Below are 56519 nucleotides of genomic sequence, written 5' to 3' on the forward strand. Positions count from 1 at the left end.
CGGCGCGACGGCAGCCGTGGGACGACGACCTCGCGCGCACGGCCCAGCCGGACGCGGACGGCGGCGCGCGCCAGGCGGCGCAACGGCCGCACGATCGTCCGCGCCAGGAACAGCGACAGGAAGATTGATACCAGGGTGACGATCGCCAGCACGACTCCCAGCCGGAAACGTTCCAGCCGCACCGTCTGGGTCACGTCGCGGGCATTGACCGTCGTCATCACGACCTCGCCGTCGCCAAGACCCGCCGCTGCAGTGATGACGGGCGTACGATCCGGCGCACGCCATACTGTTGCCGGCGCGACTTGAGCGGTGCGGGCTGTGCGCACGTCGGGCCATTCGCTGCCGGCCTTGCGCTCGCGATATAGCGGCGCGCGCGGGGCGTTGACCACGGTGTCGATGATCGCATCCAAAAAGCGCGCCGCTTGCAGGCCCCAACCTTCCTTATTCGGGTCGACCAGCACGAAATTGCGCAGGCCCATCGCGCGGGTATCGGCGATCGGCATACCGTCGGCGGCGAACAGCCGGATGCGCGTGTCGGTATCGCGGGCGAGGCGTAGCGCCAGGTCGTTGCGGTGATCGGCTGGCGTCGACACCATCGCCGCCGCGATCAGCCGCACTTCGCGGCTCGCCTGAGCGGTGCGGTTGTCGAGGATCCGCGTCCGATACGAATCGAGGTAGAAGAACCCGCCCGCGAGCAGCGCCAGCGCGAAGATATTGAGCGCGAGAATGCGCGCGGTGAGCGAAATCCGACCCGACCATTTCAGTGTCAGGTCACGGCCTTCACCCTCCGCCTCATTCCTCCGAGAAGCGGTAGCCGGCGCCATAGAGCGTTTCGATCGCATCGAATTCGGCATCGACCTCGCGGAACTTGCGCCGGACGCGCTTGATGTGACTGTCGATCGTGCGGTCGTCGACATAGATGTCGTCCTGATAGGCCGCATCCATCAGCTGATTGCGCGTCTTGACCACGCCCGGCCGCTGCGCAAGCGCCTCGAGGATCAGGAATTCGGTCACGGTCAACGTCACATTGTCGCCAGCCCAGGTCACGCGGTGCCGCGCCGGGTCCATCTGCAGCCGGCCGCGGTCGATCGCGGTTTCGGCCGGCGGCTCGTCGCTGCCGGGACTGGCGTGGCTCAGTTCGGTGCGGCGCAGGATCGCGCGGATGCGGGCGATCAACAGGCGCTGGCTGAACGGCTTGGCGATATAATCGTCCGCGCCCATTGCGAGGCCCAGCGCCTCGTCGAGCTCGTCATCCTTGCTGGTCAGGAAGATGACCGGGATCTGGTTCTTCTCGCGCAGCCGCCGCAACAGCTCCAGCCCGTCCATCCGCGGCATCTTCACGTCGAAGATCGCCAGGTCCGGCGGATTGTCGACCAGCGCCTTCAACGCGGTCTCGCCGTCCGAATAGACCCGCGTCAGAAAACCCTCGGCCTGCAGCGCGATCGACACCGAGGTCAGGATGTTGCGATCGTCATCGACGAGCGCGATGGTGGCCGTCATCGTCCGGGCATATCCGATATCATGGTCCAGCAACGCCTAGGCGAAACCTTTGCGCCGGTAAACCATTGGCCCATTTGACGGGCGCATGGCGCGGCTCTATGCGCCCGTCTTATCGAGGATGCATACGTATGCGGGATCAACCCGCAACGTTCTATATTCGGAGGAAGAATGATCGATCGAGTCCCGACGCAGGGGCTGGACGCGCAGAATATCGCCACTGCCGCCAAGCTTTACTGGAATCTCGAAACGGCTCCGCTCGTCGAGCAGGCCATCGCACGCGGAGAAGGTCATCTCGCCGCAGACGGACCGCTGGTAGTCGCCACCGGTCGCCACACCGGACGCTCGGCGCAGGATAAGTTCATCGTCCGCGATGCCGAAACCGAGTCGACCGTGTGGTGGGGCAAGACCAACAAGGCGATGAGCCCTGACGCGTTCGCCGCGCTCAAGGCGGATTTCCTCGCCGAACTGGCGAACCGGGATACGTTGTTCGTCCAGGATCTGTACGGCGGATCGCAGCCGTCGAACCGCGTCAACGTGCGCGTCATCACGCAATATGCCTGGCACAGTCTGTTCATCCGCACGATGCTGGTCCGTCCGGCGGCGCACGAACTCGCCGGCTTTTCCGCCGATTATACGATCATCGATTTGCCGAGCTTCCGCGCCGATCCCGAGCGCCATGGCTGCCGCACGGAAACGGTGATCGCGGTCAATTTCAGCGAGAAACTGATCCTGATCGGCGGCACCGAATATGCCGGCGAGATGAAGAAGTCGGTGTTCGGGCTGTTGAACTATTTGCTGCCGGTCAAGGGCATCATGCCGATGCATTGTTCGGCCAATATCGGACCGGAAGGCGGCTCGGCGGTGTTTTTCGGCCTGTCGGGCACGGGCAAGACGACCTTGTCCGCGGACGCCAGCCGCACGCTGATCGGCGACGACGAGCATGGCTGGTCGGACGATGCCGTGTTCAATTTCGAAGGCGGTTGCTACGCCAAGATGATACGGCTGTCGGCCGAAGCCGAGCCGGAAATCTACGCCACCACGAAACGCTTCGGCACGGTGCTCGAGAATGTCGTGATGGATCCGGAGACGCGGATCCTCGACCTCGACGACAACAGCCTCGCCGAGAATTCGCGCGGCGCGTACCCGATCGACTTCATCCCCAATGCCTCGGCTGCCAACATGGGGCCGGTGCCGCGCAACATCGTAATGCTGACTGCCGACGCGTTCGGCGTGTTGCCGCCGATCGCCAAGCTCACGCCGGACCAGGCGATGTACCACTTCCTGTCGGGTTACACCGCCAAGGTTGCGGGCACCGAGATCGGCGTGACCGAGCCAGAAGCGACCTTCTCGACCTGTTTCGGCGCGCCGTTCATGCCGCGCCACCCATCGGTCTACGGCAATCTGCTCAAGGAGCGGATCGCCAAGGGGGGCGTCGATTGCTGGCTGGTCAATACGGGCTGGACCGGCGGCAAATACGGCGTCGGCAAGCGCATGCCGATCAAGGCGACGCGCGCATTGCTCAACGCCGCGCTCGATGGCAGCTTGAACGACGCCGAGTTCCGCACCGATCCCAATTTCGGTTTCCAGGTGCCGGTCGCGGTACCGGGAGTCGACAGCGCGATCCTCGATCCGCGCGAGACCTGGGCGAACAAGGCCGAGTACGACGCGACGGCGGCGAAGTTGGTCGATCTGTTCGTCGAGAATTTTGCGCAATTTGCGGATCATGTCGACGAAGGGGTGCGACAATCCGCGCCCCGAACTCCCGCCACCGCAGAATAGGGCTCGGCATTCGGTCGGGCCTCCCCAAAGGAAGCCCGACCAATGACCGACCATGAGATCCGATTCTTTGTCGATGATGCCGCCGTCCGCCATGTGGGGAAGGGCCTGCTCGCGCGCACGCTTCCCAAAGCCGAATGGACGCATGAGGCGCATCTCGCCGCCTGCCTTTGGTTGCTGACCGAGCGGCCCGATATCCTTGTCGAGCGCGACCTGCCCGCGATCATCTCCGACTATAACGAAGCAGTCGGCGGGGTGAATGACGCCATGCAGGGCTATCATCATACAATCACGCTGACATATGTTGCCGCGATACGCGGCTTCCTCGCGGCAATTTGCGACGACCTGCCATTGGCGGAAAAGGTCAATGCGCTCCTCGCTGCACCCGAAGGGCGGCGCGATTGGGCGCTCACACTCTATTCGCGCGACCGCTTGTTCTCGGTGCAGGCCCGGCTCGGCTATCTGCCGCCCGATCTGGCTTCCTGACCAGACCGCAACCGCGTATCTGACGGAGAGCTGGAGTCGTTTCGCCTCCGGTCCCAGTGAAAGGAATTCCCATGTCGTTGCTCGATGGCATTCTCTCGCAAGTCAGCGGAAACGCCGACGTCCAGAACCTCGCCGCCAAGGTCGGGATCACGCCCGAGCAGGCCGAGAGCGCAATCATGGCGCTGGCCAAGTCGCACACCGACCCAGGTGACACAGTTGAGGGCGCGGCGGCATCGACCGGCCTGGGCTCTGACGTGCTGAGCCAGATCGTCGGCCATATCGGCGGCGAAGGCTCGCTCGGTCAGTTCGCGACGCTGATCAACGGCGCGGAGAATTCGGGTATTCTTGGTCAGCTCGGCGGCTTTGCCTCTGGTCTGTTCGGCGGCGGCAACAAGGCCTGATCGTTCGCCCTGAGCTTTTTTTGCTCAGGCGAGCTCGACCGACAAGACGCTCCCGGTGGCGCCCGTGATCCGCACGAGCGCCCCGGCGGGCGCATCGGGTCCCGTTGCGCTCCAGGCGCCATCACCCACTTTGACACGGCCTTCGCCGGCGACGATCGCCTCGCACACCTCGACGGTCTTGCCGATCAGTTTGGCGGTGCGGTCGTTCAATCCGTGCGAAGGGCTGGCCAAGCGGTCGCGATGATACCATCGCCGGCCGATCGCGACGGCCGCCGCGCTGAACGCCGCGAACAACAAGGCCTGTACGATCCAGCCCAGTCCCGGGATCGCCAGCACGACGAACCCTGTCAGCGCCGCGCCGGCGGCGATGAAGATCATGAAGAACCCCGGCGCGATCAGTTCCGCGATCGCCAGCGCCAGTGCGGCGGCGAGCCACAAGGCGCCCAGACTCCACTCCAATCCGAACAGCGTCATGATGATATCCTATCGTGTCCGCGGCACCGAAACATTGCCCGGTGAGCCGCCGTCTCCGCCCAGCGCGTCGCGCGCCAATTCGCCGATGCCGCCCAACGTGCCCATCAATTGCGTCGCTTCGACCGGGAACAGGATCGTCTTGGCATTGGGTGAAGTCGCGAACAGCCCGATCGCCTCGACATATTTCTGCGCGATGAAATAGTTGATCGCTTGGGTGCTGCCACCCTCGATCGCGTCCGACACCATCTTGGTCGCGGTGGCTTCGGCCTGGGCGGAGCGCTCGCGCGCCTCGGCGTCGCGGAACGCGGCTTCCTTGCGGCCCTCGGCCTCCAGGATCTGCGCCTGCTTCTGACCCTCCGCGCGGTTGATCTCGTTCTGCCGCGCTGCTTCGGATTCGAGGATGGTCGCGCGCTTTTCGCGCTCTGCCTTCATCTGGCGAGTCATGGCGTTGACGATGTCGGCGGGCGGGCGGATGTCCTTCAGCTCGACACGGGTAATCTTGACGCCCCAGGCTTCGGTCGCGTGATCAACCACCGACAGTAGGCGGGCGTTGATCTCGTCGCGCTTGGACAGCAATTCGTCGAGGTCCATCGAGCCCATCACGGTGCGCAAATTGGTCGTCGCTAGCTGCATGATCGCGACATAGAGGTCGCTGACTTCATACGCGGCCTTCGCCGCGTCGAGCACCTGGAAGAATACCACCCCGTCGACCGCGACCATGGCATTGTCCTTGGTGATGATCTCCTGGCCCGGAATATCGAGCACCTGCTCCATCATGTTCACGCGGCGGCCAATGCGGTCGAACATCGGCGTGATGAAGGTCAGGCCGGGTTGGGCGACATAGGTGAACTTGCCAAAGCGCTCGACGGTATATTGATAGCCTTGCCGTACGACCTTGATCGCGCTGAGAATGTAAATCAGTACGACGACCGCGACCAGCAATCCGATAATGGCACCCATCAGCGCTCCCCCAAATGCCCCTTCGGCCAACCGCCGAACTCGTTGCGATAGTAGCAGATCGTGGGCGCCAATATAGCGAAATGCGACTAGCTCTCCGCGCCCCTAGCTAATCCGGCGGCCCGCGTTTACATGGACCGCCAACCCTCGATTCGAGAGATTGGCACTCCCCATGAATATCCGCCTCGGCCTGACCTTTGACGACGTATTGCTCGTACCCGGGGAGTCCGACGTGTTGCCGAGCGGTGCGGACACCAGCACCCGCCTGACCCGCGGCATCGCGCTGTCGATCCCGATCCTGTCCTCGGCGATGGATACCGTGACCGAAGCGGACATGGCGATCGTGATGGCGCAATTGGGCGGGATCGGCGTGCTTCACCGCAATTTGTCGGTCGAGGAACAGGTCGCCGCGGTGCGTGCGGTCAAGCGCTTCGAAAGCGGCATGGTGGTCAATCCGATCACCATCGCGCCCAACGCAACGCTGGCCGAGGCGCAGGCGCTGATGTCGCACCACCGCATCAGCGGCATTCCGGTGACCGAAGCCGACGGCAAATTGGTCGGTATCCTGACCAATCGCGACGTGCGCTTCGCAGGCAATCCCAAACAGCCCGTTTCCGAGCTGATGACCAAGGATAATCTGGCGACAGCGTCGATCGGCGTCCGTCACGAAGAGGCTCGGCACCTGCTTCACCAGCGCCGGATCGAAAAGCTGCTGGTAGTCGACGACGATTACAAATGCGTCGGACTGATCACCGTCAAGGATATCGAGAAGGCGGTCACTTATCCCGACGCGACCAAGGATGAAGCCGGCCGGCTGCGCGTCGCCGCCGCGACCACGGTCGGGGACAAGGGGTTCGAGCGCACCGCGGCTTTGGTCGACGCCGAGCTCGATTTGGTGGTGATCGATACCGCCCATGGCCATAACAAGGACGTCGCCCGCGCGGTCGAACGCGTGAAGAAATTGTCGAACTCGGTCCAGGTCATCGCCGGCAATGTCGCGACCGCCGAAGCGACGCGCGCGCTGATCGATGCCGGCGCCGACGGGATCAAGGTCGGCATCGGGCCGGGATCGATCTGCACCACGCGCGTGGTCGCCGGTGTCGGCGTGCCGCAGCTGACCGCGGTGATGGATTGCGCCGAGGAAGCGGCGAAGGCTGGTGTCCCGGTCATCGCCGATGGGGGCATCCGCACCTCGGGCGACATGGCCAAGGCGCTGGCGGCGGGCGCGTCGACCTGCATGATCGGGTCTTTGCTCGCCGGCACCGAAGAAGCGCCGGGCGACACCTTCCTGTACCAGGGCCGCGCCTATAAATCCTATCGCGGCATGGGTTCGGTCGGCGCGATGGGCCGCGGATCGGCGGATCGCTATTTCCAGGGCGATATCAAGGACCAGATGAAGCTGGTGCCCGAAGGCATTGAGGGCCAAGTCGCGTTCAAGGGGCCGGCGCGCGACGTAATCCATCAACTGGTCGGCGGCATCCGCGCGGCGATGGGCTATACGGGGTCGCGCACCATCGCCGATCTGCAGAAGCGCGCGCAGTTCGTTCAGATCACCGGCGCGGGCTTGCAGGAAAGCCATGTCCACGACGTGACGATCACGCGCGAGGCGCCGAATTACCCGACCCGATGACGCCGGGTGCACGCCTGGCGGCGGCGATCGAGTTGCTCGACGCCGTCATCGCCGCCGCGCGCGAAGGCGGCGCGGCCGCGGATACGCTGATCGCCCGTTATTTCGCGACGCGGCGCTATGCCGGATCGAAGGACCGCCGCGCGGTACGCGAGTTGGTCTATGAAGCCATTCGCCGCTTCGGCGAGCCGCCTCCCACGGGACGCGCCGCGATGGTCGCGCTGGCCGAGATCGATCCTGGGGTTGCCGCGCTGTTCGACGGCTCGGCGCATGCCCCGCCGGCGATCGATCCCGACGAACCCCGCGCGGTCGAAGCGCGCGTGCCCGGCTGGCTGGGTCGGCGATTGGTGGAATCTGGGCTGGACCCGGCCGACATCGCCAGCCTGATCGATCGCGCGCCGCTCGATCTGCGCGTCAACCGCTTGCGCGCGACGGCAGGCGAGTTGGCCGGCCAGTTCGCCGAGGCGCGCTTGGTCGACGGCGCGCCCGATGCGTTGCGTCTGCCGACCGGAACCATGGTCGACCAGATGCCGGCGTGGCAGGACGGCCTGATCGAGATCCAGGACGTCGGCAGCCAGATCGTCGCCGCGGCTGCGCGCGTAGAGCCTGGCATGCACGTGATCGACCTGTGCGCAGGCGGAGGCGGCAAGGCACTGACGCTGGCCGCGGCGATGGACAATCATGGGGTGGTGCTCGCGACCGATGTCGATCGCACTCGATTGTCGCGCCTCGCGCCCCGCGCCGAGCGTGCGGGCGCGACGATCATCGAGACGCGGTTGCTCGACGGCGACCGCGAAGCCGCCGCGCTGGAGGACTGGAACGATCGCGCCGATGTCGTGCTGATCGACGCGCCCTGCTCGGGCACCGGCACGTGGCGACGCAACCCGGAAGCGCGCTGGCGCTTGAGCCCGCCGCGCATAGCCCGGCTGGTCGCGACGCAATCGCGGCTGCTCGATCTCGGGGCGACGCTCGTCCGCCCCGGCGGCGCGCTGGTCTATATCGTCTGCTCGCTGCTCGACGCGGAAGGGGCGGGGCAGGTCGATCGCTTCCTTGCGGATCACCCCGGCTGGACCGCCGAAGCACCGATCGCGCAGGGTCGGGCACGCGGCGTCGGCAAGCGGCTGACCCCGGCGCACGACGCGACCGACGGCTTTTTTGTCGCGCGGCTGATCCGGCCATGCTAGCCGGTGGCATTGTGCCCCGTGTGGAGACGATCATGCGTTTTTCGCCCGTAGCGCTCGCAATCGCCTTGGCGGGATTGAGCGTTTCGACATCCTTGCAAGGCCAGCGCGCCGATGCGCAAATCGACCCGCGGTCGATGGCATTGCTGATGCAAGGTCGCGCGGCGGCCGCATCGGGGAACCTCAATGGCGCCACCGACCTGATCGAGACCGCGCTGGCGGTCGACCCGCGCAATCGCGCCGCGTTCCTGGAACTCGCGACGGTCGCGACGCGCCAGGGTCTGCCGGGCAAGGCGATCCGCTTGTACCGCGAGGCGCTGACGATCGAGCCCAATGATGTGACCGCATTGCGTGGTCAGGGCGAGGCGCTCGTCGCCAAGGGTGCGATGGAAGCCGCGCGCGAGAATCTGACGCGGATCAAGACATTGTGCGGGAAGAAGCCGTGCCCGGACGCGACGACATTGGCCTCGGCGATTGCCAAGGGCCCGCCGCCGAGCGTGGAGGTGGCGACCAAGGTGCCGGACAAGCCGGACGCGGAGAAGAAGTAGGGCATCGCTAAAGCCCTCTTCCGCAAGCCGGAGAGGGATTTCGCGTTCAGGAGAGGCGTCGCGCGAGCGCGACGAATTCCGCGACCGATACCGTTTCTGCCCGGCGTGCTGGGTCAATGCCGACCTGTTCGAGCGCCTCCAATGCGCCCGACACGCCCTTCAGGCTCTGCCGCAACATCTTTCGACGCTGGCCGAATGCCGCCGCGGTCAGGCGTTCGAGCTTGACGAACGCGACGCCGTCAGGCTGCTCGCCAGGTACGATATGCACCACCGCCGACATCACCTTGGGTGGCGGCGTGAAGGCCGAGCGATGGACGTTCATCGCTATCCGCGCAGACGACCGCCACTGCGCGAGTACGGCAAGCCGGCCGTAGGCGTCGCTGTCGGTGGCGGCGACGATGCGTTCGGCAACCTCGCGCTGGAACATCAGCGTCAGGCTTTGCCACCATGGCTGCCAATCGGCGGACAGCCAGCGGACGAGCAAGGCGGTGCCGACATTATAGGGCAGGTTGGAAACGATGTGCGGCCGACCCGCGAACAGCGCCGGCGCGTCGACCTCGAGCGCATCGCCCTCGATCACCCTGAGCTTGCCCGGATAAGCGGCTTCGAGTTCGGCCAATGCTGGCAGGCAGCGCCGGTCGCGTTCGATCGCCGTGACGCGGGCTCCGGCGGCGAGCAGTGCGCGGGTCAGGCCGCCGGGACCGGGGCCGACTTCGAGTATTTCGGCATCGGTCAGGTCGCCGGGGATCGCCGCGATCCGCGCGAGCAACTGGCCGTCGAACAGGAAGTTCTGGCCGAGTGCCTTCGATGCCGACAGGCCATGGCGCGCGATGACCTCGCGCAGCGGCGGAAGATCGGAGGTCACGCCGCGACGAGCGCGTCGGCGCGGCGCTGGGCGGCTTCGGCGGCGAGGCGTAGAGCGGCGATCATCGCGCCCGGTTCGGCGCGGTTTTGGCCGGCAATGCCGAATGCCGTGCCGTGATCGGGCGACGCGCGGACGATGGGCAAGCCAAGTGTGATGTTGACGCCTTCGTCGAAATGCAGCGTCTTGAGCGGCACCAGCGCCTGATCGTGATAGCAGCAGATCGCCGCATCATAGGTTGCGCGCGCGCGCGCGTGGAACATCGTATCGGCCGCCATCGGGCCGGTCGCGTCGATTCCCTGCGCCACCAGCGCTTCGACCGCCGGGACGATCAGGTCGATCTCTTCGCGGCCGATCGCGCCTTGTTCGCCGGCATGCGGGTTGAGGCCGGCAAAGGCCAATCTTGGGCTGGCGATGCCGAAGTCGCGCACCAGCGCCCGGGCAGTGACCAGTGCCTTTGCCACGAGCAGCCCGGTGGTGATCAGGCCAGGCACCTCGCTGAGCGGGACATGGGTCGTCACCGGCACCACGCGCAAGGTAGGGCCGGCGAGCATCATCACGGTCGTGCTGGCGGCGACGCCGACACGCTCGGCGACGAATTCGGTCTGGCCGGGATGGGTGAAGCCGATCTGATAGAGTTGTGCCTTCGATACCGGGCCCGTGACCAGCGCACCGGCGGCGCCCGATCGCGTCAGTCCGGTTGCCAGTTCAAGCGAATGCAGCGCACAGCGCGCACCCTCCAGGTCCGGGCGGCCGGGAACGATCTCTCCGCCGTCTTCCACGCTGAGCACGGGCAAAGCGTCGTCGAATGCGGCAAAGGCGCCGCTGGGCGAATCGATATGCGCGACCGGGCCGTCCCAGACGCGGGCGATCGCGCGTACGTCGCCGACCGCGAAAAACGGCAGCAACCGCTCCTCGCGCCGGCGCGCCCAAGCCTTGGCAATGATCTCCGGACCGACCCCGGCCGGGTCGCCCATCGCGACTGCCAGCGGGGGGAGGGAAGTCATCTCAATGCTCAACGGTACTCGACGATGGCATCGCGCCTGAGGTCGCGCAGGATCTTCTGCGCGCGCTTGTTCACGCGTTCTTGCTCCATCTGATATTGCAGATCGGCTGCGTTGGGCAGGTTAGGAGCCTTGGCATCGTCGCGCCCGCACAGCACGAGGACGCTGACGCCTTCGGACGGCGACCCGAACGGTGGCGTCGCCTGACCGATTTGCATGCCCAGGACCATCTGCTGCAAGGCCTGCGGCAAATCGCGCACAGTCAGCGAATCGTTGTCGACGATTTCCGCGCCCATGCCCGCCGCCGCTTGGTTGGCGGCGCCGCAGCCATTGATTGCCTGGGTCGCCTTGGCGAACTCGGCAGCGCGGCCCTGCGCCTGTTCCTGGGTCGTACCAGCCGGGAAGGTGATCTTGATCTGCTTCAGGCTGAGCTTGGCCGCGAGCGGATCGATCCCGAGCACCTGCCGCTTTTCCTGGAGGAACAGGATATCAAAACCGCCCGGAAGCTCGATCGGACCGGCAAGTTGTCCGGGCTGCATCTGCGACGCCGCGGTTGCGATTTCTGCGGGCAGCATCGCCGCCCGAACCCAGCCGAGATCGCCCCCGCTCGGACCCGTCGTGGTTTCGGACTGCGTCTGGGCGAAATATCGGAACGTCTGTTTGCCATCCTTCATCTGCTGCATCATGTTCTGCATGTTGGCGACGACGGCCTGCGGATTGGTCCCCGCGTTCTTGTAGATTTCGTAGAGGTGATATTCCTCCGTACCCTTGTCCTTGGTCATGCGGTCGAGGATCGATTGCACTTCCTCTTCGCTGACGTTCACGCGCGGTTCGACCGTGCGGCGCAGATAGCGCTGCCAGGCGAGCTCGCCTTCGATCTGCTTGCGCACCGAGCGTTCCGACGATCCGATCGAGCGCAGGAAGGCGGCGAACTTCTCCGGCGGCTGGTTGAAATTCTTGGCGACGCGGCCGAGCGCCTGGTCGATCTCCGCCGACGTGACCGTGATGTCGCTCGTCTTGGCTTCCTGGATCTGCAGCACTTCGTCGATCAGGCCGCGCAGCACCATCAGCCGCAGCTGGTCGCGCTCCTGGTCGTTGAGCTGATACTGATTGGCGGCGATGATCAGCGCCATCCGCTGGTCGACATCGGTGCCGGTGATCACCACGCCGTTGACGATGGCGGTCGGCTTGCGGACGTTGGGATCGAGCTTGCCGAAGATCTGGAGGTTCTCCGGAATATCCAGGCCGGTCTGCGGCACACTGCTGTCGGGCACGGTCTGGGCGATCGAGGCACCGCTCGCCGCCATCATCGCGCCGGCACCAAGCGCAAGCGCGATGCGCGCCGAAGTCGAGAAAATTTTCACCTGAAAGAAACCCCATGAACAACCGGGCGCACCCGACAAACCGTTTACGCCTGCCCGATTTCGCATGAACGCATGCTTACGGCGCATAGCCATAACCGGCAATACCCTGGACGGAGCGGATTTTGGTGCAGGGCTAGGAACGAGGAGGGAGCGATGCATTATGCATCGTGACCGACGAGCGACGATGAACAGGTCGCCGTGTCCCCCGGACACGGCTAAAACTGCCGGGGGCAGTTTTACCTGTTCATCATGCGCCAAAATCCGCCCGCCGCTTCGCGGTTGCGCTGGGAGGCGCACCGGCGTCGTCGCTTGCTTGCGCGTAGCTATCAGCTACGCGACTGCGCCGCGCTCCTAGCCAGCACGCCTCCCAGCGCAATCCAGGGCGTTGCCGGTTATGGCTATGCGCCTTATCGACCCAAATTCTTGAATGCCAGCGTCAACAGGAAGCTGTTACCCGCCTTGGCGTCGCCAGTATTTTGATAGTCGCGGCGCCAAGTGAGGCCGAGGCGGAGGCAATCGTCCTCATATTGCACCCCCAGCCGATGACGGATCGGGTCGAAGCCGTCGGCGTTCAGCAGCTGCGGATCCTCGTTCTTGTCGGTCAGGTCGATCGTTGCCGACCCGAAGATCGACCAGAAGCGCGCGAACCCGACCCGTCCGCCGACGCGAAGCTCCTCGCTGTCGCGCAAATCCTCGAGCGTCGGGCTGATGTTGCGATTGAGGCGGAGGTATCCGACCAGCAAATAGGTGCGCTTGTTGCCCACCGTGGCATCTATCTCGTTGCGGCGGATCGCGAAATTGTCCTTGTCCAGCCGGTAGCGGTGGACGATCGAGACGAAGTCGCGAACGCGAACTTCGGTGCGCCCGACGATATCCGACCAGCGATCGGTGAGGCCGGTACCGTCCGGGAAGATGGTCGGCTGGGTCGACAGGCGATAGCTCTGGCCGATCGTCGCGCTGATCGCGATCCCCGGCAGATCGAGCGCATAGTCGACGCCATAAGTGAAGCGCGTCGAATCTTCCCAGCGGTCGTAGCCGGGGAAACGATTGAGCGCGAAGAGATTGGAATCCTCGAGGTCGACCGCGCGGGCATCTTCGTTGGGAACGAGCAGGTTGGCGGTGGGCGGCGAGGCGACGATCTGAAAGCGCGGCGTCACCCGCTGCGTGCCGCCCATGAATTGGCCGATCAGCGGCCATTTCACGTCGAGCGCGAGCGCCGCGATCCCGCGCGTATGGAAACCACTGGCGCCCCGATAGCTGATGACCGAAGTCGCGACGGTATCGCTGGCGTTGTAAGCATCGCCGCGCAGATAGGCGGTCAGCGTCACTTCCTGCCCCCAAGGAGTGATCCGGCGCAAATCCCATTGCGCGCTGACAAAGGCGCGCTGGGTATCCTGACCGGCCGTCCGCGCGATGCTGAGCGTATTGACTTGCAGGTTGATGCGCCCGCCCAGGACGTCGTCGATCCGGCGGCGATAGTCGAATTCCGGCAAGGCAATCGGCTGCAGTCCCTGCCGGTCAGTGATGATATTCTGCCCACTTTGCGTGGTCGAGAGCCGAAGCGTTTGCACCGCCCAACCGTTGATCGCGAAATAGCTGTTGGCGTCGATTCGTTCGACACTGAAGGTCGAGCGCAGCCGGTCGTCGTTGGAAATCTCGTAGCGGCGCAGGAAGGTTCTGTCGGTGGTCAGGCGCAGCGAGCCTGACACCGACCAATGGGGATCGAGCTGGTATCGCGCAACGCCGTCCAGATATCCGCGGAAAGCGGTTTCGGTCGTTATCGGGGCCGACGACGTCGCGAGCAGATCGCTCTGCGGCGACACCGTGGCGTAACCGGTAACCTTGAACGCGCCCTTGGTCGACAATTGCTCATATTCGGCCTGGATCATCGGCGCGACGCTGGTGAACAGGCGCGGTGTGATGGTCAGGCCCTTATTGTCGGCGAGCCGGAAATAATAAGGAACGCCGACCTCGAACCCGTTGGTGCGGCTATAGCGGATATCCGGGCTGAGAATCCCGCTTTGCGCACCGTTGCCGACTGGCGTCGACAATTTGGGCAGCGGAACGGTGGCGAAGCCGAACAGGTTGAAGCGCGCGCCAGTGAAATAGATGCGCTCGCGATCGGGGCGATAGACGACCTTGACCGCGGTGACCTTCCACGACGGTTCCTTGGGACACCCGCCGGAATCGGTCACCGAACAGGGTGTATAAGCGGCCTGGCGCAAGGTGACGACGCCGCTCTCGCTACGCTCGCCCTTGACCGCGGCCAGCCGCCCGCCCTGTTCGAGCACAACGAGCATATTGTCGACGACGCCGTCCTTGAGCGTATCGGTCAGGTCGATCTTGTCGCCATAGGCGGTGTCGCCCTGGGGATTGGTGACCGCGATGTTGCCGATCGCCGTCACCTTGCCCGTCTTGCGGTTCCAGACCACCTTGTCGGCGCGCAATTTGTCGCCCGTGCGGTACATGCGGACGTCGCCGGTCGCCGTTACGATCTCCGTGTCGGTATCGTATTGTAGCGTGGTGGCCGAGAACTGAACTTGATCGGGATCCGTTGCCGCCGGCGTATCGGGCGCCGGCGGTGGCAACTCGACCGGGCGATCCTGAAGATCCTGCGCGCAAGCCGGTGTGGCGGCCGTAAGCGCGAGAAGAATCGCCGAGCCGGCCAGAAATGCGGAACGCGTGACGATCACCAAACACCCTTTTTCCGGCGACGGTCCCTGACTGCCGGGCCGCCGGTATCGCATCCATGTCGCCGATCCGCAATCGCCGGCGCCCGCCTTTGCAGCCAGCGCAATAGCGGCCTAGAGAGGCGCGTCCAGCACGCATTTCGTGTTTTTGATTGAGGTTATTCCATGAAGATCGAGTTCGCCGCCACGCCGCCTATCGCCGATGCACTGGTTATCCCGGTGCAAAAGAACGGGCTCGACACGGCGATTGGCGGTCGTACTGGTCAGGAAGTGCTTGCCGCGGCGGCGGCAGCAGCGCGTTTCGAAGGCGAAGCGGGCTCGATTGCCGAAGCGTTTGTCGGTGCCAATGGCGCGGTGAACCGCATCCTGTTGCTCGGGGTCGGCGACGGCAACGAGACGGATTGGGAGCGCGCGGGGGGCGCGGTCACCGCGCGATTGCTGACCAATGCGATCAGCGCGGCGATCGATCTCGGCGCGGTCCAGCCGAGCCCGGCAGCGGTCGGACGGTTCGCCGGCGCGCTCGCCCAACGTGCGTGGCGGATCGATACCTATCGCACCAAACTGCCTGAAAAGCAGAAGCCGACCTTCGTCGAGGCTACCATCGTCGGCGCCCCAGACGGCACTGAGGCGGCGTGGCAGCATAACCTTGCCGTCACTGGCGGCCTCGACCTCACGCGCACGCTCGTCGCCGAGCCGCCCAACGTCGTCTATCCGGAAACCTTCGTCGAGCGCGTGCTGGCGAGCGTCGAAGGCCTGGGTCTCGAAGTCACCGTGCTCGGTCCCGACGAGATGGCCAAGCTCGGCATGGGCGCGTTGCTCGGCGTAGCGCAAGGCTCGGCGAGGGAAGGGCGCCTGCTGGCGCTCAAATGGAGCGGCAAGGGCGCGGGCGATCCCGATCTCGCCTTGGTCGGCAAGGGTGTGACCTTCGATACCGGCGGCATTTCGCTGAAGCCCGGCCCCGGCATGGAAGACATGAAGTGGGACATGGGCGGCGCCGGCGCGGTGGTCGGCGCGATGAAGGCGCTGGCCTCGCGAAAGGCCAAGGCGAACGTCATCGGGGTATGCGGCCTGGTCGAGAATATGCCCGACGGTAACGCGATCCGGCCCGGCGACATCCTGACCTCGATGTCCGGACAGACGATCGAGGTGCTCAATACCGACGCCGAAGGGCGCCTGGTGCTGTGCGATTGCGTCACCTGGGTGCAGCGCACGCATCATCCCAAGGCGATCGTCGATCTCGCCACCCTGACCGGGGCGATGATCATCAGCCTTGGCAACGAACATGGCGGCGTCTTCGCCAATGACGACACGCTCGCCGACCAATTGCTTGCCGCCGGCCGCGCCTCGGGCGACCTGTTGTGGCGCTTCCCGATGAGCGACGCGTACAACAAGCTGATCGACTCGCCAATCGCCGACATGAAGAATGTCGGTCCGCGCGGCGCCGGATCGATCACCGCCGCGCAATTCATCGGACGCTTCGTCGAGACTGGCGTCAAATGGGCGCATCTCGACATTGCCGGCATGGTCTGGGCCGACAAAGCGGGCAACACCTATGACAAGGGCGCGACCGGCTACGGCGTGCGCCTGCTCGACCGCTTCGTCGCCGACAATTACGAGAGCTGAACGCCGGTCCGACATGCAAGTCGATTTCTATCACCTCACCGTCACCCCGCTCGACCGCGCCTTGCCCAGCATCGCCCAGCGCGTGGTGGCGGGTGGGGGGCGGTTACTGGTGGTCAGCGACGACGCGGCCCAGCGCACCGCGATCGACCGCCTGCTCTGGACGTTCGCCGCCGACAGCTTCCTGCCGCACGGCCAGGCCGGCAGCGAGGACGACGCAGCCCAGCCGGTGCTGATCGGCGAGGCGCCCGTTCCCGCCAACGCCGCACGCAACATCGCGCTGATCGACGGGCGGTGGCGCGACGAAGCGCTCGATTTCGACCGGGCGTTCCACTTCTTCGACGGCGAACGCATCGTCGAGGCACGCGAGGCGTGGAAATCGCTCGCGACGCGCGACGGCGTAGAGCGCAATTACTGGAAGCAGGACGATAACGGGCGCTGGTCGAAAGCGGCCTGAGCTCGATCCCCATCCGAACGGGCGGGTTGCATCCCCGGCGCTCCCCGCCTAGGGAGCCGCCAGTTTTCCACAGCCCCAAAATAGAGGAGCGAGCGACCGCCATGGCCGCCAACCGCACGTTTTCGATCATCAAGCCCGATGCCACCCGCCGCAACATCACCGGTGCGGTCACCAAGATGCTGGAGGAAGCGGGTCTCCGCGTCGTCGCGTCGAAGCGCATCCATATGAGCCGCGAGCAGGCCGAAGGCTTCTATGCCGTCCACAAGGAGCGCCCGTTCTTCGGCGACCTGGTCGATTTCATGATCTCCGGACCGGTGGTGGTACAGGTGCTGGAAGGCGAGAACGCCGTGCAGCGTAACCGCGACATCATGGGCGCGACCAATCCCGAGAACGCAGCGCCGGGTACGATCCGCAAGGAACTGGCCGAATCGATCGAGGCGAATACCGTCCATGGATCGGATTCGGACGAGAATGCGGCGATCGAGATCGCGTTCTTCTTCACTCCCGACGAACTTGTCGGCTGATACCGGCGTCAATGGCATTGTCGGCGGGCGCCGACTGGCGATTGAAGCGAGCGACCGCGGCGGATGCCGCGGCGCTGTCGCTCGTCGCCTCGGCCTGCTTTCTCGAAACGTTTGCCGGGCTCCTCGAGGGGCCCGACATCGTCGCGCATTGCGCGAAGGCCAATCATCAGGACGCGTTTCGCGATTGGGCCGAGGCGAGCGAAACTCGCGTCGTCGTCGCTGAGATTGCGAATGGCGCGGCGCCAATCGGCTATTCGGTACTGACCACGCCTAATATGCCTGCGGTCGAAACCCGCCCGGCGGACATCGAGCTCCGTCGCATTTATACGCTGTCACGTGTCCACGGCACCGGCTTGGGATCCGCGCTGATGGCACAGGCGCTGCTCGACGCGCGGGCAATGGGCCGCGAGCGCATGCTGCTCGGGGTCTATGCCGGCAACGAGCGGGCGCGGGCCTTCTACGAGAAGCAGGGGTTCGCAAAGGTTGGCGAACGGCAGTATCAGGTCGGCGCTACGTTGTGCGATGACGTGATCTACGCGCTGCAGCTATGATTGGGTAACGTCGGACCGGGTGGCGGCAATCGTCACTTGGCCGGCTTTTCCCTCGCCCATAGCGCATCGAGCCGCGCCGGACTCCCGCCGCGCTCGGCTAGGCTGGCGCCTTCGAGCTCGAGCTTGCGGCCGCCGAGCAGGCGCCCGGCGGTCTTCCAGCGAACTTGATAGATCGCCCGGTCGCTCTTCTTCGTGTCCCCGTCCCACCAGGTTGCGGTGATCAACACGGGCAGGCGGCCCTGGCGATCATCCGCGCCTTTGTCGGTGACCTTGAGCAAGGCGCGTTCGAACCAACTCGCGTCGATCTGCGGGCTGGACAATCCGGTCTGCGCGTCGACTCCCAATGCCGGCGGAAAAGCGACATCGATCTCTTGGATACGGTGATCGGGATCGTTGAGCGTCAGCACCGTGTTGCCGTCGCGGGACGCTGTGAAGGCGACGAGCGATTTCTCGTTGCTCTCGGTCGCGCGTTCGGCCTGATCGGCCTTGCGGTCGGACCAGCTCATCCACAACCCGCCAGCGGAGACCAGCAAGGCGGCGATGCCGACCCATTCCGCCAGCGAAATCCAGCGTCGCCGGATCGCTGCCTTTTCGGCGCGTTCAGCGGGAGTCTCGACGGCAGGCGCGGGTGGGGGAGCAGAGTCGTTCATCGTCCACCGGCCTCCAGCAACCGGCGCGGAGCAACCATTTCCCAGCTCATCGCGATCCTGTCCTCAACGCGTTGCCAATCGGTCGTATCGCCGTTCAATTCCATTCCGACCCAGCCTGACGGACCGAGATAGGGTGGTATGTGATAAAAATTGGGGTCCATCTCGACGAGCATCGCCTGTTCCTCGCGCCCGCTGGTCTTGACCAGGACAGCGGTGTGCCCGTCGCCGTGATGGTTGTGCCAGAAATAGGCGTAGACCTTGCCCTTCTCGATAAAAAAGGCCGGCGATCCGTGCGACAGCTTCTCGGCTGCTTCTGGGAAAGTCATGCAGATCTCGCGGATCCGCTTCAGGTCGGTGTCGGGATCGGGACTCATCGCGCCGCGAAATCTGCCAGAACCTGCGGGTAAAGGCGATGCTCTTCCGCCAGGACTCGCGCTGCCAGCGTGTCGGAATCGTCATCGGCCAGGATCGGCACCCGCGCCTGGCCGAGCACCTCACCCGCATCGAGTTCCTCGGTCACGATATGCACCGAGCATCCCGCTTCTTCGTCGCCCGCCGCGATCGCACGCGCATGGGTGTCGAGACCCTTGTACTTGGGCAGCAGCGACGGATGGATGTTGATGATGCGCCCACGCCATTCGGCGACGAACTCGTCCGACAGCAGCCGCATATACCCGGCGAGCGCGACGATCTCGGCGCCGGCTTCACGGAGGGCCGCGGAAATCGCCGCTTCATAGGCAAGCTTGCCGATCCCCTTGGGCGACAGCGCGAAGGTAGGGATACCGTGCTCGCGCGCCCAGATCAGGCCCGGCGCCTCGGGCTTGTCCGACGCGACCACCACGACTTCGTAGGCGTCGGTCGCATGCCCGACGATTGCCTGCATGTTCGACCCGCGACCCGAGATGAGGATGCCGATTTTTTTCATGACGCGTTCCCCTTCCGTTTACGGGAGGAGCTAGGGGAGGGGAGGTTCGGTTGAGCAGGCATTTGAGAGGTTTCCAACAGGCCGTCCCCCAACCCCTCCCGCAAGCGGGAGGGGGGAAACGGCGCCTCACGCATTGTGCGTCGCCGTCCAGTTATCGCGCGCGCTCCAGGTGCCGGCCGAACCCTCCACGGTGCAACCGCGCGGCCCGGCCTCGATCGCGCCGATCGTCAGCACTGTTTCACCGGCAGCCGTTAGTGCGGCCGTCACCGCTTCGACGTCGTTCGCGGCAACCACGACCGCCATCCCGACTCCGCAATTGAAGGTGCGCGCCATTTCCTCGGGTTCGATCGCGCCCTGCGCCTGCAGGAACGCCATCAGCCGCGGCTGCTCCCAGCCATCGGCATTAATCCGGGCATGCGCGCCATCAGGCAGCACGCGCGGGATATTCTCGAGCAGGCCACCACCGGTGATATGCGCCAATCCCTTGATCCGGCCTTCCGCAATGAGCGGTAACAGGCTCTTCACGTATATGCGCGTCGGGGCCATCAGCGCATCGATCAACAACGTGTCGGCGTCGAACAGGGCAGGGCGGTCGAGCTTCCAGCCGCGGTCGGCGGCTAATCGCCTGACCAGCGAATAACCGTTGGAATGTACGCCTGACGACGCGAGCCCGAGAGACACATCTCCGGCCGCTATGTCCTTGCCGGTCAGCACGTGGTCGCGCTCGACCGCGCCGACGCAGAAGCCGGCGAGGTCGTAATCGCCATCTGCATACATGCCCGGCATTTCGGCAGTCTCGCCGCCGATGAGCGCGCAGCCGGCGATACGGCAGCCCTCGGCAATGCCTGCGACCACGCGCTCGGCAACCGCGTTGTCGAGCTTTCCGGTTGCGTAATAATCGAGGAAGAACAAAGGCTCGGCACCCTGCACGATCAAATCGTTGGCACACATTGCGACCAGATCGATGCCGACGCCGTCATGGCGCCCGCTGTCGATCGCGAGTTTCAGCTTGGTGCCGACCCCGTCATTGGCCGCCACCAGTAGCGGATCCTTGAACCCGGCGGCCCTAAGGTCGAAGAACCCGCCGAATCCCCCGAGATCGGCGTCGGCGCCGGGTCGGCGCGTTGCCTTGGCCAGCGGTCCGATCGCGCGAACCAGCGCGTTGCCGGCGGCGATCGAGACGCCGGCATCGGCGTAAGTGTAGGGGCTGTTTTGGCGCTGATCTTCGCTCATGTGATGCCGCGTAGCGACAACACGCTTGGATTTCCACGTCTGCTTCGCCAAAAGGGCGCCGACATGCGCCGCAGCCGTTTCTTCCACGCCTCCGCCCTCGCCGCGGCCCTTGCTCTTGCCGGGGCCGCCGGGATGGTCGCCGCACAGGACGACGGCGGCGACAAGATCGACATGAATCAGCCGATCGACGCGTCGGGCAGCTATCAGGTCGATAATGTCGACGTCGACGTCAACGGGCCAGACGCCGAGTCCGCGCGGATCGCCGGCTGGAGACTTGCCCAGCGCAAAGCCTATCAAATGCTGTCGCAGAAATACGGTGGCGGCGGTGGTGTGCCCGCCGACAGCGTGCTCGATTCGATGGTGACGGGCATCGTCATCCAGAACGAGCAGATCGGTCCCAATCGCTATATCGCCAAGCTGGGCGTGTTGTTCAGCCGCGCGCGGCTAGGCGGATTGATGGGCGCGGTTGGTGACATTTCGCGGTCCGCCCCGATGTTGTTGATCCCGATCCAATGGTCGGGTGGTAGCGCGGTCGCGTTCGAGCAGAAGACTGCCTGGGCGGACGCCTGGCAACGATTCCGGGCCGGAGACAGCTCGGTCGATTATGTTCGCCCGACTGGCGTCGGCGCCGATTCGCTGTTGGTTAACGAGGGCCAGGCGAGCCGGCGCGATCGCGGCTGGTGGCGCAGCGTGCTCGACCAATATGCCGCCGCCGACGTCCTGGTACCCTCGGTCACGCTCTATCGCCAATGGCCGGGCGGGCCCGTCGTCGGCGTGTTCGAGGCGCGCCACGGCCCCGACAACGACCTGCTGGCGCGATTCGCGTTGCGCGTCGACAGCGAAGCCGGCGTACCCGCACTGCTCGACGCCGGCGTGAACCGGATCGACACGATCTATCAGGACGGATTGCGCAACGGCGCGCTTGGGGTCGACCCCAGCCTGGCCTATATTCCGCCGCCCCAGGCGACGCCGACGGCAACTCCGACGCCGACCGATACGCCGACGGGCGAGGCGACGACCGCCGACGCGACGGCGCCGATCGCAGGAGGCGCTGCTGTTACCGTGCAGTTTGACACGCCGAGCGCTGCATCAGTCTCTGCGATCGAGGGCGCGGTTCGCGGTGTGCCCGGCGTCAGCGGCGCCAACACCACCAGCATGGCGATCGGCGGAGTGTCGGTGATGCGGCTCAATTATAGCGGCGATCCGGCGGCGCTGGCGACGGCGCTCGAAGCGCGCGGTTTCCAGGTCGGCCGTAGCGGCGCGACGCTCAGGATCCGGCGGCCTTCTCTGCCGCCGCCATCGGTCCCGTCGGAAGACCGACCGACCGGATGAGCCAGCAATTCGGCCTGCCGCTGGCTTGGCCGCCCGGACCGGGCGATGACGAGTTCCTCGTCACTCCGTCCAACGCGCACGCCTTTCACCAGCTCGAACATTGGGGCACGTGGCCGGTGATGACGGCCTTACTGGTCGGTCCGCGCAAATCCGGGCGCAGCCTGCTGGCGCGCGTCTTCGCCAGCCGCAGCGGCGGCAGGATCGTCGATGACGCCGATCTGCGGCCCGAAAAGGAGCTGTTCCACGCCTGGAACGACGCCCAAGCCGCGCGCCGCCCGCAATTATTCGTCGCCAATGCGGCGCCGCCGGCGTGGAAAGTCGGCATCGCCGATCTGCGCTCGCGCCTCGCGGCCAGCCCGATTGCGGAGATTGGCGCCCCCGACGATGCGCTGATGCAGGCGCTGCTCGAACGCCAATTCCTGCGTCGTGGGCTCGATGCGCGGCCCGATCTGATCCAGTGGTTGATCGCGCGGCTCGAACGCAGCTTCATTGCGGTGGAACGTGTCGTCGACGTGCTCGATCAGGAGGTGCTCGAACGCCGCAAACGCTTGTCGATCCCACTGGCAAGGGCCACACTGGCCGAGGCGGGAATCATCGCCCGGTCGTCCGCGGCCGACAACGCCGAACAAGGTGAACAATGACTCGCCCCGCCCATATCGCGCGCCTCGCCAATGACGACGATCCGTTCGAAAGCGGGGAGAGTGGCGAACGCTATTTCAACCGCGAACTGTCGTGGCTCGCATTCAACCGCCGCGTGCTCGAAGAAGCGTGCAATACCGCGCACCCGCTGCTCGAACGCGTGCGCTTCCTGTCGATCTCGGGCTCCAACCTCGACGAATTCTTCATGGTCCGCGTCGCCGGGCTGATGGGGCAGCAAAAGCAGGAGGTCGAGCGCCGCTCGCCCGATGGCCTGACCACGCGCGAGCAACTCGCCGTGATCGTCGCCGGCGCGGATTCGCTGGTCGAGGATCAGCGCAACGTCTGGCGCGACATGCGGCGCGAGCTCGCAGAGGCCGGGATTCACGTGCTCGGCTCGCGCCAGATCGACGAGGCGGTGACGGCGGACGAGGCGGCGTGGCTCGAAAATCATTTTCGCGAGCAGATTTTCCCGATCCTGACGCCACAGGCGCTCGATCCCGCGCATCCGTTTCCGTTCATGCCCAATAAAGGGTTGGCGGTGATCTTCGACCTGACGCGCGCGTCGGACGGCGAGATGATCCGCGAATTGGTCATGCTGCCCGCGGCGATGGCGCGGTTCGTCCGGTTGCCCGGCGAGCCGGCGCGCTATGTCGCGGTCGAATCGCTGGTGAAACGTTTTTCGACGTTGATCTTCCCCGGTTACGCCGTGAACGGCGCTGCCGAATTCCGCGTCCTGCGCGACAGCGATATCGAGATCGAGGAGGAGGCGGAGGACCTGGTCCGCTACTTCGCAAATGCGATCAAGCGGCGGCGGCGCGGCCGGGTGATCCGGCTTGAACTCGAATCGGGCATGCCCGAGGCGTTGGGCGTGGTGCTGCGCGAGGAGCTGGCGGGGAGCGATGCCTTCGTCACCGAAAGCGGCGCGTTCCTGGGCGTCCACGACCTCGAGGCGATCATCGACGAGAACCGGCCAGACTTGAAGTTCGTGCCGTACAGCCCGCGCTTTCCGGAGCGCATCCGCGAATTCGGCGGCGATTGTTTCGCGGCGATCAAGGCCAAGGATATCGTCGTCCACCACCCCTATGAGACGTTCGAGGTGGTGATCGAATTCCTCAAGCAAGCGGCGGCCGATCCCGACGTCGTCGCGATCAAGCAGACGCTCTATCGCGCCGGCAAGCAGTCGGCAGTGATCAACGCACTGATCGCGGCGGCCGAATCGGGGAAATCGGTGACCGCGGTGGTCGAGTTGAAGGCGCGATTCGACGAGGAGCAGAATCTGCTCTGGGCCTCCGCGCTCGAACGCGCCGGCGTCCAGGTCGTCTATGGCTTTTTCGACTGGAAGACTCACGCCAAGGTCTCGATGGTGGTGCGGCGCGAAGGTGGCGAGTACCGCACCTACTGTCATTTCGGGACGGGCAATTATCATCCCGTCACCGCGCGCATTTACACCGATCTCAGCTTCTTCACCGCCGATCGGGAGCTCGGCCGTGACGCCGCGCAAATCTTCAATTACGTCACCGGCTATGTCGAACCGGTGTTGAGCCAGATCGGCATTTCGCCGCGTGACATGCGCACGCGGCTGACCGCGTTGATCGATGGCGAGATCGCCAACGCCAATGAAGGCCGGCCCGGCGCGATCTGGGCCAAGATGAACTCGGTGGTCGATCCTGCGATCATCGAGAAATTATACGAAGCGTCGAATGCCGGCGTCGAGATCGACCTGATCATTCGGGGTATCTGCTGTCTGCGACCCGGTGTGCCGGGCATGTCGGAGAATATCCGGGTCAAGTCGGTGATCGGGCGTTTTCTAGAGCACAGCCGCATCTGGTGCTTCGGCAATGGCAAAGCGCTGCCCAATGACGGCGCCAAGATCTTCATCTCCTCGGCCGACTGGATGCCGCGCAATTTCGACCGTCGGGTCGAATATATGCTGCCGATCCTCAACCCGACCGTGCACGACCAGATTCTCGACCAGGTAATGGTCGCGAACCTGATCGACACCGAACAGAGCTGGGTTCTGCACGCCGACGGCACCTATGACCGAATCGAGCCGGGGCCACGGCCGTTCAACCTCCATCGCTACTTCATGACCAATCCGTCGCTATCGGGCCGCGGCGCCGCACTCGAGGGCGGGGCGGTCCCGAAACTCTCGCTGACGCGGCGGCGTTAGCGACGCGATGGCGACCCTTCTTTTCCGCAAACCCAAGGCCGAGCCGGTTGCGGGGCAGCCCCGCACGGGCATCATCGACATCGGATCGAATTCGATCCGCCTGGTCGTCTATCAAGGGCCGTCACGGCTTCCCGCGCCGTTGTTCAACGAGAAGGTCATGGCAGGGCTGGGGCGGGGGCTCGGTGAAACCGGGCAATTGGCCCCACAGGGGTTGGAACTCGCGATCGAAGCGCTCGAACGCTTTTCTGCGCTGGCCCGTGAGATGGAAGTCGAAAGTCTGAGGACGGTCGCCACGGCCGCCGTACGCGACGCTTCCAATGGACACATCTTGCTCGATGCCGCGGCGCGGATCGGGCTTCCCGTCGAATTGCTGTCGGGCGAACAGGAAGCAACCGCGGCCGGGATGGGCGTGCTGTCCGCCATTCCCGACGCCGATGGGATTGTCGGCGACCTTGGCGGTGGCAGCCTTGAGCTCGTGCGCGTCAAGAAGGGCGAAATTCGCGATCGGGCATCGTTTCCGCTGGGCGTGCTCAGGATCGCCGCGTTGCGGGCCAAGGGCAAGGGCGCGATCGATCGCCGCGTCGCCAAGTTGGTCGATCAGGCCGGGTGGTCGAGCAAGGGCAAAGGCCTGCCGCTCTACCTGGTCGGCGGGTCGTGGCGCAGCCTCGCGCGGCTCGACATGAACCTGCGGCGCTATCCACTGCCCGTCATCCAGCATTATGCCATGTCGCCCGCCACGATCGGCCGGCTGGTGCGCAGCGTCAGCCACAGCGGCAAGGGGACGCTCAAAGCCGTACCGGGAATCTCGTCGCAGCGCGCGCCGATGCTCAACGACGCGGCGGCGTTGCTCGCCGCGCTGCTCCGCCATCTCAAGAGCGATCGCACGATCGTCTCCAGCTTCGGGCTACGCGAAGGATTGCTCTACGAAGCGCTCGATGCCGAAACGCGGCTGCAGGATCCGCTGATCGTCGCTACGCGCGAGGAGGGACGGCGGCTCGGCCGTTTTGCCGAACATGGCGACTTGCTCGATCGCTGGATCTCGCCGTTGTTCCAGGACGCGCCGGCGATGGAGCGGTTACGCCGCGCCGCCTGCCTGCTCGCCGATGTCGGTTGGCACGCCAATCCCGAATTCCGCGCCGAACGCGGCGTCGAGATCGCGCTCCACGGCAATTGGGTCGCGGTCGATGGGCGCGGCCGTGCGCTGATCGCGCAGGCGTTATGGACCTCGCTCGGCGGCGGCGCCGGCACGCCCGAACCGCTCAATGTGCTGGCGCCGATGCAAGACCTCAGACGTGCCGCGCAATGGGGATTGGCGATGCGCCTGGGACAGCGCCTGTCGGGCGGTGTCGCCGGGCCGTTGGAGCGTTCGAAACTGGGCGAGGACGGATCGGCGCTGATCTTGCATCTGGCACCCGACGATATCGCGCTTTACGGCGAGGCCGTGCAGAAGCGCCACGCCGCGCTCGCCGCCATATGCGACCGGACGCCGCTTCTCACGAGTTAGGCCAACGGAGGCGTCAATTCCGCTTTGCCGCCGCGCCACTCCCGCAGCGCGGCCGACCGATCTGCCGCCGCCGCATCCCTCATGCCCAGCGCCTCCTCGGCATCGGCGCGAATGGAGAGCGCGACCGGGTCGTTCGATCGCCGCGCCAGGACGCGCGTCGCCTGCTTGAGCGCCGCGCGTGGCTTGCCCTGCGCGAGCAGCGCTGCCGCGTAGCTGCGGCGCACCGGATACCACCAGGCCGGCGGATCACTCAATGTCCTCATCAATCGCGCTTCGTCGAGCTTGGCGGCGGCGAGATAGGCACGTGCAGCGAGATCGGGCCGTTTATCGATCATCGCCGCGCGTCCATCGAGCACGAGCTGCGCGATCCGCACGAGTTGCCGCGATTGGTTGGCCAGGTCGTCGGGCTTGATCGGCAACGGCGGCAGGCTGATCTTGGCGCGTTCGGTGCGAACGCCCGCAGCATTGCCGAGGCGGGCCTGCGCTTCGCCGCGCGCGTAGAGCCAATATTGCCGGATATAGGCCTGTTTCTCGCCGGGATCGGGCAGTGCCAGCATCCGGGCTGGATCGGCGAAGCGGCCTTCGGCGAAATAAGCGGTGCCGACGCCCATCTGGAGGAACAGATTGTCGGGATCGGGCAGGCTGGCGCTCGCCGCGATCAGCGGGTCGCTGAGCGCCAGTGCCGCTTTGCCGTCGCCCGAGATCAGCGCGCCGCCGACGCCGTACTGCACGTTATGCCCGTGATAGGGCAGCATCCAGACCTGGCCCGGCTTGACCAGGCCCGCGATCCGCGCGTCGCTTTGGCCGAGGTCGACCGCGGCGACATTGGCGTCGGCGGCGTCCTGATAGCGGCCGACCCAATAGAAAGTATGCGACGGCATGTGGATCAAATGGCTCGACGTCGGCGCCAACCTGCCGAGCTTGTCGGCATAAGGTTCGGCGCGCTTGGGGAAGCCGCTCATCTCGGTCGCGTGGATGTAGAAATGGATCGCGGGCGTGTAGTCCGGACTGCGTTTGAGCACGCCCTCGAGCAGAGTCACCGCGCGCGGCAGGTTGGCGGTGCCGCTGGTCAACGCCGTCGGAATCATCCACGCATCGGCGGCGATCGTCGCGATCTCGTCGTCCTGCGGATAGCGTAAAGTGAGCGCATCCATCGCTTTCGCGAAAGCGAGGTCTCCGGCGCCCTTGCCGCCGCCATCCACATAGCGAAGCTTGAGCGCGGCGATCAGATCGCGCTCGCGCTGCGGCGATTGCGGCGTCAGCAGCTTCTCGGCCGTAAGCACCTTGGCGAGCGCCGCTTTCTCTTGCTCGGCGCCGATCGGGAAGTTGATCGTCGGTCCGTCGCTCCACGCCGCGCCCCATTGGCACATCGCGCATTTGGCATCGAGCTTGGCCGCCTCGGCGAAGGCGGCGCTGGCGGCGCCATGGGCAAAGGCATGGGCGAGTTGCATGCCGTTATCGAAGAACGCCTGGGCGCGCGGATTGCCGGTCGTGATCGGGAAACCGCCATTGCCGTAGCCGGGATAGAGTTGCGGTGTCGTACCCACCGGCAGATCGTCTCCACAAATCGATATGCTGGCGAGCAGGTCGGCGGCGCTCGGCCGCATCGTCGCTTCGCCGACGGATGCCGGGATCAGCGCGAGCAGCGGTAAGGCCAGAAGCGAGAGGCGCATCGTCCATTTCCCCAATCGGAACGCCTTCACATCATATCGCTGTTCGCTGCCGCACACCATCGGCTTGAGTAGCGCACGAGGCTCGCCTAAGTCGCGGCCATGACCTCGACCAACGACATCCGCCGCAGCTTTCTCGACTACTTCGCCGCCAACGGCCACACCGCCGTGCAATCGGCGCCGCTAGTGCCGCAGAACGACCCGACGCTGATGTTCGTCAATGCCGGGATGGTGCCGTTCAAGAACGTGTTCACCGGTCTGGAATCGCGGCCTTATTCGACCGCGACGTCGAGCCAGAAATGCGTCCGCGCCGGCGGCAAGCACAACGATCTCGACAATGTCGGCTATACCGCGCGCCACCACACCTTTTTCGAGATGCTCGGCAATTTCTCGTTCGGCGATTATTTCAAGGAACGCGCGATCACGCTCGCCTGGGGGTTGCTGACCAAGGAATGGGGGATCGATCCTAACCGGCTGACCGTCACCGTCTATCATACCGACGACGAAGCGTTCGATCTGTGGAAGAAGATCGCCGGCCTGCCCGAAGAGCGGATCATCCGCATCGCGACCAAGGATAATTTCTGGGCGATGGGCGACAATGGCCCGTGCGGCCCGTGCTCGGAAATCTTCTTCGATCATGGCGACCATATTCCGGGCGGCCCGCCGGGATCTCCTGACGAGGATGGTGACCGTTTCGTCGAGATCTGGAATCTGGTGTTCATGCAGTTCGAGCAGGAAGCCAATGAGATCGTCGGCAACCTGCCCAAGCCGTCGATCGACACCGGCATGGGGCTCGAGCGCGTCGCCGCGGTGCTGCAGGGCGTTCACGACAATTACGACACCGACACATTCAAGGCGCTGATCGCGGCGTCCGAGGCGTTGACCCACACCAAAGCGGTCGGCGAGCAACAGGCGAGCCATCGCGTGATTGCCGACCATCTGCGCTCGTCGGGCTTCCTGGTCGCCGATGGCGTGCTGCCGGCGAACGAAGGCCGCGGCTATGTCCTCCGGCGCATCATGCGCCGCGCGATGCGGCACGCGCATTTGCTAGGCGCCAAGGATCCGTTGATGCACCGGCTGGTGCCGGCGCTGGTTGCCGAAATGGGCGCTGCCTATCCCGAACTGGTGCGCGCGCAGCCACTGATCGAAGCGACGCTGCAGCAGGAAGAGAAGCAATTCCGCCGCACGCTCGACAAGGGGCTCAAGCTGCTCGACGAGGCGACCGCTGGGATGGCGCTGGGCTCGACCTTGGCTGGCGAGACCGCGTTCAAGCTCTACGACACGTTCGGCTTTCCCTATGACCTGACCGAGGATGCGTTGCGTGCTCAGGGCCTGCAGGTCGATCGCGAAGGCTTCGACGCCGCGATGGCCGAGCAGAAGCGTGCCGCGCGCGCCGCCTGGAAGGGATCGGGCGAAAAAGCGTCGGACGAACTCTGGTACGATCTGGTCGAGGAAAAGGGCGGCACCGAATTCATCGGCTACACGGTGGAAGAAGGCGAGGGCGAGGTCGTTGCGCTGATCAAGGACGGCGTGCGGGTCGACAAGGCGGTCGCCGGCGACGATGTCGACATCGTGCTCAACCAGACGCCGTTCTATGCGGAGAGCGGCGGCCAGGTCGGCGACGCCGGGCTCGCGACCAACGACAAAGGGCTGAAGGGCCGCGTGTTCGACACGCAAAAGCATCTCGGCCGGCTCTGGACGCACCGCACCAAGATCGACGCGGGCGAACTCGCGATCGGCGACGCCATTCACCTCGTGGTCGATGGCGAACGCCGCAATGCGATCCGCGCCAATCATTCGGCGACGCATTTGCTCCACGCAGCGTTACGCGAGCGGCTCGGCACACATGTCGCGCAAAAGGGCTCGCTGGTCGCGCCCGAGCGGCTGCGTTTCGACTTCTCGCAGCCGACCGCGATCGATCCGGCCCGGCTGGCCGAGGTCGAGGCCGATGTGAATGCCTATATCCGCCAGAACGACGCCGTCTCGACGCGGCTGATGACTCCCGAGGAAGCCATCGAGGAAGGCGCAATGGCGCTGTTCGGCGAGAAATATGGCGACGAGGTTCGCGTCGTGTCGATGGGCCGCGCGCCCGACGGCAAGTCGATCTACAGCCTCGAACTGTGCGGCGGCACGCATGTCAACGCGACCGGCGACATCGGCCTGTTCAAGCTGGTGAGCGAAGGCGCGGTGGCGTCGGGCGTTCGCCGCGTCGAGGCACTGACCGGTGAAGCCGCGCGCGCCTATCTTGCCAGCCGCGACGAAAAGCTGCGCGAAACCGCCGCCGTGCTCAAAGCGACGCCCGACGAAGTGCCGGCGCGCGTCGCGGCGCTGGTCGAGGATCGCCGCCGGCTCGAGCGCGAACTGGCCGAAGCGAAGAAGGCGCTGGCGCTGGGCGGCGGGGGCGGCGCTGCCCCGGCCGGGCCCGAACAGGTGAACGGCATCAGCTTTGTTGGCCAGGTGGTCGAGGGGTTGGAGGCCAAGGGTCTGCGCGGTGCGGTCGACGAGACCAAGGCGCGGATCGGGTCGGGTGTCGCGGTGCTGGTCGCGGTCAATGACGGCCGCGCCTCGATCGCGGTCGGCGTGACCGACGATCTGATCGGCCGCTTCAATGCCGTCGACCTGCTGCGCAAGGCGGTCGAGGTGCTTGGCGGGCAGGGCGGTGGCGGCCGCCCCGACATGGCGCAAGGCGGTGGTCCTGATGGCAGCAAGGGCGACGAGGCGGTCGCGGCGGTGAAGGCCGCGCTCGCCTGAGCCTGTCCTACGGCATTTCCGCTTTCCTCGCGCGCCGCAGCCGCGGCTCGCGATCGATCCCGGCTTCTTCCTTGATCGACTTGCGCAATTCGTCGCGCTTTTCGTGGATCGAGGCGATCACCGGACCCATCGCCACGCCGAGCTCGACCAGTACCGCTTCGGATAGCTGGAGCGAGCTCTCGAGCGTCTCGGGCACGGCATCGGTGACGCCCGCCCGATAGAGTTCCGCGGCATGCGACGCATCGCGGGCGCGGGCAACGATCGTCAGGCCCGGCACCCAGCCGCGCACGCGCTTCGTCAGGTGCGCCGTTAGCACCGGGTCGTCCATCGTCAGCACCAACGCCTTGGCGCGGCCAAGATTGAGCCGGTCGACCAATTCGCTGCGCGATACGTCGCCGAACAGCACCGAATAGCCGTCGCGGCGCGCCGCGCTGACCGCGTCGATATCGGCCTCGACCGCGATATAGGGCTGATTATGCTCGCGCAGCATGTCGGCGACCATCCGCCCGACGCGCCCGAAGCCGATCACGACCGTTCCTGGGCCCTCTTCGGCAAGCTGGAGGTCGGGGGTCAGCCGTTCGCGTGCCTCCAGCCGGCGAGCGACCAGCCGGCCCATTTCGGCCAGTGCCGGGGTGACCGTCAGGCCGAGCGCGGTGACCGTCTGCCAGAAAGCGGCGTCCTGTTGCGCGATCAACCCGGCGCCCGCGGCCGTCCCGAGGACGATCAGCGTGGTTTCCGACGGGCTCGACATCACCAGGCTGGTTTCCGCAGCGACGCCATTGCGTGCCTTGGACAGCTTGAGGAGGGCGAAGGTGACGATCGACTTGGCCGCGACTACGCCGAGCAACGCCAGCACGAAATCGCCCCAATGATCGATCAACGTGTCGAGGCTGAGGCTCATGCCGACGGTGATCAGGAACACGCCCAGTGCGAGCCCCTTGAACGGCGCGGTGATGACCTCGACCTCGCTGTGATATTCAGTCTCGGCGATCAGCACGCCCGCGAGCAACGCCCCGACGATCGGGGACAGGCCCGCGGCGGTCGTGGCGAGGCTGGCGACGATCACCACCAGCAGGGAAATGGCGAGGAACAGCTCCGGGCTCTTGGTGCGCGCGGCCTGGGCGAACAGCCGCGGCAGGACGAAGCGGCCGACCAGGAAGATCGCCGCGATCGCGACAGCTCCCCAGATGAGGACGCTGACGATATTCCCGCCGCGCCCGCCCATTGCGCCGAGCCCGAAGATGATCGGCACCAGCGCGAGATCCTCGAACAACAGCATCGCGAAGGCGATCCGACCGACCGGGCTCGTCGTTCCGGCGATCGGCAGCACTAACGCAGTCGAGGAGAGCGCCAGCGCCAGGCCGAGACCCAGACCGGCTCCCCAGGGATTTCCGGTGACCAGCAGCGCCACACCGATCACCGCGGCGCAACCCAGCAATTCGGCGGCGCCAATCCCGAACACCGCTCCCCGCATCGACCACAGTCTTTTCAACGACAGTTCGAGGCCGATCGAAAACAGCAACAGAGTGATGCCGAATTCGGCGAACGGCTCGATCGCGTGCGGATCGGAGATGGTGATGTGATAGAGCCAGGGATGCTGCCCGACCAATGCGCCCAGGCCGGCGGGCCCGACCAGCATGCCGACCAGGATGAACCCGATCACCGGACTGACCTTGAACCGCGCGAATGCCGGGATCACGATGCCGGCGGCACCGAGAATCACCAGCGCGTCGCTGAACCCTTTGTTGTCGAGACCAATTGCCATGACGGCATCAAAGCAGGCCGAAGGGAGTTTGTCAGGTCATGACTGAAGCGGATATCTGCATTATCGGCGGCGGGCCGGCCGGCATGGTGGCCGGGTTGCTGTTCGCGCGCGCCGGGCTGAAGACGATCGTGCTGGAGAAGCACAAAGACTTCCTGCGCGATTTCCGGGGCGATACGGTCCATCCATCGACCCTGCGGATCTTCAGTGAACTCGGCCTGCTCGACGAATTGCTCCAGCGCCCGCATCAGAAGATCGAGCGGCTGAGTGCGCGGATTGCCGGTCGCGACATGCAGATCGTCGACCTGTGCCATCTCCATGTCCCGGCACCCTATGTCGCCCTGATGCCGCAATGGGATTTCCTCGATTTCGTCGCCGATGCCGCCCGATGTTACCCGACCTTCGAACTTCTCCAGAGCTGCGAAGGCGCCGGCTTGATCGAGGAAGACGGGCACGTTCGTGGGGTCAGGACAAGCGAAGTCGAGGAAATCCGCGCGCGGTTAACGATCGCCGCGGACGGCCGCGATTCGCGGCACCGCGACGGCTTGCCTATGACCGTGATCGGCGCGCCGATGGACGTCTTCTGGTTCCGCATTCCCAAGGTCGCCAAGCCGGATAACGACACGATGGGCGTGTTCGACACCGGCACCCTGTTCGTCCTGATCGACCGCGGCGATTATTATCAATGCGCCTTTGTCTTTCCCAAAGGGGGCGCCGAGAAGATCAGGGGCGAGGGGCTCGACGCCTTCCGCGCCCGCGTCCGCGCAGTCGGGCCGGAAACCGCGACCGTCGATCAGGGCGTGACGAGCTGGGATGACGTCAAATTGCTCACCGTGACGGTCGACCGTCTGGACAAATGGGATCGCCCGGGCTTGCTCGTGATCGGCGATGCCGCGCACGCAATGTCGCCGATCGGCGGCGTCGGGATCAACCTGGCGGTGCAGGATGCAGTTGCCACGGCGAACATCCTGGCTGCGGCGATGGCGGCAGGCGACGACCCCGACCCGCTGCTGTACAAGGTGTACGACCGTCGCATCCGCGCGGTCAAACTGACCCAGGGAATGCAGCGAATGGTGCAGGACACGATCATCGCACCGCTGCTTGCCAGCACCGAACCGCTTGATAGTCCGCCGCTGGCGGCAACGCTGCTCGATCGTATTCCGCTACTGCGGCGCATTCCCGCGCAGATCATCGGCATGGGCTTCCGGCCCGAACATGTCCGCTCGCCGGAGGCGACGTAGCAGGGGACAACTCGCCCCCGCCTGTCGCCCGCCTCAAAACAGCTGCGACGAATCCAGCGTGTACTGCTCCTTGATCGCATCGGCGGAGCGCTTGCGGCCGCTTTCCGACATCGCGATCAGGCCATGTTTGGTGAGCGGCCCGTTCGGATCCCACATCGACGCATACATATCGAGAAAGGCCTGGAGCTCGGGCTTCGGCTTCAGATGCTTCTTCTTGACGTAGAGGTACAATGTCCGGACGCCGGGATATTTGCCGCTGGCGATGTCGGCATAGTCGGGGGTGACACCGTCGATCGGCACGCCGCGCAACCGGCTCGCATTCTGTTCGAGGTAGGAATAGCCGAACAGGCCTAGGGCGTTCGGATTGCTTTCCAGGCCCTTGACGATGAGGCTGTCGTTCTCGCCTTGCACCACATAGGGGCCGTCGCCGCGGATCTGGCGGCACACGCGATCGAACTCGGCGGGGTCGCCCGAGGTCTGCAACGCCTTGGCGGCCGGCACCGCTTCGAAACAGCCAGGCTGCAGAAGCAGTTCGACGAACGCGTCGCGGGTGCCGCTGGTGGTCGGCGGGCCCAGCACCTGGATCGGGATCGCCGGCAGCTTCGGATCGACGTCCTTCCAGGTCTTGGTGGTGTTCGGCTTGCCCATCGGATTTGCCGCTAGCGCGAGGTAGATTTGCTTGCGGCTCAGTTGGATCTTGGGGCCCTGGTTCGATTCGGCGAGTGCCAAGCCGTCGAGGCCGATCGCGACCTCGATGATGTCGCCCACGCCGTTCTTCTGGCAGCGCTCGAATTCGACGCGCTTCATCCGACGCGAGGCGTCGGCGATATCGAAGGAATCGGGGCCGGCGCTCTCGCAGAAGCGCATGATGCCCGGTTGCGTCCCGGTCGAATCGACGATCGGCGCGCGGCGCCCGCTTTTCGCCTGGACGAAGGCATCAGACACCGCCTTGGTGAATGGATAGACCGTCGAGGACCCCGCCGACCGGATCGGGTCGGACTCGCTGCCACAGGACGCCAGGGCGAGGGCCGGCAAGGCCGCGAGGGTCAGAAAACCAAATCGACCGAGCATCGTCAATCTCCCCCAGCCGGCTAACCGACGCCTGGTAAACGTGGGTTCCGATGTCGCGTCCTGCGCCTCGGGCATGACCAGCGTGTGACATGCCGTGTCGGGCGATTAGGCTGGCTGGGTGGCTCGGGTCGGCAGCAAGGCGACGCCAAAGCAAAAACCGGGCCGCCACCGCTGGCGACCCGGTGTCGTTAAGCTCGTACCGATGCGCGAGCGCGTCCGGCGAACCGCGTTACCTCAGGCCCAGGTTGCCATCCGCGTTTCAAGATTTTCACGGACCGCCTCAAAAAATTGCTCGGTGGTCATCCACGCCTGATCGGGGCCGATCAGCAGCGCCAGATCCTTGGTCATCTTGCCGCTCTCGACGGTTTCGATGCAGACCTTTTCCAGTTCCTCGGCGAAGCGCGTCACGTCGGGCGTCTCGTCGAACTTGCCGCGATATTTGAGGCCACCGGTCCAGGCGAAGATCGACGCGATCGGGTTGGTCGAGGTCGCCTTGCCTTGCTGATGCTGGCGATAGTGGCGCGTGACGGTGCCGTGCGCGGCTTCGGCTTCGACGGTCTTGCCGTCGGGTGAGAGCAGGACCGAAGTCATCAGGCCGAGCGAGCCGAAGCCCTGCGCGACCTGGTCCGACTGGACGTCGCCGTCGTAATTCTTGCAGGCCCAGACGAACTCGCCCGACCATTTGAGCGCGCTCGCGACCATGTCGTCGATCAGGCGATGCTCGTAGGTAATGTTCGCTTCCTTGAACTTGTCGGCGAACTCGGCCTCGAACACTTCCTGGAACAGGTCCTTGAAACGGCCGTCATAGGCCTTGAGGATGGTGTTCTTGGTCGACAGATAGACCGGCCATTTCAGGTTGAGGCCGTAATGCATCGAGGCGCGAGCGAAGTCGCGGATCGAATCGTCGAGATTGTACATGCCCATCGCGACGCCCGACGAGGGGAATTGGAACACTTCCTCCTCGATCTTGTCGCCATTGTCGCCGACCCAGGTCATGGTCAGCTTGCCCGGGCCGGGGACGCGGAAGTCGGTGGCGCGATACTGGTCACCAAAGGCGTGGCGGCCGACCACGATCGGCTTGGTCCAGCCTGGGATCAGGCGCGGGACGTTGGAAATGACGATAGGCTCGCGGAAGACGACGCCGCCCAGGATGTTGCGGATCGTGCCGTTGGGCGACTTCCACATCTTCTTGAGGCTGAATTCCTCGACGCGCTGCTCGTCGGGGGTGATCGTCGCGCACTTCACGCCGACGCCGTATTTCTGGATAGCCTTGGCACTGTCGACGGTGACCTTGTCGTCGGTCGCGTCGCGATGCTCGATGCCGAGATCGTAATAATCGAGGTCGATGTCGAGATATGGCTTGATCAGGCGCTCACGGATCCATTCCCAGATGATCCGTGTCATTTCGTCGCCGTCGATCTCCACGACGGGCGTCTTCACCTTGATCTTCGCCATATCCGCTTTCCTGATGGGGTTTGGTCGCGCCTCTAGGGTGAAGCGGGGAGGGGGGTCAAGCGTCGTGCCTGCGAGGCTAGTCGAGGAGAGCGATCCGTTTCCCGCGCATTGTACCGCACAGGCAACACGGTTAGACGACGCGCATGCCTTCACTCGATCCGCCGGAAATCGGCACGACCACCGTCAAGTGGCGCTTTCCGGCAATGCACCCGGAAGGGCGGCGCTATGTGATCATCGCCGCCGTCGCGACCTTGCTGTCGTTGCTCATCTGGAAAGTCCTGTTCTGGCCGCTCGCGTTCCTGACGCTGGGCGTGGCCGCGTTCTTCCGCGATCCGATCCGGGTCACGCCGCGTGACGACAGCCTAGTGATCGCACCCGCCGACGGGCTGGTGACGATGATCCAGCCAGTGGTGCCGCCCGCCGAGCTCGATATCCTGGGCACGGCGCCGTTGATCCGCGTCTCGATCTTCATGAGCGTGTTCGACGTCCATGTGAACCGCACGCCGATCCAGGGGATCATCCGCCGCGTGGTTTACATCTCCGGCAAGTTCCTCAACGCCGACCTCGACAAGGCGAGCGAAGAGAATGAGCGCCAGCACCTCGTCGTCGAAGGCAAGGACGGGCGGCTGATCGGCTTCACCCAGATCGCCGGACTCGTCGCGCGCCGCATCGTTGCCTTCGTCAAGGAGGGCGACATGGTCGCTCCCGGCCAGCGCATCGGGCTGATCCGTTTCGGTAGCCGGGTCGACGTGTTCCTGCCTGCCGATACTGCCTGCCAGGTTATCCTGGGGCAGCGCACCATCGCGGGTGAGACGATCATCGGCCGGATCGGTGGCGAGATCATGAGCGGCGTCACCCAGTGAGAGAGCCGCGCCCGCGACGGCTGCGACGGCCGGCCACGGGCCTGCCGCTGCGGACGATCACGCCGAACGCACTGACCGCGCTGGCGCTGAGTTCGGGGCTGACCGGCGTGCGTTTCGCGATCGGCGGAGACTGGCAGATGGCAGTGGTGATGATTCTCGCCGCCAGCGTGCTTGACGGCGTCGACGGACAGGTCGCGCGCATGCTGAGGGGCACCAGTCGGTTCGGAGCGGAACTCGATTCGCTCAGCGACGCGATCTCGTTCGGGGTCGCACCGGCGCTGATCCTCTATCTCTGGTCGCTGACCGACGCGCCGCGCTTCGGTTGGATTTGCGCTTTGCTCTTCGCGGTGTTCTGTGCCCTCCGCCTCGCGCGGTTCAACGCACAGATCGACGCCACCGAACAACCGCGCAAGGCAGCGGGCTTCCTGACCGGCATTCCCGCGCCGGCGGCCGCCATCAGCGCGATGCTGCCGCTCTATCTGTGGTTCATTACCGAGGGGAAGGAGCCCTGGCTCCGCTCGCCCTGGCTGGTGGCGCCATGGATGGCATTTATAGCGTTCCTGATGATCTCAAGCATCGCGACCTATGGCTGGTCCTCGCTCAGGCTGCGTCGCAACATCCGCTTTGAGGCTTTGGCGGTGATCGTCGCGATTGGTGCGACATTGGTTTCCGCGCCGTGGCCGACGTTAGCCGGCCTCTGCGTCATCTATCTCGCGCTGATTCCGTTCAGTGCCGCAAGCTACCGCCGAATCAGGCTGCAGCGCGCCAATATGTCGGTTGCGCCGAAACCGACCGCACCGTCACCCTGATCGTCGTCGCGGCATGACGCGGCGGCAGTGGCGGAACGACCGACCCCTGACCCTTGCCGGCAAGCGCGGCCTGGATGCTGGGCAATGCCGGGATGACGGTCGAATAAATCGACGCGCTCGCCGCGACCAGCGCACCGGCGAACATCAGGATAGCAACGAGCGTGAACATTGCGACTTCCCCTTTGGTCGGATCGCGATCCGTGCTGAACCAACCATCGGGCGATTCAGATGTTCCGCGTCCTGTGGATGATCGCTGTATGTTCTGTTGATGTTCCCGCCGTCAAGCGGAAAAGTGGAACATAGCATGAATATCGCGGCAAGCGACCGATGTCAGTCCGACGAGCGGGCGCTTGAGCCACTTGCCTTTCCCGGGACTTTGGACTAGGGGCCGCGCCTCAAACCCGCATGGGAAGCATCATAACCCGGTGCCGGACCTGCCCCTGCCATGATTGGCGCGGGGATTACCAGGATTTCGGTTTCCCGCTTCCCAGAGGAACAACCGGAAGGAGTTATCCCTATGGCGGCACCTGTCGTCACCATGCAGCAATTGCTCGAAACGGGCGCACATTTCGGCCACCAGACTCACCGCTGGAACCCGAAGATGAAGCCGTATCTGTTCGGCGACCGCAACGGCGTCCACATCATCGACCTGTCGCAGACCGTGCCGCTGTTCGCGCGCGCGCTAGAATTCGTCAGCTCGTCGGTCGCCGGTGGCGGCAAGGTCCTGTTCGTCGGCACCAAGCGCCAGGCGCAGGAGCCGATCGCCGACGCCGCGCGTCGCGCCGGCCAGCATTTCGTCAACCATCGCTGGCTGGGCGGCATGCTCACCAACTGGAAGACGATCTCCAACTCGATCAAGCGCCTCAAGAGCCTCGAAGAGCAGCTTTCGGGCGACACGCACGGCCTGACCAAGAAGGAAGTGCTCCAGCTCACCCGCGAGAAGGACAAGCTCGAGCTCTCGCTCGGCGGCATTCGCGACATGGGCGGCGTGCCCGACGTGATGTTCGTGATCGACGCCAACAAGGAAGAGCTGGCGATCAAGGAAGCCAACACGCTGGGTATCCCGGTCGTCGCGATCCTCGATTCGAACGTCTCGCCCGACGGCATCGCGTTCCCGGTTCCGGCCAACGATGACGCCGCCCGCGCGATCCGCCTTTATTGCGAGGCGATCGCCATCGCCGCGACTCGCGGCGGCCAGCAGCGCCAGGCCAATGCCGGTGTCGACCTGGGTGCCCAGGTCGAAGCGCCGGTCGAGGAAGCGCTGACCGTCGAACCGGCCGCAGCCGAACCGGTCGCCGCTGCTCCAGTCGAGGAAGCCCTCAACGCCGAGCCGGTCGTCTCCGACGCGGCGCAGCAGGCCGACATGGCCGCCGAGGGCGAGCGTCAGATCGACGCCTGAGCCGTCGCCTAACCGTCATGCGGGCGGGGTAGGGCGACAACGCCCCGCCTCGCCCGCAACTACATTCTGACTAGAAGGATCGAAGACATGGCCGACATCACGGCAGCAATGGTCAAGGACCTGCGCGAGAAAAGCGGCGCGGGCATGATGGACTGCAAGAAGGCGCTCGGCGAAGCCGGCGGCGACATGGACGCCGCGCTGGACTGGCTGCGCACCAAGGGCCTTGCAGCCGCCGCCAAGAAATCGAGCCGCACCGCGGCCGAGGGCCTGGTCGGTGTCGAGGTTTCGGGCACCAAGGGTGCCGCCGTCGAAGTCAATTCGGAAACCGACTTTGTCGCCAAGAACGATCAGTTCCAGACCTTCGTCCGCGACGTGACCTCGGTCGCGCTCGAGCTGGGCGACGATATCGCGACGATCAAGGCAGCCTCGCTCGGCGGCAAGACCGTCGAGGAAGTGCTGACCAACAATATCGCGACGATCGGCGAGAATCAGACGCTGCGCCGCGCCAGGAAGCTCGAAGTGTCGAAGGGCGCAGTCGTGCCTTACGTTCACAACGCGCAGGCGCCCGGCCTGGGCAAGATCGGCGTGCTCGTCGCGCTCGAGAGCGAGGCTCCGGCCGACAAGCTCGAGGCGCTCGGCAAGCAGCTGGCGATGCACATCGCGGCGGCGTTCCCGCTGGCGCTCAACGAGGAAGACCTCGATCCGGCAGTGATCGAGCGCGAGCGCGCGATCGCTCAGGAAAAGGCGTCGGAGAGTGGTAAGCCGGCCGAGATAGTCGCCAAGATGGTCGACGGCGCGATCGCCAAATACCGCAAGGAGAATGCCCTGGTCAGCCAGCTGTTCGTGATGGACGGCAAGACCAGGATCTCCGACGTGGTCGCCGCGGCCGCCAAGGAGGCCGGTTCGCCGATCGCGCTGACGGACTATGTCCGTTTCCAGCTCGGCGAAGGCATCGAGAAGGAAGAATCGGACTTCGCGGCGGAAGTCGCGGCGGCGTCGGGCGTGCCCCAGCCGGCCTAAGCCGACGTTTCGACGGAAAAGGGGGCTGCGTCGCGAGGCGCGGCCCTTTTTCGTATCCGCTAACCGCTTGGCTTCGGGGCGCAGCGCCCCTAAGGTCCGCGCCACTTCACGACCCGAAGGTATAGATGTCCAGCCCCGCTTATAAACGTATCCTCCTGAAACTCTCGGGCGAGGTCCTGATGGGTGAGGGGGGGCTGGCGATTGATCCCGAGGTGACGGCGCGCGTCGCCGGCGAGATCAAGGACGCCAAGGACGCGGGGCACGAATTGTGCGTCGTGGTCGGCGGCGGCAATATCTTCCGCGGATTGTCGGCGGCAGCGAAGGGCATCGAGCGGGCGACCGCCGACTATATGGGCATGCTGGCGACGGTGATGAACGCGCTCGCGGTGCAGAATGCGCTCGAACAGGTCGGCGTCGATACTCGGGTGCAATCGGCGATCCCGATGCAGTCGGTGTGCGAGCCGTTCATCCGCCGCCGCGCGATGCGTCATCTCGAAAAAGGCCGGGTGGTGATCTTCGCCGCCGGCGTAGGCTCGCCGTTCTTCACGACCGACAGTGGTGCGGCGTTGCGGGCTGCTGAAATGAATTGCGACGCGCTGTTCAAAGGCACGTCGGTCGATGGCGTCTATAATGCCGATCCCAAGAAGGATTCGGCGGCAAAGCGTTATGAAACCGTGAGTTACGACACGGTGCTCGCAGACAATCTCAAGGTCATGGACGCCAGCGCGATCGCCTTGTGCCGCGACAACAATATTCCGATCGTGGTGTTCAACATCCGCGAGCCGGGCAATCTTGCCTCGGTGCTGCGCGGTGAGGGCATCTCGACGGTGGTACAGAAGGAAGGATGATACATGGCCGCCTATGACAAGGCCGATATCGAACGCCGCATGGCGGGCGCGGTCGAAGCACTGAAGCACGATCTTGGCGGTTTGCGCACCGGTCGCGCGTCGACCGCGTTGCTCGATCCGGTGACGGTCGAGGTGTACGGCGCCAATATGCCACTCAATCAGGTCGCGACTGTTTCCGCGCCCGAGCCGCGGATGCTGTCGGTCCAGGTGTGGGACAAATCGAACATCGGTCCGGTCGAGAAGGCGATCCGCTCGGCTGGCCTCGGTCTCAACCCGATCAACGACGGCAATACGCTGCGCCTGCCGATCCCCGATCTGACTGAAGAGCGCCGCAAGGAACTCGCCAAGCTGGCCGGTCAATATGCCGAAAAGGCGCGAATCGCTGCGCGCAACGTCCGTCGCGACGGGATGGATTCGCTCAAGACCGACGAGAAGAAGGGCGTCTATTCGGAAGACGAGCGCAAGCGGCACGAGAACGATGTGCAGAAGGTGACCGACAGCACGATCGCCGACATCGACGCGGTGGCCACGGCCAAGGAAAAGGAAATCCTGAGCCAGTGAAGCCGGTGGCCGCCACCGACATGGCGCCTGCCGCTTCCAACGCGGTATTGCCGCGCCACGTCGCCATCATCATGGATGGCAATGGACGCTGGGCGAAGAAGCGTCACTTGCCGCGTATCGCGGGGCATCGCCAAGGCGTCGAGGCGGTTCGCAAGGTAACCCGCGCCGCTCGCGCGATGGGGATCGAGGCGATGACGCTCTACGCGTTCTCGTCGGAGAACTGGCGGCGTCCCGAGGAGGAAGTCGGCGATCTGATGGGATTGCTGCGGCATTTCATCCGCAGCGACCTCGACGAATTGGTCCGCGAGAATGTGCGGTTGAGGGTAATCGGCGATTATCGCCGTTTTTCCCCGGATCTGGTCGCGATGATCGACGATGCGGCCGGACGGACCGCTGGCAACACCGGTCCCCTGCTGGCGATCGCGCTCAATTACGGATCGCAGGCTGAACTGGCCGGCGTCGCCCAGGAACTGGCGCGCCGTGTCCGCGACGGGGCCATGGCGATCGAGGATATCGATACGCAGGCGATCGAGAGTCTGCTCGACACGCACGATCTGCCACCGCTCGATTTGTTGATCCGCACCTCCGGCGAGCAGCGGCTGTCGAACTTCCTGCTATGGCAGGCGGCCTATGCCGAATTGCTGTTCGTCGACACGCTCTGGCCCGATTTCAATGCCGACACCTTGAGCGAGGCGGTTGCCGCTTTCGGGCAGCGGCAACGTCGTTTCGGAGGCTTGTGAGCGACCGTCCCGCGCACCCCCCGAAGCGCCCTCCCGAATTGCTGATCCGCGCTGCAGTGGGCCTCGGCCTGATGGCGCTGGCGCTCGCAGCGGTGGTGCTCGGCGGATGGATATTCTGGCTGTTGGTGGCGGCGATGGCGATGGTGATGATCGCTGAATGGGCCGAGCTGGTCGACGCCACGGCTCGCGACAAGCGCGGCGCGATGCTGACACTGGTCGTCCCGCTGACCGTGATGTCGCCCGCCGCCTGGGGGCCGGGCTGGTTCGCTTTGGGAATTGTCGGGGCGGCGGCGGTGTTCGTCGCCGCGGTTTTCAAGCCGCGCGCGCTGGGGCTGGGCATGGTCTATGTCGGCGTGCCGGTCCTGGCCTTGCTGGTCATTCGCGAAAACCGCGAGTTCGGGCTGATCTACACGTTGTGGACGCTGGCGTTGGTCTGGATGTGCGACATCGGGGCCTATTTCTCCGGCAAATATATCGGCGGCCCGAAACTCGCGCCGACGATCAGCCCCAACAAGACGTGGGCTGGGCTGATCGGCGGGATCGCACTGGCGACGGCGTTCGGCTGGTTCCTCCATTGGCAATATGGCCTGGCGGTGCGGCTGGCGCTGGCGACTCCGTTTCTGGCGTTTCTCGCTCAAGGCGGCGACCTGTTCGAGAGTTGGCTCAAGCGCCGCGCCGGGAGAAAGGACAGCGGGGCGTTGTTCCCAGGACATGGCGGCGTGCTCGACCGGCTCGACGGGCTGGTACCGGTGGCGCCGGTTGCCGCCTTCCTGGTCGTCATCGTTCCTCTGCTGTACGTGTGGCGCCCATGAAGACCGTCACCATTCTAGGTGCGACCGGATCGGTCGGCACATCCACGCTCGACCTGATCGAGCGGGAGCCGGATCGTTTCAGCGTACGGGCGCTGACCGCCAATTGCGACGTCGAGCGCCTTGCGGCCGCTGCGCGGCGAACGCGCGCCGAATTGGCAGTGGTCGCAGACGAGAGCTGCCTGCCGGCGTTGCGCGAGGCGTTGCGCGGCACCGACACCGATGCCGCTGGCGGCGCGCAAGCCGTGTGCGATGCGGCGCGGTCGGGGGCTGACCTCACCGTCGGGGCGATCGTCGGGTGCGCCGGGCTGCGTCCGGTGATGGCGGCGGTTGAGCGAGGCGGCACCGTGGTGCTCGCCAACAAGGAACCGCTGGTTTCGGCAGGAGAATTGGTGGTCAACGCCGCGCGGCGTTTCGGCGCGACGCTGCTGCCCGCTGATTCCGAGCACAATGCGATCTTTCAATGTTTCGATCCGGCCCAGGTGAAACACGTTCGCCGCATCATCCTGACCGCGAGCGGAGGACCGTTTCGCGACTGGAGCCTGGAACGCATGCGCGACGTCACACCACAGCAGGCGGTGGCGCATCCCAATTGGACGATGGGCGCCAAGATCTCGGTCGATTCGGCGACGATGATGAACAAGGGTCTCGAACTGATCGAGGCGGCGCGGCTGTTCCCGGTCGATCCGGACCGCATCGAAATCATCGTGCATCGCCAGTCGCTGGTCCATTCGCTGGTCGAATATGCCGACGGATCGGTCTTGGCGCAGCTGGGACCGGCCGATATGCGCACGCCGATCGCTTATTGCCTCGCCTGGCCCGAACGGATGGCGACGCCGATGGCGCCGCTCGATCTGGTCGCGGTCGGCAGGCTCGATTTCGAAGCGCCCGACGATCAGCGTTTTCCCGCGCTGGCCCTGGCGCGGCGCGCGTTGACCGCAGGCGGTGCACGCCCGGCGATCCTCAACGCCGCCAATGAGGTGGCAGTGGCGGCTTTTCTGGCCGGGAAAATAGGGTTCCTCGAAATTGCCGCAATCGTCGCCGATACGCTTGACCGCTACGACCCGCCTGCGCCCGAGACACTGGACGACGTACTGGCTATAGACGATGAAGCGCGTACCATCGCGGGCGAGCGTGTAGAGGATTGCGTGACCTGATGCAGAGCCCCGGCCCGTTCTTCTATCTGATCGCCTTCCCGTTGATGCTGGGGCCTTTGGTCTTCATTCACGAGCTTGGCCATTACCTCGCGGCGCGTTGGTGCGGGATCAAGTCAGAGGTGTTCTCGATTGGTTTCGGCAGTGAGGTCTGGGGCCGCACCGACCGGCATGGCACGCGATGGAAGCTGAGCTGGATTCCGCTTGGCGGCTATGTTCGCTTCGCGGGTGATATGAATCCGGCGAGTCAGCCCGACCCGACTTGGCTCGCCTTGCCGGCCGACGAACGTCAGCGAACCTTCCAGGCCAAGCCATTATGGCAGCGGGCAATCGTCGTCCTCGCCGGTCCGGCTGCCAATTTTCTGCTCGCCTTCCTGATCCTGCTCGGATTCACGCTGGCCTACGGCACCGATCGCACGCCGTCGACGGTGGGCGGAATCGAGCCGAAGACCGCGGCTTCGGCGGCGGGTTTGCAGACCGGCGATCGTATCACCGCGATCAGCGGGCGCCCGATGGCGACGTTCGAGGATCTGGTGATGTACGTCCAGCTCCGCGCTGGCGAACGCGCCCATATCGAGTTCGAACGTGGCGGTGTAGCCATGGCGCGCGACGTCGTTATCGGTATCGACCATCGCAAGGACAAGTTCGGCAATCAGGCCGATGTCGGTCTGCTCGGTATTAGGCCGCCCAAACCCGTATTCGAGCGGGTTGGCGTGTTGGAAGCACCGGGTATCGCGTTAGAGCAGGTCAGCGCCATCGTCCGCCAGACGGGTGACGGGCTAGGCCAGCTGATTACCGGACGTCGTCCCATCAAAGACATGTCTGGCGTGGTCGGCATGGCGAAAATCTCGGGAGAGCAGCTGTCGTTGGGCTGGGATTATTTCGTTTGGCTGGTCGCGCTTATCTCCATTAATTTGGGGTTCATCAACCTCTTGCCAGTTCCCATGCTCGACGGAGGGCATTTGCTGTTCTACGCGATCGAGGCTGTGCGGCGGCGTCCGGTGACGCCGGCGATCCAGGAATGGGCTTTTCGCGGCGGGCTGGCGGCGATCCTGTGCTTGTTTCTGGTCGTGACGTTCAACGATCTGGGCAAGGTGGGCTTGTGGCAGCATCTCGCCGGGTTGATCGGCTGAAGCGGTTAGGGCAGGGCGGGCGCGCCCGTAAATCACGCGACGGCAATGTCTCCGGCTGGGGTGGAATGGTGAAAGTTATCAATACGTCGAAGTTCGGAACGCGCGCCGTGACGGTGTTGCTCGCGGGAACGATGCTCTCGGGGGTTCCGGTGGCAGCTGCCGCCCAAACCGCCGCTGCGCCCGCCGCTCCCACACCCGCCGCTGCGGCACCGCAGACTGCGCCTGCCACGCCGCAGACCGCGTCCGCCGCTCCGACCTCGCCGGCGGTGGCGCCGCAGCGCGTCATCCGCTCGCTCCGTGTCGAAGGCTCGCAGCGGATCGAGCCCGAGACGGTCATGTCCTACACCAAACTGCGTGTCGGCCAGGCCTATACCAATGAGACGCTCGATCAGGCGCTGCGTGACTTGCTCGCCAGTGACCTCTTCGCTGACGTATCGATAGCCGGCGTCGAAACCGGCGAGATCGCGATCCGCGTACGCGAGAATCCGATCATCAACCGCGTGATCCTGGAGGGTAACAAGACCCTCAAGTCCGACAAGATCACCAAGGAAATCAAGCTCGCGCCGCGCCAGATCTTCACCCGCACCGCGGTGCGCCAGGACGTCGCGCGGATCGTCGAGCTCTATCGTCGTCAGGGCCGCTTCGCCGCGCGGATCGAGCCCAAGATGGTCAGCCTGGACCAGAACCGCGTCGACGTCGTGTTCGAGATCGACGAAGGACCCAAGAGCAAGGTCCGCGCGATCAACATCATCGGCAACAACGTCTTTTCCGATGGCAAGCTGCGCGAGCAGATGGTCACCAAGCAGGCGCGCCTGACCCGGTTCATGTCGTCCAACACGTCCTACGACCAGGATCGTCTGGCCTATGACCAGCAGAAGCTGCGCCAATTCTATCTGACCCAGGGCTATGCCGATTTCCGCGTGACCTCGGCGGTCGCCGAGCTGACCCCGGACAAGAAGAATTTTATCATCACTTATGTGGTGGAAGAAGGGCCGCGCTATAAGTTCGGGAACGTCACCGTCGATAGCGATATCCGCGATTTCGACAACAACAAGCTGGCGGCGGGCCTCGGGATCAACAAGGGCGATTGGTACAATGCCAAGCGCGTCGAGGATTCGGTCGATCGCCTGAACGAGACCGCCGGCCTGTTCGGCTATGCGTTCACCGACGTGAACCCGGAGTTCAACCGCGACCCCGACAAGCTGACTATGTCGATCAACTTCCACATCGCGGAAGCCAAAAGGTCCTACATCGAAAAGATCGACATCACCGGCAACCGCAACACCCAGGACAAGGTCGTTCGCCGCGAGATCCGCCTGGCGGAAGGCGATGCGTTCAACAGCTTCCAGGTCAAGCGCTCGCAGGATCGCATCAACAGCCTGGGATTCTTCCAGGACAAGTTCGAGATCAAGCAGGAACAGGGCTCCGCGCCCGACCGCGTCGTGCTCAACGCGAATGTCGAGGAAAAGGCGACCGGAGAATTGTCGCTGTCGGCGGGCTATTCGAGCCTCGAACGGTTCATCATCCAGGCCGGCATCACGCAGCGCAATTTCCGCGGCAAGGGCCAGGAGCTGCGCGCCAATGTCGACTATTCGGTTTATTCGAAGTCGGTGTCGCTCGGCTTCACCGAGCCGTATCTTTTCAACAAGAACGTCGCCGTCGGCGTCGACATCTTCCGCCGCGACTATAACTCGTTCAACTATCTCGGCGACCAGCGCCAAACGACTTATTCGCAGGTCTCGACCGGCTTTCAGGTCCGCACCGGCGTGCCGATCACCGAATATTGGTCGCTGTCGGCGCGCTACGGCCTGACCTATGACGAGGTCGGACTCGACAGGGGCACCTATTACACCGACAAGAACTTCGACGGCATCCGCGGGAATAGCAGCAACGATACTTGCGATCCGTTGCAGGCAGGACGCTATTTGTGCGATGCGATCGGCAATCGCCTATCGTCCGTCCTCGGCTATTCCTTGGTATATGACAGCCTCAACAGCCGTCTGAGGCCGACCGCGGGCAAGCGCCTGGTGCTGAGCCAGGATTTCGCCGGGCTGGGCGGCGACGTGCGGTATGTCCGCTCACGCATCGAAGCGTCGAAATACGTAAACCTTGGCCATAACTGGATTTTCTCGATCAGTGGCGAGGCCGGCTACATCGCCAGCCTGGAAAAGAGCCGCGGCGGCGGCATCGACAAGGTTCGCATCACCGATCGGTTCTATCTCGGCGAGCCGCAGATCCGTGGCTTCGACATTCGCGGCGTCGGCCCGCGTGTCCGGCGTACCAATTACATCAACACGACTGACGCGAACGGCGTCGTCACCGCGCAGACGCTCGATCCCGACAAGAAGAATTATATCGACGACGCCTTGGGCGGTCGGGCCTATTATCTCGTGAGGTTCGAGCTTCAGCCTCCGCTTTCGGGCGGCATTCGCGAGCTGGGGCTTCGTCCGTCGATCTTCCTCGACGTGGGTGCCGTTTGGGGCGTCACCAAACCGACTCTGACGACTTTCCCGTCGCACATCGACCCGGTTACCAAGAAGACGATCTACGACCCGATCGTAACGCCGATCAAAGACAGTTCCGGCCGGCAACTTTATTATTATGTTGACCCCACCACCAGTGTGCAAACCCAGACACTCTGCGCGACTGGCATTCCTGACGCGAGCGGCAATTGCGTCGGCAGCGCGGCCAACAATGCGCTGACCAGTTCTACTCCGGCGTTCGATGAGCAGTTCCTCGGCGACACGCCGCGGCCGCGCGTGTCGATCGGCTTCGGGGTCAACTGGAATTCGCCGTTCGGGCCGCTTCGCATCGACATCGCCAAGGCGCTTTTGCATTCCAAGGGCGACGATACCAAACTCATCACATTCAACGTAGGGACTCAATTCTGATGAATAGCATGACCAAATATCTCGGCATCGGCGCGGTCGCGCTGACGACCGGCCTGGCGCTGGCGCCCGCCGCCTCGGCGCAGTCCGTCGCCGTCGCCGACCCGCAGACGGCGATCCTGAAGACGGCCGCGTTCACCACGGCGATCGGCCAGATCAAGACCACCTACAAGACCGGTCTCGATCAGGCGGAGGCGATCCGCAAGGAGCTCGCGCCGCTGGAGCAAGCGTTCGACGCCAACAAGGATGGACAGCTCGACGATTCCGAGCTCGCCAAGCTGCGCGCCTCGCCCAATTTCGCTTCGATCCAGCAGAAGGAGCAGCAGGCATCGACGGCGGAAATGCCGGCCCTGCGTGCTCGCGCTTATGCGATCGAGCAGATCTCGGCCAAGTTCCAGCAGGCCTATGCCACGGTCAAGACCACCAAGCGCGTCAGCCTGGTGATCCGCCCGGAAGCAGCGCTCGACTTCGACGCCAATGCCGACATCACCGACGACATCACCGCCGAGCTCAATAAGCTGGTGACGACCGTCAGCATCACCCCGCCGGCCAATTGGCAGCCGGGTGGCAACCCCGCCGGTGCCCCGGCGGCACCGCGCGGCAATCCGCCGGCGGGCGTTCCCGGTAGCGCACTAACGCCGGCACCGGCACCGTCGACCGGCAAGAAGCCGTCCGGACGGTGAGCGAAGAGGCGACGGCAGCCGCTTCCATCGGTCCGCTCGATATCGGGCGGGTGATGGCGGCGCTGCCGCACCGCTACCCAATGCTGCTGGTCGACCGTGTCGAGGAATTGATCCTCGACCGGTCGATCGTCGCGATCAAGGCGGTGACGATCAACGAAGGCTTCTTCCAGGGTCATTTCCCTGGCCGCCCGATCATGCCGGGCGTGCTGATCGTCGAGGCGCTGGCGCAAGCCGCCGGCGTGCTGGCGGTCGAGAGCTTGGGCCTCGCGGGGTCGGGCAAGCTGGTCTATTTCATGGCGATCGACGAAGCCAAGTTCCGCAAGCCGGTCGAACCCGGCGTGCTGCTCCGGCTCGAAGTCGATTTCGTCCAGAAGCGCTCATCGGTGTGCAAATTCGCCGGCCGCGCGCTGATCGACGGGCAATTGGCCGCGCAGGCGAACTTTACGGCCATGATCGCCGATCCGCCAGCGGCAGCCTGACGCGTCGGTGCCGGCGCCCCGGCGCCGTTCAGGACATTTTCCGAGATAGTTGCGTCGCGCGGCACCCTCTGCTAGGCGCCGCGGCTTCGCTGCCGGTCGGAAACCGGTGGCTTTCAAAAGGATTTCGCGACGTGAAGAAAGACGCTCATCCCGATTACCACATGATCAAGGTCCAGATGACCGACGGCACCGTGTACGAAACGCGTTCCACCTGGGGCAAGGAAGGCGACACGATGACGCTCGAAATCGATCCCTTGTCGCACCCGGCCTGGACCGGTGGCCGCGGCCAGATGCTCGATGCGGGCGGTCAGGTGGCGCGCTTCAACAAGCGTTTCGGCGGGCTGTCGCTCACCAAGAAGTAAGCCGCACCGCTTCGGCGACTGCGCGACGTTTGCCGCCGCGTTCCCCATGGGAGCGCGGCGTTGGCGTGTCGGAGATGCTGTCCTTAACGCTGTCTTAGGCATCGCGTGCCTAGGCTTTGCGCCATGGAAGCCAGGCAGATCAATATTTCGGCGGAATTCGAACCTGCGGTGATGAACCGCCGACGGTCGCCGCGCGCGCCCGTGTCGCTCGATGCCAAGCTGGGTAGGGGCGGCCTCGACCGGACATTGTGCCGCGTGACCGATTTGTCGCCCGAAGGTGCGCGCATCTCGACCTATTCGGCGCTCAAGAAGGACAGCGTGATCTGGCTGACCCTGCCTGGTGCCGGACAGATCGCGGCGACGGTCCGCTGGGCCGATGATTTCCAGGCCGGCTGCTTGTTCCACCGCACATTGCCCGACCATTTGTACGAAGCGCTGGTCGAGGTGGGAGCTGCCTGATCATCCCTGGGCCGCGGCGCTGCGCTCCCTGCTATGGCCGGCGACCGGAATCTGCTAACGAGCCGCCCAGATATTCGCGTGCGTCGCAAACCAGGCATCTCCCTTTATTAATCCCCCGCCCGCAAACCGACGGTGATGTGCAGCTATGGCGCGTATGCCGGGATCGGACTGTTAGTCGGTGGGGCTGGGCCTGACCCAGATGCCGGTCGGCCAGGTCGTCGCGGTTACGTCAACCGCTGACAAAGGCCGCGTCCAACTTCGCCGGGCCGCCAGCGCAACGGCGAATGAACCTTTGAATGCCTTCGCGCGATTCAAGCGGCGATGGATACGATTGCGGCCGCTTCCAAGGACGTTACCGACGCAAAGCCGGCGGCGGGCTTTTTTGGCAGTCGCGCCTGGCGGATCGTCCGCAACAGTCTGGTCGGCGCGCTCACAACGCTCCTCATTATCTGGCTGGTCCTGTTCATCACGAAGGGCCGGTTCCTGAAACGGCCTTTCGAGAGCGTCACCACCAGGATGGCTGGCCGCGATGTCAAAGTGGAAGGAGACTTCCAGCTCTATTTCGCACCGCTGAAGATCAAATTCTATGCGGAGGGTCTGAGCGTCGCCAATCCGAAATGGGCGACCAAGGCCAATCTGTTCCAGGCGCAAAAGATCGATATGCGTATTGCGCCGTTGAGCCTGCTGTTCGGCAAACGGCGAGTCTACTGGCTCGACCTGACTGGCGGTTCGGCCGACCTCGAATGGAATGCCGGGCATAACACCAACACCTGGACGTTTGCCGACACGGGCGGCAAGCCTTTCGAACTGCCACGGATCGACCGCGCGACGGTCGTGGGTACAAAGGTGCGGTATGCCGATCCGCGGATGCGGCTGCTCGCCGACCTGGGGATCGATCCGATCGCCGCCACCAACAAGGAGATCGGCAAGGCGGTCGAGCTGCACGGGACAGGACAAATTCGCGACACGCCGTTTCGTCTTGTCGCGCAATTGATGTCGCCCGACGCGACGCTCGATCGCGGCGAGAACAAGCTGGTCGCGCGGGCTTGGGCCGCGGGCAACGTGATCGACGTGGCAGGGACATTGCCGTCGGCGACCGATATCGAGAACGTGCCGCTACGCGTACGCGCGCGCGGCAGCAACCTGGCCGAACTGCTCGGCATTATCGGCGTCGTCCTACCCAATACCCGCGATTATTCGCTGCGCGCGCAACTGGTGAAGGACGGCCCCGATTATCGCTTCACGCACATGGCCGGCCGGTTCGGCGACAGCGACCTCGCCGGGCGGCTGACGATCGTCACTGGCGAGCGGCTTCGGCTCGATTCGGTATTGGCCACGCGCGAACTCGACATCGTCGATGCCGCTCCGTTCATCGGCTACAATCCCGACATCGTCGCGGCGAAGGGCGCGGTGGCCGCTGCCGCGGCAACTGGCGCCGCGCCCCAGCGCGTGCTGCCCGACGCCGCGTTGCCGGTCGCCGAGTTGCAGCGTTTCGATGCCGGGCTGCGCTGGACGATCCAGGATATCAAGTCGCGCAACCTGCCAATCGCCCATGTCGACCTGACGCTGGCGCTCGATCGCGGCCGGCTGGCGCTGTCTCCGCTGAGCTTTGCGATGGCGCGGGGCAACGTGGCATCGGACCTGATTTTCGATACGCGATCGCGGCCGGCGCTCGACAGTTACGACATTCGTCTGTCGCCCACGCCGATGGGCCGGCTGCTCGCCGGTTATGGCGTAGACGAGTCAGGCACGAGCGGCACGATAAAGGGCCGCATCCAATTGAAGGGGCGCGGCGACACGATCCACGATTCGCTCGCCTCGGCGAGCGGTCGCGTCGCGTTTATCATACCGGGGGGCAGCTTCTGGACGCGCAACGCCCAGCTGTCGGAGCTCGACATCGGCACATTCGTCCAGAAGATGTTCGAGCACAAATTGAAAGAGCCGGTGCAGATCAATTGCGGGCTGATAGCCTTCACCGTGCGCGACGGGGTAGCCGCCGCGGACCCGATCATCATCGACACGAAGAAGAATGTCATCCTCGGCCGTGGCGGGCTGAGCTTCAAGAATGAGGGCGTCGACCTCGCGTTTCGCGCCGACGGCAAGCAATTCTCGCTGTTCTCGGCCCAGTCGCCGGTCGGCCTCAACGGGTATTTCGCCAAGCCGCGCATCGAGGTGATCAGCCCGGAGTTGCTCGCTCGCGCTGGTGGGGGTGTCGGATTGGCGGCCGTCGCGAGTCCGCTCGCCGCCATTCTCGCTTTTATCGATGTCGGCGACGCGAAAAGCGCCGCGTGCGGGCCGATCCTGGCCGGCGCTCATGCCCAGGCGATGCGGACGACGAAGGGCAAGCCGCGCGACGACGTCGGCAACGGCACCACCGCCAAATCGGAGAGCGGGAAGGAGTCGGTCGCCGATCGCAAGAAACAAAAGAAGAAGTTTCTCGGAATCTTCTGACCGCAAGGACGCCGGTGAGGGCAGAGCGGCGACTGGAGACGGCGCGCGGCCATCCAGGATACTGCCGCGGCTTCACCCGTTTGCGTCGAATTTGATGATCAATCGTTCACGCACGCATTGAAGCTTGCCGGAGGAGAGACGCATGGGTGGCGACCTGAACGCGGATGGCGAAGACACGCATGCCGAGCGCGCCGAAGTGCATTTTCTGGCCGCGCTGGCCGACGAATTGATGCGCGGGCTACTGCTGGCCGGCGTCTTGTCGCAAGCGCAGTTGAACGAGATCGAGGCAGCGGTCGCCGCGCGCGTGGGGTCTCAGCCCCGGGCGTGGTGACGGCGACGGTCGCCGATGCGCTCCTGTCGACCGGCTGGGCCGATTACAGGATCTCACTGCCAGAAGCAGGAGCGCTTCCGGCCTGAATTGTCCAGGAAGCTCCCGCTTAATCTGGATCCAAATGGATCAGCAGCGCGCACCGGAGCGTCCCGTGGCGGAGAGGGTGGGATTCGAACCCACGGTGGGCGTTAACCCACGGCGGTTTTCAAGACCGCTGCCTTAAACCACTCGGCCACCTCTCCGCGCGCGAGCAGCGCTTTGCGCAACGGCGGCGATTTGTGCAAGTCGTGCGACGATGGGATTTCACCTTTGCCGCGCGCTGTGGCACGGTCTGCCGATGCGCGGACGGGGTATGATGGGACGAATGGCGGCGGCGATCACGCTGACCGCCGGGTTGTGGGTGACAACGGGGTCGGCGAACGCACAGGACGATGCGGCGTTTCAGGCCTATCTGCAAAGCGTGCGCAGCCGCGCGCTTGCCCAGGGCGTGAAACCGTCGAGTGCCGATTCGGTCTTGGCCGGGCTCACCTTCAATCAACGCGTGATCGATCTCGATCATGCCCAGCCGGGAGGCAATCCGGCCAATCCGACCAATAGCGCGTCGCCGCCGTTCGCGCCGTACCTTCGCAGCCATGTCGACGCCGCCCGAATCGGGCAGGGCAGGGCGAAGTACCTGGCCGAACGCGCGCATCTGCGCAGCATCGAGAGCGAAACCGGTGTCCCCGAATCGATCATGGTCGCGATCTGGGGACATGAGACCAATTACGGCCGGATCATGGGCAATTTCGACCTGCCGCGGGCCTTGGCGACTCTGGCCTATGATGGCCGTCGCCGCTCGCTGTTCGAAGGTGAATTGATCGCGTCGATGAAAATGGTCGATCGCGGCGTTTCGCGCAGCCAGCTCGTCGGCAGCTGGGCGGGCGCGATGGGCGGGCCGCAATTCCTGCCGTCGGTCTATCTCCGCATGGCGCGCGATGGCGATGGCGATGGCCGCGCCGACATCTGGAACAGCGACGCCGACACGCTCGCCTCGATCGGCAATTATTTCTACAATGCCGGATGGCGGCGTGGGCAGCCCTGGGGCCTTGCCGTCTCGGTACCCGCGACGTTCGATCGCTCGGGCGTGACCAACAAGCTGATCTCGCCGCGCTGCCCCAAAGTGTTCGCTCGACAAAGCGGCTGGCGGTCGATCGCCGAATGGCGCGCGCTGGGGATCGTGCCACAGTTGAAGGCGTGGCCGGCGGGCAATGTGCAGGCGACGCTGATCGAGCCGGACGGACCCGGCAAGACCGCCTATCTGCTGACCGGCAATTATCGGGTTATCCTCGATTACAATTGTTCGAATTTTTATGCGTTGAGCGTGGGGCTGCTGGCGGATGCGGTTGAGTAACGGGGCGTTCGGGGCCGGGCTGGGGGCATGCCTGGTCCTGGCGGGGTGCGTAGGAAGCGGCGGGTCTGGTGACGGACCACGCTTGTCTGATCCGACCTATGGCAGCGCGCCGCGAGGCGGTTATCCACAGACCTATCCACCATCTAGTCCACAAGAGGCGCCGCAGCCGACGCCGCTCGCTTCGGCCGGCGCGCCCGATGTCGTGCCGCCGGCAGGCCGACCCGCGCCGCTCTCTGCCGACGAAGCCGATGCCGGGCCGCCCTCATCGGATGGTCCGCGCGCCACCTCGGGCCGCGGCGAGTCGCGCTACGACGAAGTCGGCTATGCCACCTGGTACGGCGATGAGCTGGCGGGCGGGCGCACGGCATCGGGCGTTCCGTTCGATCCCAAGGGATTCACTGCGGCGCATCGCACGCTGCCGCTCGGCTCCTATGCCGAGATAACCGCGCTCGACACGGGCCGCACGATCCTGGTCCAGATCAACGATCGCGGGCCGCGGCAGACCAATTTGCTGATAGACCTCTCTCAAGGTGCGGCGCGGACGCTAGGCATAACCGGACGCGAGGCAGTGCGCGTCCGCGCGGTCACCGTCAGTCCGTCCGATCTCGCCGCGTTGCGCGCGGGCGAACCGGGGGCGCCGCGACTGGATACGCCGCCGTCATTGCTTGCTGGGCTCCGCCAGCGGCTGAGCGGCGCTCCAGGTCCCATTGCCGGGCCACCGAAGATCCAGCCGCGCCCGCCGCTTGTCCGCATCCCGCCCGAGCCTCAAGCAGCCAAGCCGCCGATTAAGAAGCCGATTCCGACCGGCCCGATCGCCGGTGGATTCTACGTTCAGGTGGCAGCCTTTTCGAGCCAGCCCCGCGCCACAGCACTCGCCAGGAGCCTGGGCGGACAGGCTGTGCCTGCCGGCCAGGTATGGCGCGTGCGGATGGGACCCTATTCGACGAAAAATCAGGCCAGCCAGGCACGTGACGCAGCGGCGGCGCGCGGCTATGGCGATGCCCGTGTGGTCCGCCAGGACTGATCTTACCACTGCTTTAGCGTACGGACTGTTGTCACCATGACCTTTATGCCCAAGATGATCCACCTGAGCGCAGCGTCCGCTCTGGTCCTGGCCGCCATGCCGGCCACTGCCGCCGCGCCGACCTTCGATACTCCCGCGCCCGTCGCCTATATGGTCGACCTGTCGTCGAACGCGACGCTCTATGCCAAGGACATCGATCACCGCATGCCGCCGGCATCGCTGGCGAAGATGATGACGGTCTATGTCGTGTTCGACATGCTCAAGAAGGGCCAGATCAAGGCCGATCAGCAATATACGATGAGCCCGGAGACCTGGAAGAAGTGGCACAGCCAGGGATCGACGATGTTCCTGAAAGCCGATGAGAGCGTCAGCGTCGACAATCTGCTCAAGGGCATCGTCACCTTGTCGGGCAATGACGCCTGCGTCGTGCTGGCAGAAGGCATATCGGGTACCGAACAGGCGTTCACCGATCGGATGAACGACGCGGCGAAGAAATTGGGCCTGACCAACAGCCATTTCGGCACGTCGAACGGCTGGCCGGACAATGGCGTAACCTACGTCACCGCGCGCGACCTCGCCAAGCTGGCAGAGGCTACGATTCGCGACTTCCCGGATCTCTATAAGCGCTATTACGCGCTGCCGAATTTCACCTGGGGCACCCAGATGAACGGAACGGCGATCGATCAGGCCA

The 56519-nt window shown here is 64.9% G+C and carries 53 protein-coding genes and 1 tRNA gene (1 of these 54 running past the window's edge); 36 read left to right on the plus strand and 18 right to left on the minus strand.

The window, feature by feature from the left end:
* The coding region (locus SAS01S_RS05470) for a sensor N-terminal transmembrane domain-containing protein (RefSeq protein ID WP_157082676.1) at positions 1-824 on the minus strand (824 nt) is incomplete at its 3' end.
* Positions 793-1500, minus strand: a complete 708-nt coding sequence (locus SAS01S_RS05475) for a response regulator transcription factor (protein WP_066806131.1) — start codon at positions 1498-1500, stop codon at positions 793-795. The genes SAS01S_RS05470 and SAS01S_RS05475, both read right to left, overlap by 32 nt.
* A gap of 168 nt (positions 1501-1668) precedes the next feature.
* On the opposite strand from SAS01S_RS05475, the gene SAS01S_RS05480 reads away from it, so the two are divergent.
* The 3 genes from SAS01S_RS05480 to SAS01S_RS05490 all read left to right on the plus strand — a co-directional run bounded on the left by SAS01S_RS05480 (position 1669) and on the right by SAS01S_RS05490 (position 4163).
* Entirely contained in the window at positions 1669-3279 is a 1611-nt protein-coding gene (locus tag SAS01S_RS05480; RefSeq protein WP_066806007.1) for a phosphoenolpyruvate carboxykinase, read from the plus strand.
* Between the two features lie 42 nt (positions 3280-3321).
* Entirely contained in the window at positions 3322-3762 is a 441-nt protein-coding gene (locus SAS01S_RS05485; RefSeq protein WP_066806009.1) for a hypothetical protein, read from the plus strand.
* A 71-nt stretch (positions 3763-3833) separates the two neighbouring features.
* Positions 3834-4163 carry a hypothetical protein gene (locus SAS01S_RS05490; protein ID WP_066806011.1) on the plus strand — a complete coding sequence of 110 codons (330 nt, stop codon included), beginning with the start codon at positions 3834-3836 and terminating at the stop codon, positions 4161-4163.
* Between the two features lie 24 nt (positions 4164-4187).
* On the opposite strand, the gene SAS01S_RS05495 is transcribed toward SAS01S_RS05490, so the two are convergent.
* Together SAS01S_RS05495 and SAS01S_RS05500 are read right to left on the minus strand one after the other, a co-directional pair.
* The gene (locus SAS01S_RS05495; RefSeq protein WP_066806013.1) at positions 4188-4637 is read right to left on the minus strand and encodes an NfeD family protein; all 450 of its coding nucleotides are present in this window, start codon (positions 4635-4637) and stop codon (positions 4188-4190) included.
* A 9-nt stretch (positions 4638-4646) separates the two neighbouring features.
* Positions 4647-5597 carry an SPFH domain-containing protein gene (locus tag SAS01S_RS05500; RefSeq protein ID WP_066806016.1) on the minus strand — a complete coding sequence of 317 codons (951 nt, stop codon included), beginning with the start codon at positions 5595-5597 and terminating at the stop codon, positions 4647-4649.
* Positions 5598-5766: 169 nt separating this feature from the next.
* On the opposite strand from SAS01S_RS05500, the gene guaB reads away from it, so the two are divergent.
* The 3 genes from guaB to SAS01S_RS05515 are packed head-to-tail and all read left to right on the plus strand — an operon-like array spanning position 5767 to position 8950.
* The gene (guaB, locus tag SAS01S_RS05505; RefSeq protein WP_066806019.1) at positions 5767-7224 is read left to right on the plus strand and encodes an IMP dehydrogenase; all 1458 of its coding nucleotides are present in this window, start codon (positions 5767-5769) and stop codon (positions 7222-7224) included.
* Positions 7221-8405, plus strand: coding sequence for an RsmB/NOP family class I SAM-dependent RNA methyltransferase (locus tag SAS01S_RS05510; protein ID WP_066806021.1), 1185 nt, complete (start codon positions 7221-7223; stop codon positions 8403-8405). The genes guaB and SAS01S_RS05510 overlap by 4 nt, the downstream gene beginning before the upstream one ends.
* Positions 8406-8437: 32 nt before the next feature.
* On the plus strand, positions 8438-8950 hold the full coding sequence (locus SAS01S_RS05515; RefSeq protein ID WP_066806133.1) for a tetratricopeptide repeat protein: 513 nt from the start codon (positions 8438-8440) through the stop codon (positions 8948-8950).
* A gap of 46 nt (positions 8951-8996) precedes the next feature.
* On the opposite strand, the gene rsmA is transcribed toward SAS01S_RS05515, so the two are convergent.
* The 4 genes from rsmA to SAS01S_RS05535 form a co-directional block, all read right to left on the minus strand.
* Positions 8997-9815, minus strand: a complete 819-nt coding sequence (rsmA, locus tag SAS01S_RS05520; RefSeq protein WP_066806022.1) for a 16S rRNA (adenine(1518)-N(6)/adenine(1519)-N(6))-dimethyltransferase RsmA — start codon at positions 9813-9815, stop codon at positions 8997-8999.
* Entirely contained in the window at positions 9812-10819 is a 1008-nt protein-coding gene (gene pdxA / locus SAS01S_RS05525; protein WP_084238558.1) for a 4-hydroxythreonine-4-phosphate dehydrogenase PdxA, read from the minus strand. The genes rsmA and pdxA overlap by 4 nt, the downstream gene beginning before the upstream one ends.
* A gap of 8 nt (positions 10820-10827) precedes the next feature.
* Positions 10828-12180: a peptidylprolyl isomerase gene (locus SAS01S_RS05530; RefSeq protein ID WP_066806024.1), complete on the minus strand. Its 1353-nt coding sequence runs from the start codon at positions 12178-12180 to the stop codon at positions 10828-10830.
* Positions 12181-12587: 407 nt separating this feature from the next.
* Positions 12588-14873 carry an LPS-assembly protein LptD gene (locus SAS01S_RS05535; protein ID WP_245656759.1) on the minus strand — a complete coding sequence of 762 codons (2286 nt, stop codon included), beginning with the start codon at positions 14871-14873 and terminating at the stop codon, positions 12588-12590.
* A 162-nt stretch (positions 14874-15035) separates the two neighbouring features.
* Between SAS01S_RS05535 and SAS01S_RS05540 the strand changes: the two genes are divergently transcribed.
* From SAS01S_RS05540 to SAS01S_RS05555, 4 genes are all read left to right on the plus strand, one after another.
* On the plus strand, positions 15036-16493 hold the full coding sequence (locus SAS01S_RS05540; RefSeq protein WP_066806028.1) for a leucyl aminopeptidase: 1458 nt from the start codon (positions 15036-15038) through the stop codon (positions 16491-16493).
* 13 nt (positions 16494-16506) lie between these two features.
* Positions 16507-16947 (plus strand): DNA polymerase III subunit chi, encoded by a 441-nt coding sequence (locus SAS01S_RS05545; RefSeq protein WP_066806030.1) that lies wholly within the window; start codon positions 16507-16509, stop codon positions 16945-16947.
* A gap of 101 nt (positions 16948-17048) precedes the next feature.
* Positions 17049-17471 carry a nucleoside-diphosphate kinase gene (ndk, locus tag SAS01S_RS05550; RefSeq protein ID WP_066806033.1) on the plus strand — a complete coding sequence of 141 codons (423 nt, stop codon included), beginning with the start codon at positions 17049-17051 and terminating at the stop codon, positions 17469-17471.
* 11 nt (positions 17472-17482) lie between these two features.
* Complete coding sequence (locus tag SAS01S_RS05555; protein ID WP_066806035.1) at positions 17483-18022, plus strand: GNAT family N-acetyltransferase; 540 nt, start codon at positions 17483-17485, stop codon at positions 18020-18022.
* Positions 18023-18054: 32 nt separating this feature from the next.
* On the opposite strand, the gene SAS01S_RS05560 is transcribed toward SAS01S_RS05555, so the two are convergent.
* The 4 genes from SAS01S_RS05560 to purM all read right to left on the minus strand — a co-directional run bounded on the left by SAS01S_RS05560 (position 18055) and on the right by purM (position 20830).
* Positions 18055-18672: a hypothetical protein gene (locus SAS01S_RS05560; protein WP_066806037.1), complete on the minus strand. Its 618-nt coding sequence runs from the start codon at positions 18670-18672 to the stop codon at positions 18055-18057.
* Positions 18669-19046 carry an MmcQ/YjbR family DNA-binding protein gene (locus tag SAS01S_RS05565; RefSeq protein ID WP_066806040.1) on the minus strand — a complete coding sequence of 126 codons (378 nt, stop codon included), beginning with the start codon at positions 19044-19046 and terminating at the stop codon, positions 18669-18671. Before SAS01S_RS05565 ends, SAS01S_RS05560 begins: the two co-directional genes overlap by 4 nt.
* Positions 19043-19597 (minus strand): phosphoribosylglycinamide formyltransferase, encoded by a 555-nt coding sequence (gene purN, locus SAS01S_RS05570; RefSeq protein WP_066806042.1) that lies wholly within the window; start codon positions 19595-19597, stop codon positions 19043-19045. Before purN ends, SAS01S_RS05565 begins: the two co-directional genes overlap by 4 nt.
* A 126-nt stretch (positions 19598-19723) precedes the next feature.
* Positions 19724-20830 (minus strand): phosphoribosylformylglycinamidine cyclo-ligase, encoded by a 1107-nt coding sequence (gene purM / locus SAS01S_RS05575; protein WP_066806043.1) that lies wholly within the window; start codon positions 20828-20830, stop codon positions 19724-19726.
* Positions 20831-20893: 63 nt separating this feature from the next.
* On the opposite strand from purM, the gene SAS01S_RS05580 reads away from it, so the two are divergent.
* From SAS01S_RS05580 to SAS01S_RS05595, 4 genes are read left to right on the plus strand one after another with little or no spacing between them, the layout of a single operon-like run.
* Positions 20894-22162, plus strand: a complete 1269-nt coding sequence (locus tag SAS01S_RS05580; RefSeq protein ID WP_066806135.1) for a hypothetical protein — start codon at positions 20894-20896, stop codon at positions 22160-22162.
* Entirely contained in the window at positions 22159-22803 is a 645-nt protein-coding gene (locus SAS01S_RS05585) for an HdaA/DnaA family protein (RefSeq protein WP_066806045.1), read from the plus strand. The genes SAS01S_RS05580 and SAS01S_RS05585 overlap by 4 nt, the downstream gene beginning before the upstream one ends.
* Complete coding sequence (locus SAS01S_RS05590; protein WP_066806047.1) at positions 22800-24971, plus strand: RNA degradosome polyphosphate kinase; 2172 nt, start codon at positions 22800-22802, stop codon at positions 24969-24971. Before SAS01S_RS05585 ends, SAS01S_RS05590 begins: the two co-directional genes overlap by 4 nt.
* A 7-nt stretch (positions 24972-24978) precedes the next feature.
* Positions 24979-26475, plus strand: coding sequence for a Ppx/GppA family phosphatase (locus SAS01S_RS05595; protein ID WP_066806049.1), 1497 nt, complete (start codon positions 24979-24981; stop codon positions 26473-26475).
* Here SAS01S_RS05595 and SAS01S_RS05600 read toward each other — a convergent pair.
* Complete coding sequence (locus SAS01S_RS05600) at positions 26472-28148, minus strand: hypothetical protein (RefSeq protein WP_066806137.1); 1677 nt, start codon at positions 28146-28148, stop codon at positions 26472-26474. The two genes, SAS01S_RS05595 and SAS01S_RS05600, sit on opposite strands and share 4 nt — an antisense overlap.
* Before the next feature lie 99 nt (positions 28149-28247).
* Between SAS01S_RS05600 and alaS the strand changes: the two genes are divergently transcribed.
* The gene (gene alaS / locus SAS01S_RS05605) at positions 28248-30896 is read left to right on the plus strand and encodes an alanine--tRNA ligase (protein ID WP_066806050.1); all 2649 of its coding nucleotides are present in this window, start codon (positions 28248-28250) and stop codon (positions 30894-30896) included.
* A gap of 7 nt (positions 30897-30903) precedes the next feature.
* Here the strand turns inward: alaS and SAS01S_RS05610 are convergent, their stop codons facing one another.
* Complete coding sequence (locus SAS01S_RS05610) at positions 30904-32661, minus strand: cation:proton antiporter domain-containing protein (RefSeq protein WP_066806052.1); 1758 nt, start codon at positions 32659-32661, stop codon at positions 30904-30906.
* A gap of 38 nt (positions 32662-32699) precedes the next feature.
* Here SAS01S_RS05610 and SAS01S_RS05615 point away from each other — a divergent pair, with 38 nt between their 5' ends.
* A complete protein-coding gene (locus SAS01S_RS05615; protein WP_066806054.1) occupies positions 32700-33899 on the plus strand; it encodes an FAD-dependent oxidoreductase in 1200 nt (399 codons plus the stop codon).
* 33 nt (positions 33900-33932) lie between these two features.
* Here SAS01S_RS05615 and SAS01S_RS05620 read toward each other — a convergent pair whose 3' ends face one another.
* Both SAS01S_RS05620 and SAS01S_RS05625 read right to left on the minus strand, forming a co-directional pair.
* Entirely contained in the window at positions 33933-34970 is a 1038-nt protein-coding gene (locus SAS01S_RS05620; RefSeq protein WP_066806056.1) for a substrate-binding domain-containing protein, read from the minus strand.
* Between the two features lie 234 nt (positions 34971-35204).
* Positions 35205-36425 (minus strand): NADP-dependent isocitrate dehydrogenase, encoded by a 1221-nt coding sequence (locus SAS01S_RS05625; RefSeq protein WP_066806058.1) that lies wholly within the window; start codon positions 36423-36425, stop codon positions 35205-35207.
* 143 nt (positions 36426-36568) lie between these two features.
* Between SAS01S_RS05625 and SAS01S_RS05630 the strand changes: the two genes are divergently transcribed.
* Positions 36569-37288: a phosphatidylserine decarboxylase gene (locus SAS01S_RS05630; RefSeq protein ID WP_066806060.1), complete on the plus strand. Its 720-nt coding sequence runs from the start codon at positions 36569-36571 to the stop codon at positions 37286-37288.
* The gene (gene pssA / locus SAS01S_RS05635) at positions 37285-38097 is read left to right on the plus strand and encodes a CDP-diacylglycerol--serine O-phosphatidyltransferase (RefSeq protein ID WP_066806065.1); all 813 of its coding nucleotides are present in this window, start codon (positions 37285-37287) and stop codon (positions 38095-38097) included. Before SAS01S_RS05630 ends, pssA begins: the two co-directional genes overlap by 4 nt.
* Here pssA and SAS01S_RS05640 read toward each other — a convergent pair.
* Positions 38039-38266 (minus strand): hypothetical protein, encoded by a 228-nt coding sequence (locus SAS01S_RS05640; protein ID WP_066806067.1) that lies wholly within the window; start codon positions 38264-38266, stop codon positions 38039-38041. The genes pssA and SAS01S_RS05640 overlap by 59 nt on opposite strands.
* Positions 38267-38614: 348 nt before the next feature.
* Between SAS01S_RS05640 and rpsB the strand changes: the two genes are divergently transcribed.
* The 15 genes from rpsB to SAS01S_RS05715 all read left to right on the plus strand — a co-directional run bounded on the left by rpsB (position 38615) and on the right by SAS01S_RS05715 (position 53414).
* The gene (gene rpsB / locus SAS01S_RS05645; RefSeq protein ID WP_066806069.1) at positions 38615-39496 is read left to right on the plus strand and encodes a 30S ribosomal protein S2; all 882 of its coding nucleotides are present in this window, start codon (positions 38615-38617) and stop codon (positions 39494-39496) included.
* An 87-nt stretch (positions 39497-39583) separates the two neighbouring features.
* Positions 39584-40516 (plus strand): translation elongation factor Ts, encoded by a 933-nt coding sequence (gene tsf / locus SAS01S_RS05650; RefSeq protein WP_066806071.1) that lies wholly within the window; start codon positions 39584-39586, stop codon positions 40514-40516.
* 125 nt (positions 40517-40641) lie between these two features.
* The gene (pyrH, locus tag SAS01S_RS05655; protein ID WP_066806073.1) at positions 40642-41364 is read left to right on the plus strand and encodes a UMP kinase; all 723 of its coding nucleotides are present in this window, start codon (positions 40642-40644) and stop codon (positions 41362-41364) included.
* A gap of 3 nt (positions 41365-41367) precedes the next feature.
* Positions 41368-41925 (plus strand): ribosome recycling factor, encoded by a 558-nt coding sequence (gene frr, locus SAS01S_RS05660; RefSeq protein WP_066806075.1) that lies wholly within the window; start codon positions 41368-41370, stop codon positions 41923-41925.
* A gap of 20 nt (positions 41926-41945) precedes the next feature.
* Positions 41946-42665, plus strand: coding sequence for an isoprenyl transferase (locus tag SAS01S_RS05665; protein WP_066806139.1), 720 nt, complete (start codon positions 41946-41948; stop codon positions 42663-42665).
* Positions 42662-43477 (plus strand): phosphatidate cytidylyltransferase, encoded by an 816-nt coding sequence (locus SAS01S_RS05670; protein ID WP_066806077.1) that lies wholly within the window; start codon positions 42662-42664, stop codon positions 43475-43477. The genes SAS01S_RS05665 and SAS01S_RS05670 overlap by 4 nt, the downstream gene beginning before the upstream one ends.
* Positions 43474-44631, plus strand: coding sequence for a 1-deoxy-D-xylulose-5-phosphate reductoisomerase (locus SAS01S_RS05675; RefSeq protein WP_066806078.1), 1158 nt, complete (start codon positions 43474-43476; stop codon positions 44629-44631). Before SAS01S_RS05670 ends, SAS01S_RS05675 begins: the two co-directional genes overlap by 4 nt.
* Complete coding sequence (rseP, locus tag SAS01S_RS05680; protein ID WP_066806140.1) at positions 44628-45761, plus strand: RIP metalloprotease RseP; 1134 nt, start codon at positions 44628-44630, stop codon at positions 45759-45761. Before SAS01S_RS05675 ends, rseP begins: the two co-directional genes overlap by 4 nt.
* Before the next feature lie 65 nt (positions 45762-45826).
* Positions 45827-48652 (plus strand): outer membrane protein assembly factor BamA, encoded by a 2826-nt coding sequence (gene bamA / locus SAS01S_RS05685; protein WP_084238559.1) that lies wholly within the window; start codon positions 45827-45829, stop codon positions 48650-48652.
* Positions 48652-49332 carry an OmpH family outer membrane protein gene (locus tag SAS01S_RS05690; RefSeq protein WP_066806080.1) on the plus strand — a complete coding sequence of 227 codons (681 nt, stop codon included), beginning with the start codon at positions 48652-48654 and terminating at the stop codon, positions 49330-49332. Before bamA ends, SAS01S_RS05690 begins: the two co-directional genes overlap by 1 nt.
* Positions 49329-49811 (plus strand): 3-hydroxyacyl-ACP dehydratase FabZ, encoded by a 483-nt coding sequence (gene fabZ, locus SAS01S_RS05695; RefSeq protein ID WP_281179308.1) that lies wholly within the window; start codon positions 49329-49331, stop codon positions 49809-49811. Before SAS01S_RS05690 ends, fabZ begins: the two co-directional genes overlap by 4 nt.
* Positions 49812-49942: 131 nt before the next feature.
* Positions 49943-50173 (plus strand): 50S ribosomal protein L31, encoded by a 231-nt coding sequence (gene rpmE, locus SAS01S_RS05700; RefSeq protein WP_066806082.1) that lies wholly within the window; start codon positions 49943-49945, stop codon positions 50171-50173.
* Between the two features lie 123 nt (positions 50174-50296).
* Complete coding sequence (locus tag SAS01S_RS05705) at positions 50297-50632, plus strand: PilZ domain-containing protein (protein ID WP_066806084.1); 336 nt, start codon at positions 50297-50299, stop codon at positions 50630-50632.
* Between the two features lie 321 nt (positions 50633-50953).
* Positions 50954-53083 (plus strand): AsmA family protein, encoded by a 2130-nt coding sequence (locus tag SAS01S_RS05710; protein WP_066806088.1) that lies wholly within the window; start codon positions 50954-50956, stop codon positions 53081-53083.
* Positions 53084-53225: 142 nt separating this feature from the next.
* The gene (locus SAS01S_RS05715; RefSeq protein ID WP_066806091.1) at positions 53226-53414 is read left to right on the plus strand and encodes a hypothetical protein; all 189 of its coding nucleotides are present in this window, start codon (positions 53226-53228) and stop codon (positions 53412-53414) included.
* A 152-nt stretch (positions 53415-53566) separates the two neighbouring features.
* Here SAS01S_RS05715 and SAS01S_RS05720 read toward each other — a convergent pair.
* A tRNA-Ser gene (locus tag SAS01S_RS05720) sits at positions 53567-53656 on the minus strand.
* Between the two features lie 122 nt (positions 53657-53778).
* On the opposite strand from SAS01S_RS05720, the gene SAS01S_RS05725 reads away from it, so the two are divergent.
* The 3 genes from SAS01S_RS05725 to SAS01S_RS05735 all read left to right on the plus strand — a co-directional run.
* Positions 53779-54804 carry a lytic murein transglycosylase gene (locus tag SAS01S_RS05725; RefSeq protein ID WP_245656760.1) on the plus strand — a complete coding sequence of 342 codons (1026 nt, stop codon included), beginning with the start codon at positions 53779-53781 and terminating at the stop codon, positions 54802-54804.
* Positions 54805-54886: 82 nt separating this feature from the next.
* A complete protein-coding gene (locus SAS01S_RS22415) occupies positions 54887-55828 on the plus strand; it encodes a septal ring lytic transglycosylase RlpA family protein (RefSeq protein ID WP_066806093.1) in 942 nt (313 codons plus the stop codon).
* Positions 55829-55882: 54 nt separating this feature from the next.
* Positions 55883-56519, plus strand: partial view of a D-alanyl-D-alanine carboxypeptidase family protein gene (locus SAS01S_RS05735; protein WP_439646833.1) — the 5' portion only. 521 nt of this gene lie beyond the right edge of the window; the window shows 637 of its 1158 coding nt (coding positions 1-637); it begins with the start codon at positions 55883-55885; the stop codon falls past the right edge of the window.

This window comes from Sphingomonas asaccharolytica NBRC 15499 (assembly GCF_001598355.1).
In the GTDB taxonomy this organism is placed as follows: Bacteria; Pseudomonadota; Alphaproteobacteria; order Sphingomonadales; family Sphingomonadaceae; genus Sphingomonas; species Sphingomonas asaccharolytica.

What these genes read in the sequence shown, in the direction of transcription:
- SAS01S_RS05580 (WP_066806135.1), top strand. Translation starts at nt 20,894, where the DNA reads ATGCGCCGCAGCCGTTTCTTCCACGCCTCCGCCCTCGCCGCGGCCCTT.
- SAS01S_RS05675 (WP_066806078.1), top strand. Translation starts at nt 43,474, where the DNA reads ATGAAGACCGTCACCATTCTAGGTGCGACCGGATCGGTCGGCACATCC.
- SAS01S_RS05515 (WP_066806133.1), top strand. Translation starts at nt 8,438, where the DNA reads ATGCGTTTTTCGCCCGTAGCGCTCGCAATCGCCTTGGCGGGATTGAGC.
- SAS01S_RS05630 (WP_066806060.1), top strand. Translation starts at nt 36,569, where the DNA reads ATGCCTTCACTCGATCCGCCGGAAATCGGCACGACCACCGTCAAGTGG.
- purM (WP_066806043.1), bottom strand. Translation starts at nt 20,830, where the DNA reads ATGAGCGAAGATCAGCGCCAAAACAGCCCCTACACTTACGCCGATGCC.
- SAS01S_RS05625 (WP_066806058.1), bottom strand. Translation starts at nt 36,425, where the DNA reads ATGGCGAAGATCAAGGTGAAGACGCCCGTCGTGGAGATCGACGGCGAC.
- SAS01S_RS05710 (WP_066806088.1), top strand. Translation starts at nt 50,954, where the DNA reads ATGGATACGATTGCGGCCGCTTCCAAGGACGTTACCGACGCAAAGCCG.
- SAS01S_RS05555 (WP_066806035.1), top strand. Translation starts at nt 17,483, where the DNA reads ATGGCATTGTCGGCGGGCGCCGACTGGCGATTGAAGCGAGCGACCGCG.
- purN (WP_066806042.1), bottom strand. Translation starts at nt 19,597, where the DNA reads ATGAAAAAAATCGGCATCCTCATCTCGGGTCGCGGGTCGAACATGCAG.
- SAS01S_RS05705 (WP_066806084.1), top strand. Translation starts at nt 50,297, where the DNA reads ATGGAAGCCAGGCAGATCAATATTTCGGCGGAATTCGAACCTGCGGTG.
- pdxA (WP_084238558.1), bottom strand. Translation starts at nt 10,819, where the DNA reads ATGACTTCCCTCCCCCCGCTGGCAGTCGCGATGGGCGACCCGGCCGGG.
- SAS01S_RS05540 (WP_066806028.1), top strand. Translation starts at nt 15,036, where the DNA reads ATGAAGATCGAGTTCGCCGCCACGCCGCCTATCGCCGATGCACTGGTT.
- SAS01S_RS05490 (WP_066806011.1), top strand. Translation starts at nt 3,834, where the DNA reads ATGTCGTTGCTCGATGGCATTCTCTCGCAAGTCAGCGGAAACGCCGAC.
- tsf (WP_066806071.1), top strand. Translation starts at nt 39,584, where the DNA reads ATGGCCGACATCACGGCAGCAATGGTCAAGGACCTGCGCGAGAAAAGC.
- rpsB (WP_066806069.1), top strand. Translation starts at nt 38,615, where the DNA reads ATGGCGGCACCTGTCGTCACCATGCAGCAATTGCTCGAAACGGGCGCA.
- SAS01S_RS05475 (WP_066806131.1), bottom strand. Translation starts at nt 1,500, where the DNA reads ATGACGGCCACCATCGCGCTCGTCGATGACGATCGCAACATCCTGACC.
- SAS01S_RS05615 (WP_066806054.1), top strand. Translation starts at nt 32,700, where the DNA reads ATGACTGAAGCGGATATCTGCATTATCGGCGGCGGGCCGGCCGGCATG.
- SAS01S_RS05495 (WP_066806013.1), bottom strand. Translation starts at nt 4,637, where the DNA reads ATGACGCTGTTCGGATTGGAGTGGAGTCTGGGCGCCTTGTGGCTCGCC.
- SAS01S_RS05590 (WP_066806047.1), top strand. Translation starts at nt 22,800, where the DNA reads ATGACTCGCCCCGCCCATATCGCGCGCCTCGCCAATGACGACGATCCG.
- pyrH (WP_066806073.1), top strand. Translation starts at nt 40,642, where the DNA reads ATGTCCAGCCCCGCTTATAAACGTATCCTCCTGAAACTCTCGGGCGAG.
- SAS01S_RS05500 (WP_066806016.1), bottom strand. Translation starts at nt 5,597, where the DNA reads ATGGGTGCCATTATCGGATTGCTGGTCGCGGTCGTCGTACTGATTTAC.
- SAS01S_RS05585 (WP_066806045.1), top strand. Translation starts at nt 22,159, where the DNA reads ATGAGCCAGCAATTCGGCCTGCCGCTGGCTTGGCCGCCCGGACCGGGC.
- SAS01S_RS05610 (WP_066806052.1), bottom strand. Translation starts at nt 32,661, where the DNA reads ATGGCAATTGGTCTCGACAACAAAGGGTTCAGCGACGCGCTGGTGATT.
- bamA (WP_084238559.1), top strand. Translation starts at nt 45,827, where the DNA reads ATGGTGAAAGTTATCAATACGTCGAAGTTCGGAACGCGCGCCGTGACG.
- SAS01S_RS05715 (WP_066806091.1), top strand. Translation starts at nt 53,226, where the DNA reads ATGGGTGGCGACCTGAACGCGGATGGCGAAGACACGCATGCCGAGCGC.
- SAS01S_RS05620 (WP_066806056.1), bottom strand. Translation starts at nt 34,970, where the DNA reads ATGCTCGGTCGATTTGGTTTTCTGACCCTCGCGGCCTTGCCGGCCCTC.
- SAS01S_RS05595 (WP_066806049.1), top strand. Translation starts at nt 24,979, where the DNA reads ATGGCGACCCTTCTTTTCCGCAAACCCAAGGCCGAGCCGGTTGCGGGG.
- SAS01S_RS05600 (WP_066806137.1), bottom strand. Translation starts at nt 28,148, where the DNA reads ATGCGCCTCTCGCTTCTGGCCTTACCGCTGCTCGCGCTGATCCCGGCA.
- SAS01S_RS05480 (WP_066806007.1), top strand. Translation starts at nt 1,669, where the DNA reads ATGATCGATCGAGTCCCGACGCAGGGGCTGGACGCGCAGAATATCGCC.
- SAS01S_RS05565 (WP_066806040.1), bottom strand. Translation starts at nt 19,046, where the DNA reads ATGAGTCCCGATCCCGACACCGACCTGAAGCGGATCCGCGAGATCTGC.
- SAS01S_RS05725 (WP_245656760.1), top strand. Translation starts at nt 53,779, where the DNA reads ATGGCGGCGGCGATCACGCTGACCGCCGGGTTGTGGGTGACAACGGGG.
- SAS01S_RS05560 (WP_066806037.1), bottom strand. Translation starts at nt 18,672, where the DNA reads ATGAACGACTCTGCTCCCCCACCCGCGCCTGCCGTCGAGACTCCCGCT.
- ndk (WP_066806033.1), top strand. Translation starts at nt 17,049, where the DNA reads ATGGCCGCCAACCGCACGTTTTCGATCATCAAGCCCGATGCCACCCGC.
- alaS (WP_066806050.1), top strand. Translation starts at nt 28,248, where the DNA reads ATGACCTCGACCAACGACATCCGCCGCAGCTTTCTCGACTACTTCGCC.
- SAS01S_RS05690 (WP_066806080.1), top strand. Translation starts at nt 48,652, where the DNA reads ATGAATAGCATGACCAAATATCTCGGCATCGGCGCGGTCGCGCTGACG.
- SAS01S_RS05640 (WP_066806067.1), bottom strand. Translation starts at nt 38,266, where the DNA reads ATGTTCACGCTCGTTGCTATCCTGATGTTCGCCGGTGCGCTGGTCGCG.
- SAS01S_RS05510 (WP_066806021.1), top strand. Translation starts at nt 7,221, where the DNA reads ATGACGCCGGGTGCACGCCTGGCGGCGGCGATCGAGTTGCTCGACGCC.
- SAS01S_RS05485 (WP_066806009.1), top strand. Translation starts at nt 3,322, where the DNA reads ATGACCGACCATGAGATCCGATTCTTTGTCGATGATGCCGCCGTCCGC.
- frr (WP_066806075.1), top strand. Translation starts at nt 41,368, where the DNA reads ATGGCCGCCTATGACAAGGCCGATATCGAACGCCGCATGGCGGGCGCG.
- guaB (WP_066806019.1), top strand. Translation starts at nt 5,767, where the DNA reads ATGAATATCCGCCTCGGCCTGACCTTTGACGACGTATTGCTCGTACCC.
- SAS01S_RS05545 (WP_066806030.1), top strand. Translation starts at nt 16,507, where the DNA reads ATGCAAGTCGATTTCTATCACCTCACCGTCACCCCGCTCGACCGCGCC.
- SAS01S_RS05665 (WP_066806139.1), top strand. Translation starts at nt 41,946, where the DNA reads ATGGCGCCTGCCGCTTCCAACGCGGTATTGCCGCGCCACGTCGCCATC.